This is a genomic window from Brevundimonas sp. (assembly GCF_013912065.1).
GTDB lineage: Bacteria > Pseudomonadota > Alphaproteobacteria > Caulobacterales > Caulobacteraceae > Brevundimonas.
Map to the genome: position 1 here is coordinate 1 of NZ_JACESA010000006.1, position 57,671 is coordinate 57,671.

Below are 57,671 nucleotides of genomic sequence, written 5' to 3' on the forward strand. Positions count from 1 at the left end.
CTCTTCTGTGAATCTCGCTCGCTTCATTCCATCCGTCCTTTCAAGGGCCGGACTCTAGCGCCGCGTGGAGGAAATTCTCAGGGGCAGGTCACCAGGTTTCAGGCAATCGATGGAGTTCTCGACGAAGGTTAGGCCCTTCTCAATAGAACCCAGATGTTCGAATGCGCAGGACGACCAACAAAAATCGAACCCCGTCAGTTCCGACGGAATGTGATTCATATCGCAAGTTTGGAAGCTGACTAGTTGGTCGAAAAGGTCATCTGGGCAAATGGTCGAACGGCGCAAGGCTTCCTTTTCATTGGCGTGTTGAGCCGAATTGACCCACCCTAAAGCCTCTGCGCCTTCCGATCCCAAATCCGTTCCTAAGATTTCGCATCCGTGAGCGGCGAAAAGGGCGGGCAAGGGTTCTCCGCCGACCCCGAAGCCAAGGCCGCGTGCGCCGGGACGCAGGAGGCCACGCTCCCAAAGGCCTTGGCAAATGAACATGAACTCCCAAAGCTTGCGGTGGTAGCGCAAACCGGAGCGAATTCTCCACGTCCAATAGCGAAACCAGGGTTGCGTAAAGTCCTGCTCGCGACAGAAGGTCGATTGGGTGATCGCCTCCATTGCCGGCGCGCCTGGCGAATGTCCCGTAGGATTGTCCCACGGTGGAATCCGCGGCGCACTTGCAATATGGATCAGCCGCGCTTCTCTCTGATGTTGTTGGAATGCTTGCTCCAGCACGTCCAGTCGCTGAATCACGTATCGAAGACGATCTGGCATCAAAATCAACCGACGATAAATCGTCCGCACCAGTTTGAACTTCTGGAGCGCGCGTAAAAGCAGCGCATGTAGGCGCTGGGTGAAGCTCAACATTGGGATTTCCAGGTGCGCGTCTGGCCTAGACGCAGGTAACAGCCCAGCGATTTCTACGGACAAACACGCAGGTCGTCTACGTTTGAAAACAACCTGTGATCAACGCAGGCATCAGACGTAAAGTCTTCAGGACAAGGATTGAATCACAGTTACGCCGCCTCGCATCCGTTGATGCACCTAGCCGACCCATAAACCCGCCTGGAGGTTTATAAACAGAGCAAGAAGCACCCAGATCGACAACCTATCGGGTTCGCTCCAGAATTAGGTTCGCACGTGTCTGACCCACGATGCGATACTGTTCTAGGACTTGCGGGATAACAGGAAGCTGTCTCAAGCTATTGATCGTAAAATCGTGTGAAGCCTCAATAATCACCCATTGCGGCAAGTACCGGCCACCGCCGATGAGATCATTGAGGACTTTCACATCCTCACCTTCCAAATCGATGCTCAGAAGGCCAAAATCGAATGGGACGTTCTGTTCCACAAGAATTGGTTCTAGGCGGCGCACCTGAACTTCCACCGCTCCTTGAACGTCACCCCAGGCGCCCGCGCTTTCTCTGCTGAGTGATGATACGTCGTCATTTACGCCAATATGGAACTGGGCGGTCCCTTCGTAATCCGAGACAGCACATTCCACCAGGCTGGCGTCGAGACCCATGAATTCCGCTTGGATGATTGGGATAAGTCGTGGGTTGGCCTCGACCAGAACCCCGCGCCATCCGAAAACATTCATCAGGTCATAGGAGTTTGAGCGCGCGCGGCCCCTTGCACCGAGATCCACGACAGTGCGCTTTTCGCACCCAAACAGGCATAACCGCTTGATGAGTATTTCGAACTCGCCAAACTGACTGTGATCAGCGGTAAAGCGCTGATGTTCGAGGAGACGGTTTTGATACTCATCCGACACAGCAAATTCACGAACCAGGGCGTTCGCGGACACTTCTCCCGCTAGAAGTCGACGAGCCTTTTCTGCAGCGGCGCCGTCCGGCTGGCGTCCGAGAATATGTTCATAAAGAGCTGTGACCAGCTCGAGCGAATCGATCGTGACAAGCGACATCGAGGCGTCCCCAAAGTTTAGCGGAGCAGCCCGCGGTCGTAACGGAAGGCAGAGTGGAACGGTCCGGGCAGCGGAAGCGGACCATTGCTTCCATTGGAGCCGCTTAGCAGCTTGCGCAACAATTTTTCGACCCCTTCGTCAGACTCGACCTTCGGCTCGATTTTCTTGCGCTCTGCGTCCGTGGGGAGACGGCCTACAATCATTTGATAGGTGGCCTCGATAAAGGAGTGAAAGCCGAGCCGGTTCTTGTGGTCGATCGCGAAGGGAAGGATCTGTTCCACTTCGGCGCGCTCTCCCGCCGCCCCCAAATTCATCACCCCTGCAATATCCATCGTCGCAACCTGCTGGACGGCCGCATCGAACACTTCCGGCCCCAATTTCAGGATCGCAAGGACATCGCCCGAGGCCTGGCATCGTACCGTGACGTCAGATCCGATAGCTAAGGCTTGTGCAAGGCCGGGCAGTTCGAAGCCGCACCATCCAAAACGCAGACCGCGCGTTGCGGCATCTGCAGAGAACCGACTTGCGCGCACCACGCTTATGAGATCCGATCCCGCTTGGAGCCGAAGAGCCGTCGGCTTGATCCCGGCGCGCGGTGGAGCAATGCCGCACAGCCGATCCGTCTGCGACGACACCTCAAACAGAGCGACGCGCGCATAGACTTGGGTGTCTTGAATCATTTCCGCGTCCTCACCCACTCGGCGATTGGCCGATAGGCGCGATCCCAGCTCAACGGTTCCACGCGTAGCATTATGTCCTCTAGCGCCTGCTGCGACGAGCGCGTCTGGGCCGCCCGCAGTTCAGCGATCCGCATGGCTTGCGAAAAATCAAAAACGTCCAGCGGGTCGAAGAAGATGGATGCCTCGGGCGCTACTTCCGGCAGACTTGAGCTATTTGAGCAGACGGTCACCTTGCCGAGCGCCGCCGCTTCAAGCACGGGTAGACCGTAACCTTCAAACCGTGATGGATATACGCAAAAGGCGCTGTTCAACATGAGAGTTAATTTCTCAGCGTCGCTCACGTAGCCTGTGAAGGTGACGCGACTAGGATCGACGCCACTACGCCCAAGCAGATCGAGCAGTCGTTCCTTTTCTTCGAGCCAACCATCCCGACCAATGAACACAACACGATAGCGCGATGCGAAGCTGGGATTCTGCGCCAGATACTCAAACATCAAAGCGCCGTTCTTGCGGGGCTCCAACGTGCCGACGATGGCGACATAGGGCTCGGCAGTCCTCCCCCACAGGCTCGCCAAGCCGGCGGAAACGTCGGCGGGATCGAAAGCCACCCCCATCTCGATGACTGAGACCTGTTCATCGGGAAGACGGAAATAGGCCTGAACATCCGACAAGGTCGCCTGCGATATGCAGAAGACATGATCGGAAGATTCCATGTCGCCGCGGATCCGATTGGCGAAATGGCCGATGTTGGCGGCGCTGTGGAACTCAGGCGTCAGAATAGGGCTGAGATCGTATACGATTGAGGCTTCGTGACCGAAGAATCGGTGCATCGGCTTGATGTTGGGATAGATCCCTACCGCGTCCGCAGCTTCGGCCGGTGAAATTTCGGACGCCTCCCAGACGCGGCCAGCCAGCAACCCAATACTACCGAGACCCGAACGCTGATCAAGCAACTCCCGGATACGATCATCTGGAATCCGAAGCGTCTCGTAGCAGAAACTCCAATCGATCAACGGGTCTTCCAACGCTCGGACCGCGATTGAGGCGATCACCGTACCGATACCGGTCCAGTTGTCCTCGAATAGCCCCCCCACCTCCAGAAAGGCCTTTGTCATTGTTCCAGTTCTCCGGGGATGCCGAGGCGTTTGGTCAGACTCTGGAAGGTTGCGGCGAACCGGTCCAGACCATAGAGCGCCTTAACCCGCTCCAAAGCACCCTGCGAGAGCGAAGCATAGTCCGTATCAGAAAGGCTCTGCGCTCGAGTCAGGGCGTCGCAAACCTTTTCCGGTGTCGTGAAGTTCGTCTGGATTCCGTAAAGGCCATAACGCGCTGTCAACCTGCGGCCAAACGGCCGATGTTCGGACGCAATGGTCACCGCAGTTTCGGAATCGATATAGGCGTCCATAGCAGTGCCGTCGGTCGAGACAGGAACCACGCCACGACCCATTGCCTCGATCAATGGCAGGTTCTGGCCCTCTGCGTGCGACGTACAGACGTAGTAGTCCGCCACGTCATACAGAGCCACCATCTCCTCGCGGGTAAGCAAATCCCGTGTCAGCCAAATCTTTTCACTGATGAGCGGGGGAGTGAGACGGTCAAGCTCTAGGAGTTGCTCACGAAACAGCACATCGTTGATCTCAGACCCTCTATCAACAGTCGTGACCTTGCAAAGCAGGATGGCGTTGGGCTGGTTTCGCGTTAGCTCGATGAAGCCTCGCAGCATGGGCGCGATCTGTTTGCGATAGTCGTGAGCGTTGAAGACACTAACGAATATAGTCGGTGCCTCCCCTTGGAAATAGGTGTCGAACAAGGCCGGAAGACGGAGCTCGCGCGCCTTCGATCCAAAATTCATATGGGGCTGAATGCGCGGCAGGATGGCCAGAGGCCGCCACGCGACCTGGTTTAACCGTCGTACCACCTTTTGCCGGCTATAGACGTCAGCGCGACCCGCGCGAGGCGCCTGCATGATGTTGTGGAGGACCGGCGCCGGAACCTCGTAGACTGGAACCGTAACGTCGGAACGCACCGCCTTGACGCCATGGGCTGAAGGCATCCAGATTTCATCGGCGAGGTTCAGCATGCGCGCCTGGGATGCAAACGGATGCGCCGACAGTTCCTCGGTCTCGCTACGCAGCCGATCGAACTCCCACGCGAAGCAATTTATATTGTAGGCGCCTTTCAGCAGACGCATGCGCTCCGGTGGATAGAAGCTGAGATGGATGTTTTGGCGCGCGTCAGAGCGTTTGCGGATATCCGAGATATATTCCGGATGCTGAATGACCTCGTGGTCAATTTCCATAGCCGTCAAGGCATCGACAAAACCTCGCATAGCAAACGCATAGGAGTAATCGCCATGACCCAGGCCAGCCGCCAGACTACTGCGTGTCCCCTCACTTACCGCTCCCCCCGGTACAGAGAGAAAAACACGCAAAGACGGAGCCCTAATAGCTGGTTGAGATTGCCGTACAGCTCCAACCAGCCTCAGCAACTTACGCTCAAAGGCTATACTCTCTGAATCCGCGTAACCGAGATCGAATGCTCGAACGAACGCCGCATCCGCCTGTTCTAAATTGCCCTGAAACTTGGCGACGTGAGCCAAGTGGATCTCCAGCTCGGCCCTAGAGCCACCCAAATCGATCGCTTTTAGATAGGCGACCCGCGCACGCTCATGAAAACCGATCTCCTTCAAGGCATGAGCATACTGGGCCCAGTTGCCAGCCCGGTCAGGCTCCAGACCGCACAACAGACGACGATAAAAGGCATCCGCATTGTAGTCGCGCCTCGATCGCGCCTGATCGGCCAGAGATCGCAGATCAGCAAGGGAGCGGGTTCCGCCGCCATCTCCAATCGAGGCTGTTGGCGGGTTCAATCGTCTCAGTACGGCCCGCGTCACGCGTCGCTGTCGATTCATTAAGGCACCAAAACTCCGAGACATTCTCTCCGGGATCAGCGACCGGAACGCGCTTCGAGGCATAGCTATGCTAGACTCGAATGTCGGGGTGGGCTTCGGAATACCAATCGTAGGTCCGCTTCAGGCCTTCCTGAAGTGAGACCTTGGGAGAAAAGCCTAGAGTATTCAACCGCGAAACGTCGTAGTTGCGCAACATCTGGCCGTCAGGCTTGGTTGAATCCCATTCGACCACATCGACACCGCTGATGGCCTGAAGAGTTTCCACCACCTCGCGAATACGGACCGTTCCGCCGGTCGCGACATTGATTGGTCCTTCATGGTGTTCGCCGATCATCGCCAGGGCCACGGCAGCATCCTCGGAATAGATGAAGTCACGTTCTGCGGTCCCCGTGCCCCAGACCCCCACCGCCCCACCATCTCGCGCGGCGGCATGGAATTTGGCCACAAGCGACGGAACCACATGACCGTAGCGGGGGTCGAACCGATCATGGGGACCATAGATGTTGGTCATGATAGGATAGGCATAGGCCAATCCGTACTGAGCTTCATAAGCCTCGAGTTGAGCAAGCATCGAGCGTTTGGCCTGTGCATAGGCAGCTTCGGACGCGTGAGGGCGGCCCTCCCAAATTGAAGCCTCGCTAACGGGCCGAGGGGCGTCCGACGAATAAATGGCGATGGTGCTGACCGCCACGATCTTTTTCGCCCCGCATTCATGGGCCGCGTGCACGACGTTGCTATTAATGCGGATATTATCGAAATACATCTCAGCCGGGTACTTGCTGTTGCCGCCCAGGCCGTGAACACGGCCGGCAACGTGGAAGATGATCCTCGGCGTGAACTCCTTCATGTATGCGGTCGTCGCTGCGCTATCGCATAGATCCACATCTGCACTGGACAGGGCCACGACCTCTTCCCCGGTCGCTCTCAGATGGTCGGCGAGTGCGTGTCCCAGTACGCCGCTTGCGCCCGTTATAACTATCATGTCCCAGTTCCTTTTCCCGACCCCTCGTCGCTCTCGGCACTCTCAAGAGAGACCGCTCGCCATCCCTCGCCCCTCTCCAGAACGCCCACGCCGCCAATCGCCACGCCGAGTAGCCGACCGTCAACCACATTATGGCTTTCATCAAAAACAGCCTCGGCGTGGTGAGCTTCCACTTCTACCCAAAGACTGGAAACCGCAGTCTGCTCCGGTGCCAGATCAATTGCGTAGTCGTGCATGCCCTCCTTAAGGATGAAAACACCCTCCCTTTTACCGCCGACCTTGACCGCCACCTTCTGAGGGGTGCCGCCCACTACCGAATTGCGGCCGCTCAGACGCAGGACCAGGCGCGGCCGGACAGGCTGACTGTCGAGTATGAACCGCAGCGCGCCCTTTGCGCCCGCCACCCAAGTGAGATTGGGCTCCGGCAGGTGAAAACCCTGGGCCAGGGCCTCAGCGCCTCGCTCACCTTCAATTGTCTTGTAAATCTCCCCGACACCGAACATCGGCGGCGCGAAGGAGCGGGGGATCAAGATCATACTGCGTAGCATGATGCTCAGACGCCGCGGGTCGACGATCGTTCCATTCTCATCCAGTACGGGCTCCGAATGGTCTGGCACGATTTCCATCTGAACATTGCGCGCGCCCCTTAGGGCCATCGGCGGGATCGGGACGTGGACTTCTGTCTCGTGTTCGGGAACGCGCAGGTAGGCGACGAACTTGCCGTTGATGGCCACGTGGCAGTGTTGCTCGCGGCCCGTCTCCACGGATCGTCTTCCCCGGACCCGCAGGACGAGTTCGTGATCCTCAAAACTCGCCTTGGCGGCGGCCCCGATGGAGAAGGAGACGACCCCGCGTTCGCCGGCCAGCCAACTGTGCTCGGCCTCGGGCGGCGAGAAGCCGTTCATCAAATAAGGCAGCGCCGTGCCGCCGGCCGCAGCCGACAGACGACGGCCGAGGGGGATTTGGTGAGTGATCTCGAAAGGCGCGGAATAGTCCGTCCAACGGATCGGAGTGGCTGGACCGGTTGAATAGACAGCTTGTGGAATGTCACGATGCGTGCCCAGCATCATGAGCCAGCGCGGGTCCCGGGCGAAGGCGTCGCGGATGTACTGCCGCTGCTGCTCGACGGGCTCTTCGCCCTCCATCGCGACCACCAAGCTCTCTTCGTAAACGTAGCTTGTGTAGTTGCTCTGGGCGAGCGGGCCGGAGACCGCGGCGGCCAGGCGGAAATAGTTGTGCGTTTCGCCGTCCAGTAGCGTCAGGAGATGTTCGGGAGCCGTCTGGGTCAACGCGGTACGGTACAGGAACCGTCCCGACTGATTGTCGCCCGTCGCTAGGAGAAGGGAAGGAATGTCCGTAAACTGCGCATTCTCGAACCGACATTTTTGCTCACCAGCCAGGTCACGAGAGCGGCTGATCATGCCTGAACAGGCGAACATCGCTTCCGGCTGATCGCTCAAGGTTTTAGCCAAACTTGCAAAGTGATCCGAGAACAGGCTGTCGCGCACATCGAGGAAGGCGACCAGCGGCGTGGTTGGAACCGCTAGGACTGGCTTGAGTAGAGGTCCCATCCGGTCATTTCGGGTGGGCACCCCGTCAAAGCGGGCGCTGTCGGAACTGAACTGGCCGGTATGAAGGGTCACGAATTTTACAGCCCCCGATCCGACGATCAGTTCGGCCTCATGATGTTTGGCGAAACGCCGGTCACAGACGATGTGCAGATTGATCGCAGCGCGAACCTGGCGCGACAACTCACCCAACCGCTCGCGAACGTCCTCGATCGCCGCCTTGCGTGCATCTAGGATGACCGTAACGCTGGCGTCGGTCAGAAAAATTGACTGAAAATGTTGCTGCCGGCCCCTGGTCTCCTCGAGCAGCGCGCTCAAACTGCCCTCGAGTGAGCATTTCTCACGCAGTATATTTTGGCCGAGGAGCACTCGCTCACGCGCCTCTTCAGGCCGGTCCCGGATTCGGTGCAGAGCTTGCAGAACCTGCTGGCCGAGGATTTCCTCGCCCCGAGTGTCATCGACCAGATAGACGACGTCCTTGAACAGCTTGTCGATCAGAGGATTGGGCGTGGCGATCACGGCGGCGCCGCCGGCTAGCCCCTCGAACAGGCGGTTACTCATGATGCCGGCGTTCTTGTGCGGCAGGGACGAGAGCGCCAGACAGATGCCGGCCCGATTGATCGCATCCTTCACACTCAGGCCGTCAAACGGAAGTTCGCCCCGATAGCTCTCGAAGCCAGCCCAAGGCGCGACCCCGTGGAGCTTCTCAGGGCCATAGATGTCCAGCAAATCCTTGCTGTCGAGAGCGTTCAACACATCGTGGAACCGGCCTTTGGGACGGCCCAACCGCTCCCAGTTGATGCCGATGTAGAACAGGCGCGACTTGTTGCTGATTCGCGGCTCCAGAAAGGGCTCCGGTAAGGTGTGGTACATCTGCGGCAGCGGCAGCGGAGGCTGCCGGCCCAGCGCCGAAAAGATGTTCAGCGCATGGGCGTCCGCCAGATCAGATGCGCATGATATCAGATCCAGATGGGTTGCGAACTTGGCTATACTGCCGTGATATCCAAAATCATGATAGAATTCAATTGGCTGCCAAATTGCATAGTAAGAATACTTGTCAATCACGCGTGGCGACAGGAAGTGCAGCGAAAGAACGAATTCCACGAGATCTGCATTCAACGCTTTACCGGGGCTAGCCGCAGAATCCTGACCGGCCCAAAGGACCTTGCCGTTGTCATCAATGACGATCGCATCCGCGCCGATGTTTTCCGCAGCGCTGAGAATCCGTTGGAGCACCTCGTATTCAGCATTCTTCAGATCAGGCCAGGTATGGATGACAGCAAAGGCGTTCCTGGCGCTGACCGGAACGGCGACGCCCTCCAGCACGGCCCCGGAAACCGCGGCAGGCGCCTCGATTGATTTGATCGGCTTCTTCAATCTGCTCTCTCCGTTTCGCCGCCGTCCGCTTAGTTCAGCGGCTTTAGGGAAAATGATGTGAGGTCGCCGAGCCCGCGCGAACACCACCCGCTCAAAGTCCACACGTTGTCCGTCCAGACAAACTGGCTGACGACGATCAAGGGTGCTTGCGAAAGACCCACGATCCATAAGGTCTGCTCGCGCAGGACCCAGATGCCGGTCTCGCCGTCCGAGGTTCTGATCCGACTGTCGCGCGTTAGCTCAAAGGAGACGTCGCTATCCAGAAGGTACAGGGTCCACTCCCCCACGCAATTTGCCCGCCCGAAGGTGATTCCGGCCTCCGCCGGCGAGATTTCGGCGGCCTGTCGCCAGTCGTCCTCGGTGTCGAATCCTCCGAAATCCAAGACAGGCGCCGCGCGGGAATCCCCGTACGCTACCTGCCGTAGACGACCCACCACCGGCGCGCCGTCAATGTCCATAAGGACGTATATCCTCTTCGACAGTCGACGCAATTGGTGAAAGCGGTAGTCGTGGCGCGCCCACAAACCCGGAGGGTCCAGCACCTCCTCCGCTGTGAACGCTCCGAGCAGGGCGACTTCCATCCGGGAGGCTCCGGTACAGACGATCGGCGCTAGAAGCGCATCCCGCCAGCAATCACTATCGATAACAGGCATGACATCCGTCCGGGCCGACGGCAGAGCGAAAACGTCAATGTCGAGAAACACGCCCCAACCGGTATATTTAGAAACGACTTCCTCTGGCGGTAGCGTCACCCGCCGGCCGTTCGCCGTCAGAGCGCCATAGCGTTTCACACCCCAATCCTTGTTGAGGAAAACGATTTCGAGCGCCCCGGACGCCGTCCAAGACCAGTCACCCATCCTCACGCCGTCCGCAGTTTCGAGCATCCCCTCCGCCAGAAACACGATTCGGGCGAACGGCTCGCTGAACAGGTCCCGCAACTCAGCGACAAGCCCCGGCAGGATATCTTCCAGCAGATCCCTGGGCGTCCAGCGCTTCGCTGTCGGAGCACCGGTCCGCTGATTTCCGATCAGCGCGACATAGTAGTCCGCATGTCCGCGATCAGCCTCGATCTTTTTGGCAAAGAACTCGGTGAGTGCTGATCCTAGCGGATTCGTCTTGCGGATGAACAGTCTCTTCTCGACGTCCGCCGCGTGGGACGCAGTCCGGAGATCCGAATCCAACGCCAGGCCGGTCGCGGTTCGAAGGTAAAGGTGCTCCGCGTGGCCGGCTAAACCGTATTTCGGCGTCATCGCCACGGTGTCGAAGAAATTCATCTCCGGGCCGAACCCCAAGTTCATCGCGGAAAACAGCTCAAAACATTCGGGGTTGGCGTGAACCTCACGGGCGAGTTTGGGCGTCGTTAGAATAAAGGGATCTCCCGTCCGAAGATTATGTGACGAAAGAACCCCGTGAACCCACCGCTCCACCACCGGATGGAGTCTACGACTATAGGTGGCCATGGCCTCAGACGAGACATCCACAAACTCCATCAATCTCCCAAAGGACATCCACCGCATATCCGCCGCATATCCGGATATCGAATAATTATGGGAAAACGATCTATTTCTGTCCGACATAGGAAGCGGGCCGGGCGAGAAATTGAACGCCACCTGATCCTTACGGAAATCGGAGCTGTCGAAGATTCCTTTGTAGGTCGAGAAAGCGTGGAACGGCTTTCCGTCGCAGTTCTTGAAGACGGCGCCCATGGCGTCATCGAACAGTGCAGGCAGATCCTCAACAAGCTCGGGCGGCCACTCCTGATGCCAGATCGGCGGAGCAGCCAAGCCCGGAAAACGTTCGGTGAAATCGGAACGCGCCAGAAGGGCGCAAATCTCGGACGGCGGCAGAAGTGGATAGGTGCGATTGCAGATGACCTGCAATCTATCGCCGTCCGAGGCCCGCTCCCCGAAAGCTTTGAGCGCCAGGAACAGGTTTTGGAACAGCAGACGTTGGCCGCCCCAGACCACCGTCGGGTTAAAGATGAACTGGAAGCGATCAAGCATCAGGGGAATGCTCGTCACGCCGAGGTTCGGCGGCAAGCCATCACCCCCGATGGATACGATCGGCACGATGTGATCGCCAGACAGGGCGCTCAGAAGGCTGAGTAACTGATAGGGGTCTTCATGCCACGTGATGAAGAACCACAAATCCACCATTTCGGCAGTGCGCGGCGTGTCCAACACAGCCAGAGCAGCGCGCCGAAGACCGGCTATGGCTTGCCAGATGGCGCTTTTCGGCTTTCCTACCCCGCCATGGGGCGTCACCCGGAGAAATTGTGCAAACTCCCCCGCCCGCCACAGCCGGGCCCATTCGGTCGCCGCTGAGGGCGCGGCTGACGTCGATCGGACGGGTGGACGTTCGAGCGCCAGAAGCCAAACGTCCGCGGCGAGAGACGTCGTCGTCACGCCCCCTGCCGGATCGATCAACGCCATCTGGTTGAGAGCGACGAGGGCTTCCATCGGTAAGCCCTGCGCAGTCCATTCCTCGACCAGAATACCGGAAGGAGCTCCGCAGGCCAGAGCGCGCGCCACCGCCCGGCAACAGGCGCGGTAAGGTCTGGCCCAATTGTGATGCCGCGAAACTCTAGCGCAGAAGACTGCGCGCGTCAGGAAGCTGGCCGTTGCAGCCTGCTGGTGGGAAACAGACGCCAGAGCCTTCTCCAGGCAATCGATCTGTGTCCACTCGTCCATGGCCAAGATGGCATGGTCCAGAAGCGTTTCCGCCACGGAGGTTGGCTCAGTGGCTGGGGCCGTTGTCAGCAGGGCCAGCCGTTCCGAATAGGGCCCTGAAGAGCCTACGGTCTGGCTCGCCGCGACAAGGTCGCCTCCCGTCACCGCCGCGCGGGCAAGCCGATCGAGGGCATCTGCATAGATGCCTGGCTCGCGACGATATACGTCCATAAACGGTCGCAGCAGGTCATAAATGATCTGATGCTCGGTAACGGGATCCGCATAGGCAGATAGCGCCACTCGGACGTTATAATCGTGCGGACTCAGTTCGACTACACGCTGGAAATCCGCCCTCGCCTGGGAATGCCTGCCCTCAGCTCGATGCGCATTTGCGGAATCATGCGCCACCGCAATAAGGACCCCGTCGGCCCAACAGAGCTTCGGATTCGCAAGCCGCCGCTCTATCGCCTCCGCCAGCGAGCTTTCCCGGATCGAAAGACGAATTTCGCGACTTTCGGCCGTCCCTGGACCGATTTCCGGCCAGTCGTCTGGCCGCAAGACGTCGATTCCGTCAGCCAGGAAGTCGAGAACGCGCGCGACTTCGATAGGCGTCATGGATGCACCGGATGCTGGGCCGTTGAAACCTGGTCCGCGAGCATACCGAGCCTGTGGGCTTCCAGGACCCCTGCAAGACCCTCGCGAAGGGAAACGTGGGCCTGCCAGCCGGGAACAGGCGTATCATTGACCCACGGAGTCATGACCTCGCGGTCGCGATAAGGTCGGCCGCCCCATTGAATCGGCAAGGCCACGCCAGCAACCTCTTCGAAGACGGCAACGATGTCCTTGAGCCGATAGCTCTCACCGGACCGGACGGCGAATGTCGCCTGCTCCCCCGGGTTGTCCTTCAGCCAGGTCGCGGCGGCCAGATACGCTTCGACCACATCATCCACATGGACCATGTCGAGGACCTGCTCGCCCAGGCTCATGCTGAGAGGATCGCCATGGCGCAGAACCCGCAGCAGCAGTGGGATAATCTTGCTGCGCGGATCAGAGGGGCCATAGACGTCGAAAAGTTTCAGGTTGGCGACTCCGATGCCGTGAGCGTCATTGTAGAAAGCGGCGATGTCCTCAAACGCCTGCTTACTTGCGGCGTAGAGGTTACTTGCTAGATACAGTACGCCGCCGTCATGATGCTGCCATGACGTGCCAGTATTGACGAAACGATTAACGCCATTGCGCGCCATCGCATCCAATAGCTGGGTCGGAAAGGTCACATTAGCCTGGACAATGTCGGCGATGGCTTCCGGCGAATGTTCGATGACAACCGCTGAAGCCACGTGGAAAACCACGTCTGGGGCCGCGTATGCGACGATATTGGCAAGCGAAGCTGGGGCGTCGATGCGAGCGGCCTTCGCACGAGGGTCGAGACGACCGGCCGGCTCACCGCGGATGAGCGCGGTCACCTCATGTCCATCATCAAGCAGGCGAGAGAGAAGGCGACCGCCTATAAAGCCGCTACCGCCGGTTACCAGCGCCCGCACTTTAAGGCCTCACGCCAAGAGACAATGGGCGCTTAGGGCTTCGCATCGAAAAAACCGCTAATCGTTTCGATCATATAGTCGAGATGCAAGGTCGTCAGCCCCGGATAGACGCCGATCCAGAACGTACGATCGACGATCACGTCCGCGTTTGTCAGATTCCCAACGACTCTATATTCACGGTCCTTCATGTAAGGCTGGCGCAACAGGTTGCCGCCGAACAGAAGGCGCGTAGCGATCTTCTTTTCGTTCAGCATCTTGACCATGGCGTCACGTCCGCCTCCCGGCGCGCTCTGGCGCAGGGTCAGCAAGAAGCCGAACCAGGAGGGGTCGCTGTTGGCGGTCGCCTCAGGAAGGATCAGGAACTCCTCAAGGTGCTTCAGACCAGCCTTGAGATAATTGAAGTTGTCCCGACGCGCCTTAATGAAGGATTCCAGGTGATCCATCTGAGCCAGACCGACCGCCGCCTGCATGTCGGTGATCTTCAAATTATAGCCGAGATGTGAGTAGGTGTATTTGTGATCATAGCCGTAAGGCAGGTCCCCCAACTGCCAGTCGAAACGCCGCTTACAGGTGTTGTCCATGCCCGGCTCGCACCAGCAGTCCCGCCCCCAGTCACGGACTGATTCCATGGCGCGACGGACTGCAGGATCCCGCGTGAACACGGCGCCGCCCTCGCCCATGGTGATGTGGTGGGCGGGATAGAAGCTGACAGTGCCGACATCCCCAAAGGTGCCGACCAACTTATCATCGTAAGTTGCGCCTAGAGCGTCGCAACAATCCTCGACCAACCAAAGATTGTGCTTCTCCGCGACCGCCATGATCGCTCCGAGGTCAAACGGATTGCCGAGAGTGTGGGCGACCATAATCGCTTTGGTTTTGGGAGAGATCGCTTCTTCGAGTTTGGAGACATCCATGTTGTAAGTCGGGATGTCGACGTCGAGGAACACAGGCACCAGATTGTTCTGGAGAGATGGGTTGACCGTGGTCGGAAAGCCGGTCGCGCATGTGATGACTTCGTCACCTGGCTTCAGGGCGCGATCGCCATGTATGTGCGAGGTGAGGCCGGTCAGGGCCACGAGGTTGGCCGAAGAACCCGAGTTGACCGTCTGAACGCCCTTACGGATGCCGAGGAATTGCCCCAGACGCGCTTCGAAGGCCGTGTTGAAACGACCGGTGGTGAGCCAGAAATCCAGTGAAGAATCTACGAGAGAAACCATGTCGGTGTGATCATACACCTTGCCCGCGACAGGCACCGGAGACTCGCCGGCCACAAAGGGTTTCGGCGCGTGCGCCATTTTCGCATACTCGGCGGTAAGCGCGAGAATTTCTCGCCGCAGCTCAGCAGCGGACTTGCCTTCGGTAGACATTAGTTCTTTTCCAGTTGCGCCGACGACGTAGCGAAGTAATCGGAGATTTGTTTCTCGGTAAAAGCGACGAGGTCCTTACCCGCGGCCTCCGCTTTGTACCAACTGACGGTGGCTTGGATCGTCTGGTCGAAATTCCAAGCCGGCTCCCATTTCAAAAGCCGTCGAGCCTTGGATGAATCCAACTTGAGATAACCAGCTTCATGAACGTGCGCACCCCCGTCGCGTCGCCATGCTGCGCCGTCGCCCCAGGCGGAGCAGACACTGTTGACGACATCAAGAACTGTCCGTTCTGACGATGCGCCAGGACCAAAATTCCAGCCCTCCGCCATTGGTCCGGAGGGCTCGGCGTAAAGGCGTTCCGCCAAGGCGATATAGCCGGACAGAGGCTCCAGTACATGTTGCCATGGACGAACCGCCAGGGGATTCCGGATCGGAACCTCCTGGCCAGCCAGAATGTTGCGAATGAGGTCCGGCACAAGGCGGTCCTCCGACCAATCCCCGCCGCCGATCACATTGCCAGCCCGACCGGAACCGAGACCTACGACGCCAGCATCGCGGAAGTAGGAATTCCGAAAGGCGCTCACGACCAGTTCTGAGCATCCCTTGCTGTTGCTGTAGGGATCATAACCGCCCATCGGCTCGTTCTCACGATAGCCCCAAAACCATTCATTATTCTCGTAGCATTTGTCGCTAGTCACAGCGACCACGGCCCTAACGCCTATGGCGCGCCGGACGGCGTCCAGAACATGAACCGTGCCCATCACGTTTGTGGAATAGGTGCCGACCGGATCCCGATAAGAAAGACGCACCAAGGGCTGGGCCGCAAGGTGGAACACGATTTCCGCACCGCTCTTTTCGAGCGCGGCGTCCACCACTTGCCGATCGCGAATGTCGCCGATAACTGATGAAGCGAAGGCACCTGCGCGCTCAGCAGCCTTGAACAAGTTCGCCTCACCCTCGGGGGCCAAGGCCAAGCCGTGGATTTCCGCCCCCCAGCGATGCAACGCAAACGCCAGCCAAGATCCTTTGAAGCCAGTATGCCCGGTCAGAAGAACTCTTTTGCCGCGCCAGAACGCCTCCCGGTCCGCCCGACTCACCACGTCTTCCACGGCGCCTTGCCGGACTCCCATAGCCCTTCGAGCGTCCGCCGGTCGCGCAAGGTGTCCATGCACTGCCAATAGCCATCATGGAAGAAGGCGTGGAGATCGCCCTCTCGGGCGAGACGACGCATCGGCTCCTGCTCCCAAATGGTGGCATCGCCTTCAATGTAGTCGATGACCTTCGGCGACAGCACGAAAAATCCGCCGTTGATCCAGGCTCCATCACCGACAGGCTTCTCCTCGAACGAATCGACCGCCGCCCCAGTGAGGGTCAGGGCTCCGAAACGGCCGGGCGGTCGGACGCCCGCCAAGGTGGCAAGTCGGCCATGCGCCTTGTGAAAAGCGATAGAAGCAGTGATGTCCAGATCGGCGACACCGTCGCCATAGGTCATGCAGAACGCTTCTTCGTCCTTCAAATAGGGAGCGACCCGCTTTAATCGCCCTCCGGTCATAGAATCGGCCCCAGTCTCGACCAGAGTGATTCTCCAAGGCTCGGCAGCGTTCCTATGAATCTCAAGACTATTATGCGCAACATCAATCGTCACATCAGACGTGTGAAGAAAATAGTTAGCAAAATACTCTTTTATGACATAACCCTTGTAACCAAGGCACACAATGAAGTCATTGACGCCATGACTGCTATACATTTTCATGATGTGCCAAAGTATCGGGCGCTCACCGATATTGACCATGGGTTTCGGCTTAGTGTCGGTCTCCTCGCCTAAGCGAGAGCCTAGACCGCCAGCCAATAGAACCGCTTTCACGATCGTTTGCCCCATCAATCCTGAATTTGAGGCCCTCGCACTAGCAGAACGAGCACAGCGTTATCAAGTGTCGGAGTCGCCCCCCTGCACGCCCAGCGAACTATCCGCGCCTGTCACACTCAGCGTGCGCCAAATGCGCTTGTCAGCAAATTTCTGTTGTCTAGCGACGCGCTTGCCCTCTATTTCACGCTTCTCGCTAAAGCTGGAGCCTTAGGCAATGATGAAGAAGTGCGCAGTTGTGACCGGTATCACAGGCCAAGACGGCGCCTATTTGGCGCAACTGCTGCTTGAAAAGGGCTACAAGGTCGTCGGCGTCGTTCGCCGGTCGAGTCATTTCGGCGTCGCGACGCACCGACTGGATTGGCTGGGCATCACGGACCAGGTCGAATTGGTGGACGGGGATCTTCTCGATTTGGGCGGCATGGCCCGGATCATCCGAGAACACCGACCGGACGAGGTCTACAACTTAGCTGCACAATCCTTCGTGAAAACCTCCTGGGACCAGCCCAGCTTGACGTCACAGGTCACTGGCGTTGGCGTAGTCAATGTTCTTGAGGCAGTTCGCCTCGAAGCGCCCGAGGCCCATTTCTATCAGGCGTCCTCATCCGAAATGTACGGCCTCATTCAGGAGCCGCAGCAGAGCGAAAAAACGCCCTTCTACCCTCGGTCTCCCTATGCCGTCGCCAAGCTCATGGGCCACTGGATGACCGTGAACTATCGCGAGAGCTTCGACATGTTCGCTTGCTCGGGCATCCTGTTCAATCACGAGTCGCCCCTACGAGGCCTGGAGTTCGTCACTCGCAAGGTCACCGATGCGGTGGCGCAGATCAAGCTTGGCAAGCTGGACAAGCTGCCGATGGGCAATATTGACGCCAAGCGCGACTGGGGTCACGCTAAGGACTATGTTAAAGCGATGTGGGCGATGCTGCAGCATGATGTGGCCGACGACTATGTCGTGGCTACCGGACGGACCGTCACCGTGCGAGACATGATCACCGTGGCCTTTGATCACGTCGGCCTCAAGGCCGATAATTATGTCACTATAGACCCTCGCTTCTTCCGTCCAAGCGAAGTGGATGTCCTGTTGGGAGATCCGGCAAAGGCGACCAACACCCTCGGTTGGAAACCGATGATAACCATGGAAGAGATGATCCAAGAAATGGTCGATGCCGACCTGGTACGTCACGGCTGGCGCGCCTAAGCTCGGACCGAAACGCGACCAAAACACAGGCCCGCATAAAAATGTCCGAGCTTGCGACAGAGTGAAAGTTCTCATCACAGGCGCTTCAGGGTTCGTCGGCCGTCACCTTCTGGCCGGGCTTCCGACAGCGATGCCTCAGGCCGATATCCTGGCCGTTCGCGGCCCGACGGGGCGGGGGGACGGCCCCGCGATTGATCTTGCTGATGAAGCCGCCACTCACGCAATTGTCGAAACGTTCGCTCCCGACATGATCGTGCATTTGGCCGCCCAGTCGTCTGTCGGACACGGCTCTCATTCGCCCGACGCCGTTTGGCGGGCCAATTTCGATGGCACTAGAGCGTTGGCCGAGGCTGGTCGAAAGCTTGGAGAACGGAAAGGGCGTGCTGTTCGCTTCATCTTTGCCTCAAGCTCCGAGGTTTACGGGATGCAGTTCAATCATGGACCATGCGATGAGGATGCCGGCTTCTCACCACGCTCCGTCTACGGACGAACCAAAGCCGCATGTGAACTGGCTCTCAATGATCTAGCCGGACCCGCCCTTAAAGCCACATCCTTGCGGCTATTCAACCACACAGGCCCTGGGCAAGACGCCCGCTTCGTTGTTCCTGCGCTCGCACTGCGCGTGGCGGCTCTCTCCGCTGGAGAATCGGGGCCCATCGCCGTCGGAAACCTCCAGGCACGCCGAGACTTTACGGATATCGGGGACATCATCGAGGCCTATTTAACGGTCATGAAGCATGACCCCCCGCAGGAATCCGCCTTCGCCGCATTCAATGTGGGTTCAGGCGTTACGCGGACGATGCAATCGATTGTCGATCGGCTGGCCGAAGTTCGCGGATCTCCCGTCGAAGTTCGGCAAGAAGGGGCGATGCTTCGGCCCGGCGAAATTCTTGTCACCGAAGGTCGATTCGAACGATTCTCAGAAACATACGGTTGGCGACCAACGCGCCCTTTCGACGACACTGTTCGTCAAATGCTGGAGCACGCGTACGCCAATACCGCAGCCTCCAAGGAGCTTCCATAAGCGCCTGGACCGGTAAGATTTCAACCGCACCCCCCGTTCAAGTTCGGCTTGCGTGGGTCATTACATTCAGTATGGTCCGGCCGCATGAGGACGTGGCGAATTAAACTTGATGGCGACTCGATACAGCCTTTTCCCAGCACCCACCTGGGGTGGGTTTTTCAATGACGACTAGGCCCCTCAAGCATGTCAAGATCATAGGGGCTCTGATGATGCGGGAATTGTCGACCCGGTTTGGCCGGGACGGTTTAGGCTTTGCCTGGCTGGTTGTTGAGCCTTTGGCGTTCTGCGTTGGGGTCATTCTGCTCTGGTCGTTGCTGAAACCTGAGTATGAACATGGCCTTCGAACAACGCCTTTTATCTTCACGGGTTATACGTCCATCGTCCTAATCCGACACTTAGTCAGTTTTTCCATGAATTCGCTCGCGGCAAACGTTGGGCTCCTACACCATCGTGATGTCACAGCTGTTCATATCTTCCTGAGCCGGAATTTCCTTGAATTCGCTGGCGCAACTCTCTCTTTCATCCTCGTCTATTTAGCCTTGTTCTCATTTCAACAGATTGGCGCTCCGCATGATCTGCTGCTGCTTTACTGTGGTTGGTTCCTGTTAGGCTGGGTAGGTATGGGGTTTGGCCTAATGTTGGCTGGCTTAGCCATGCAGTTCGATGTGATCGAACGAATCGTCCCTGTAGTGACGTATCTTTTGATCCCACTGTCCGGCGCTTTCGTGATGGTCGAGTGGATACCCTACCAATGGCGTGAGCTCTATCTGCTGTTGCCCTTCGCGCATGGGATAGAAATGATCCGCAGTTCGGTATTTGGTGAGTTCACAAAAACCCACTACCACCCGGCCTATGCCGTGGCCTTAGCGACTGTGATGAACGTCCTGGGTCTACTCCTGATATCTATTTCCAAGAATCGCGTAGAAATCGAATAATGACGCCCCCTAACCCTGTGATACACGAATGACCCAGACCAAGCTGGAATACGTGGGGGCCGGTCGGAGTCTTCCGACCGCTCCTGAGCGGAAATGGTGGCAGAAAATCCCTCTGTCGTTACTCATTGTCGTAGGTGCTCCGACTCTAATCGCCGCGATCTATTATTTCGGCATCGCCTCGCCCCAATATGTTTCCGAGGCTCGTTTTACTGTCAGGTCCGCCAACCAGTCGCAGCCGTCTTCGATCGGAATTGCACTACAGGGCGTGGGACTGTCGCCTGCGGCGACTGATTCCTTTGCTGTGCACGAGTTCATCAACTCGCGTGACGGTTTGAACTACCTCGAACAGCGCATCGACGTGAAGTCGGTCTTCGCCCCCCCCAATGCAGATATGTTCTCTCGCTCACCCCGGCTTTGGGAAGGCCATACGGAAGAAGACAAGTTCTCCGGCTTGAAGCGGTTCGTGACCGTCGGTTATGATTCATCGACCGGCATCAGCACGCTTCGCGTTAAGGCTTTCAGCCCAAACGACGCATCTGCCGTGGCGAATGCTCTGCTCGACGGCGGCGAAAACGTAGTCAACTCTCTCAATGAGAGATCGTCCAATAACGCCATCATCGAGGCGCGGGCAGCGTTGGAACGCGCGCGTGCTAAAGTTGACGTCACCCAAACGAATATCGCGGAATTCAGAGCCCAAAGACGCTTTCTCGACCCCGAAAATAGTGCACGAGAATCCGGCAGTCTAATAGCGAACCTTCGTTCGACCCTGGCCAACCTCAACGCTGAACGCAGCCAGTTGATGAGCGAAGCCCCTAATAGCCCTCAGCTTCCGATCCTCAACGGCCGCATCGCTTCCTACGAGCGACAGATCGCGGACGAGCGCGCCAAGATCGTCGGCGAGCCGGGATCGCTTGCTCCGCAGATCGGGGTCTATGAAGATTTAATGATGCGTCGCGAACTTGCGGGCAAGGAATTTGCGGCAGCGACGACCGCCCTGACTTCGGCCGAACAGGATTCTCGACGGCAGAAACTCTATCTGGAACGGATTGTTCGCCCCAATACACCAGACAAAGCGATCGAACCTCAAAGGTTGATTATGCTGCTGACGATTTTCCTTTCAACTCTTCTCGCGTATGGCCTCGGCTGGCTAGTCTACGCCGGCGTCCGGGAGCACAGGCAGACCTGATGAACTCCACGCCATCGGACATTGGTCTCTCGGTTTCCGATCTGTCCCTAAAATACCACACCGCGCACCGGCCCACCTTTTCGGGACTGTCTTTCGATCTTGCCCGAAATGGCCGGCTAGCGATACTGGGCCGCAACGGTCAGGGCAAATCGACGCTTATCAAGCTGCTTGGTGGCGTGATCCAGCCCACCCAGGGAAGTATCCGCTGGGGAATGACCGCATCCTGGCCAATTGGCTTCGGTGGTGGGTTTCAGGGCAGCACCAGCGGCATCGATAACTTAAAGTTTATCTCCCGTCTGTACGGCCGCGACTACAGGGCCGTCTTAGAGTTGGTCGATGATTTTGCCGAACTGGGCACGATGGCCCTCAGAATGCCCGTCAAACACTACTCCTCGGGAATGCGTGCTCGCCTTGCGTTCGGGATATCTCTAGCCGTTGAGTTCGATTGCTATCTGATCGATGAATTGGTCTCCGTCGGCGACGCCCGGTTTCAGCGCAAATGTGACGAAGAACTCTTCAGCAGGCGGGCCGATCGCGCGTTCCTAATGGCTTCGCACGACGTAAACCTCATCGCGACCCATTGTGAGCGGGCACTGATTATAGAAGGCGGCAAGGCCAAGGTCTTTGACGACATTCAGGAGGCTGTTGATGTTTATCAATGGCTCAGAGCAGCATGATCAACGACTCGACACGCGGACCGGAGAATAATCAGGCTGGGCTGCGTGTCGTCGGCGTAGTCGTCGTTACTCCGTCAGCAACCTATCATCCGTGGAACGCCGCTCTAACGGACGGGATCAGATCCGCTGGATATGAGCCGATTCCCTATGGGGGCGAGCCCCCCCAGCTGTCAGCCTCAGATCGCCCAAAGATCATCATCACTCATGACCCACTTCTAGTAACCGAGATAAAACGGGATTGGACCGTCGCCATACTGGGCGATATTACAACGTCTGCAGCTCAGTGCGCTTCGTTGTTCGGCGCCGCGCCAGAAGGCGGCTTGCAGATCGCTAGCTTGATCTTGGCCAATTCCGCCCTTCTGCCTAGAGACACCGTCTACCTTCCCAATAGCTTTACCCGTCCGACTGTGACCATCGGACCAAACATTGAGATCGTCGTTCCCACTACACGAGAGGAATGGCCTCCCCTCACGGCGGAGCAGGCCTTTCAGAAGGCGCTGGCGCTCTATCAGGGTTGGCCGGATACGCCCCAGTCATCCGCACGCTGGGAGCCCGAGGTGTTTCGGTTCGATGACCGCCACAGGTCCGCCTCCCGACCGGATTGGATTGTCGAGTTGGCTGGTCGAGCACGAGCCCTCGTATATGGCCCCTACATAGGACTACGACCGGGCCGCTGGTCCATCACCGCCCGGTTCATCGTAGACAAAGACGCAGCCCTGCATCGACTGCGTTTTGAATGGGGCCACACAAGCTCCACCACGAGCTTCACCCAATCTCCAGAGCGTCCCGGCGAGTTCGCCGTACGGCTCACCCATGAGTGGCATGAGCCCGCAACAGCGGAGTTTAAAATCATCGTCGCCCAAGGCTCTCTAGGCGGTGAACTGGAATTCCAAGGCGCCGATTTAGTACGTGAGGGTGACCCCATAGCGATCACGGATTGTGCAACCGAACTGGAAACGAGCAGCTAGGGGAGACGCAGGTATGTTTAGCCTGAAAACACGCGAGAAGGCGGCTCCTCGGAACCCTCTAGAAGGCCGGCTTCTCGACGGGCGGAGCGTTGAATCTTCACCGAATCTGATGGATCACTGTCAAAACGCCCTCAACGATGGTTCCTACCTCATGCTCGCCAACGCCTTTCCGTTAGGTGTGGTAGCTCGGCTGAACCTTCAAGACGGGAGCTATGTCGCGGCGATCGCGCTTGATTCCGACAGCCAAGGGGCAACGATCTACTCGCTCCATCAGACGGAAGGACGTGATGAAGAAGTCGCCCGGCAGATGGTCGCTACGATCTTCAATCCAGCCTAAAATTTATAAGCCATGGAGTGATTGCGAACTAGGAACCTACGGCTTGCAGACAGATCGCTCCCACGCGCACTGCTGGACCGCTTAGCCGCGACGGCGAGGCAGCTAAACAGGATGATCGGCCATCCTCCACAAGGGTCACCCGTATTTCGCTATTATGGCATGTTCTGTGCCGCCGCATTCGACACAAATTATGCTTAGCATAGCCGCATAATAGCAGCGCCTATATGAGATGCGGGCGTCGCAGTCGGTGATCTGCTAATCGCTTTTTCCTGGAAGAAATTCGCCAAGCGGAAAATGGGTGGACCCGCTTCGCGCTTGACCTATTTTTATATCAACTGAGTGGATTTCGTTGGACAACAGCACTCTGAAACGGCGGCTCGCCCGCTTCACCCGGTCAATGCGGGTCTCCATGGGCCTTGCCTCCAAGGTCGGACATGGCCCTGCAAGCCTGCCATTTCGGCGGGAAACGCCACAGGGATCGGGAACGAAGAGTCGCGTTGATGCACTTGAAGTTGATCTCGAGCGCTTGGTGAGGGGGTGGGATCAACACCTGCCGCAACTGATTGCCACGGTCGCTAATGTTCGCGCCGATGTATTTGAAGCGGCACAACTCCAAATCCGATTGCAGCGACTCGAGGAGGCTGTCGCACGGCTGGAATCTGAGGCTGGCGTTTCGGTGAAAGCAACCGCTCGGGAAGCGGGCAAAAAGAAGAGGCAGGGTTGATGTCGACCACAACCGGTCGACGCATTGTCATCATAAGCCCATCGCTTCTGGCTCAGGATGCGGTCGGGAATGCAACGACGGAATTGTATCAGGCGCTGGAGAGCGTTCCTGAAAACAATGTGACGTTGTTAACACGCGGCACCAACCGTACCGATGTTCCCGTGACGGTCATTACAACAATGACCGACATGATGTGCAATGATACGTTCCTCCGCGCCGATGTGCTGATCTACACCTACGCCATCTTCAGTGATCTTTTCGACATCATGTTGATTGGGAATGGTAGAGCCGCTCAGGTGGTCCGCTTCCACAATGTAACCCCGGCGAATCTGGTCGCGGAACGGGATCGACCTTTGATCCAGCGGTCAATGCGTCAAATCCAAGTTTTCCGCTCTGTAAATGAGGTCTGGGCGGACAGCCAAGAGAATGTCGCGGAACTGATGCAACGGGGAATCCGTCCTGAACGAGTGCGGGTCATGCCGCTCGGGGTCAAAACGCTGGCCCAGGGCTCGTTTTTGAGCAAGCGGTCCGGCCCGGTCCGGTTCATCTACGTCGGCCGAATCGTACCGGCCAAAGGGGTGGACGAGTTAATCGAGGCGGCCGGGCTCCTTCATCGTGATGCGAAATTCGATTTTAGTCTCGACATATGCGGCAACCTGAAACACTCGTCTCCAGAGTTCATCGACCGCTTGAAGAAGCGAATTTTGCAACTGAACCTGTCCGATAAAGTCGTGCTTAGAGGTTCAGTTTCGAATGCAGAATTGGCCAGCGCTTACCGTGACGCCCACGCCTTCGTCACGGCATCACATCACGAAGGGTTTTGCGTGCCGGTGATTGAGGGCTTGGCCGCTGGCTGTGTGCCGATCAGTTATTCCAATAGCAATCTAAGATACATCCATGGTGGATTGGGACGAATGGCGGACTCCGCCACACCCACGGGCCTAGCTGAAGCAATGAAGTCCGTAGGTGACGCCATGACAAGATATTGGTCCGGCGACCCGGTTACGCTGAACTTGGCTGGGGGCACGATGAGCTTCGAAGCGTTCTCTGCCGCCGCCGAAATCTATGTCGCCGAATTCGATCCTGACCTTAGAGCGAAGAGCGTGAGGGATCGCGTGACGGCCTTAACCACCGATATTGACCCAGCCCTAACAGTCCAGTCCTCCCGGATCTGAAATCCAATGCGCTTCTAAGGGTCAACGCCGACTTCGACGACTCTCTCAAGTCCCACCTTCACAGAAGCGGGTAGTCGAGCCTCAGGATTCCCTACTTCTATAGTCCTTTGTGCGCCAGAAGTGTGGGTTCAACCGCACAGACGTTCATGTATTTCTGTAAGCTAATGATAATTCAGCGCCTTCAGATTTCCTGATTGAAGGCACCGATTTCGGGATAGGCGGCCAGGCGCGGCTTGATCTCCTTGCGGAACAGGTCGCGCATGTCGTCCTCGGAGCGCATGCTCTCGACCACCACCACCAGCTCGGGCTTGTTCGACGAAGCCCGGACCAGGACCCAGGAGCCGTCCTCCAGGTGCACCCGCACGCCGTTGACGGTGATGGCCTCGAGGATCTTACGTCCCAGGATCTCGCCGCCGGCCTCGGCCAGATTGGAGTATTCCTTCACGATCCGCTCCAGCACGCCGTACTTCAGCTCGTCGTCGCAGTGGGGCGACATGGTCAGGCTGGTCCAGGCGTCCGGCAGGGCGGCCTTCAGTTCGCTGAGTGTTTTGCCCGGATTGCGGTCCAGCATGGCCAAAACCGCCCCGGCGGCCACCAGACCGTCGTCATAGCCATGGCCCAGATCGCCGGCCATGAAGAAATGGCCCGACTTCTCGAACCCGGCCAGGGCACCCAGTTCGGCGGTCTTGCGCTTGATGTAGGAGTGGCCCGTCTTCCAGTAGACCACTTCGGCGCCATTGGCCTTAAGGATTTCGTCGGTCTTGTAGAGGCCGGTCGACTTCACATCGACGACGAAGGTGCTGTCCGGATAGACCTTGGACAGGTCGCGGGCCAGCATCAGGCCGATCTTGTCGGCGAAGATCTCCTCGCCCGTGTCGTCCACCACCCCGCAACGGTCGCCGTCGCCGTCGAAGCCCAGGGCCAGGTCGGCGCCCGTCTCGCGCACCCGCTGGGCCATCTGCACCAGCATGGCGTGATCTTCCGGGTTCGGATTGTACTTGGGAAATGTGTAGTCGAGGTCGGTGTCCATCTCGATCACCTCGACGCCCATCCGGCGCAGCGCGTCGGGGGCGAAGGCGCCGGCCGTGCCGTTGCCGCAGGCGCAGACCACCTTCAGCGGCCGCTTGATCCGAACCTTGGAGGCGACGTCGGCGACATAGGTCTCGCGGAAGTCCTCGACCCGGACCAGTTTGCCGCCCGGCCGGGCCACGCCTTCGCCGTTCAGCACAATCTGCTTCAGCCGACCCATCTCTTCCGGCCCGAAGGTCAGCGGCTTGTTCGCCCCCATCTTGACCCCGGTCCAGCCGTTCTCGTTGTGGCTGGCGGTGACCATGGCGACGCAGGGCGCGTCCAGCTCGAACTGGCCGAAATAGGCCATCGGCGACAGGGCCAGACCGATGTCCAGCACCTCCATCCCGCCTTCCAGCAGGCCCAGGATCAGGGCCTGTTTGACGCTGAGGCTGTAGCTACGGAAATCATGCCCGACGACGATCTTCGGCGCGACGCCGATCTCGTGAACATAGGTGGCCAGGCCCAGGCCCAAGGCCTGGATGCCGAGGAGGTTGATCTCCTTCTCCAGAATCCAGCGGGCGTCGTACTCTCGGAAACCTGTCGGCTTCATCAGGGCCTGGGTCTCATAGGCCGCTGTGTTCGGCTTCAGGTCTGGGCGCGGCTTGAGCATGGCTCTTCCTTGGGCGATCTGACTTAAGGTGATTGATGACGCGCGTCCGCTCAGGCCGCGGCGCGCTTTCTGATCCGGGCGATGCGGCGAAGGCGGCGCCAGAAGCGGCCGCGCTCGGGTTCGGGGTAGGGTTCAAGGTTTTCGACGAACTGCTCGGCCGAGGCGCGCCAGCTGAACTTCTCAGCGTAGGCGCGGACGTCGCGGCGGTCGAGCTCGAGACATTTCAGGCAGGCGGTCTTCAGATCCTTGTCGACCACCCCCGCGTTCGAGCCCGGTATGATGTCGATCGGCCCGTGGGCCGGATAGGCGGCGACCGGCGTGCCGGCGGCCATGGCCTCGAGAATCACCAGTCCGAAGGTGTCGGTCCAACTGGGGAAGACGAAGACGTCCGCGTCGCGGAAGCAGCGGGCCAGGTCGTCGCCGAACCGGGCGCCCAGGAATTTGGCCTCTGGATACTTTTCCTGAAGCTCGGCCCGCGCCGGGCCGTCGCCGACGATGATCTTGGTGCCCGGCAGGTCCAGTTCGAGGAAGGCCTCGATGTTCTTCTCAACCGCCACCCGGCCGACATTGAGGAAGAAGGGCCGGGGCCAGTCCTTTCCGCCCATCTCGTCGTAGATGCGATCCAGGTCCGGGTTGAACATCTCGGTGTCGACGCCCCGCGACCAGGGCGAGACGTTCTTGAAGCCATGCTCGACCAGTTCGTCGCGCAGGGTCGGCGTCGCCACCATCAGCCGGCCGGACGGCTTGTGGAACCATTTCATATAGGCGTAGCCGACCTGGACCGGAATCGGGAACCGGGCCGAGACATATTCGGGGAATTTGGTGTGGTAGCTGGTCGTGAACGGCAGTTTCCACTCCACGCAGATCCGCCGTGTGGCGATGCCGATAGGACCCTCGGTGGCGATATGGACGGCCTCGGGCTCGAAGGCGCGCAGCATTTCGCGAATCTCTTCCTCCGCCCCGAGCGCCAGCCGGATTTCCGGATAGGTCGGGCAGGGAATGGTCTTGAACAGGCTGGGTTCGATGACCTCGACCTCATGGCCCATGCCGCGACATTCCGCGACCGTGCGGGTCAGGGTGCGGACGACGCCGTTGACCTGAGGTTCCCAGGCGTCGGTGGCCAGAACGATGCGCATTGAGGCGGGCGGACCCTGAGCCGTTAAGTAAGGGCGGAACTTCTAGACGGTTCGAATGACGAAGGCGAGACGGATACGAGGCATCTCAGAACAGTTCGAGCGCCGAAGTCAGTTCTGGTTTGAGGGCTCCAAGCGACATCCTGACTTGAGCGTAGGCGGCCATGATGTGGTAGAAGGAGCTGGCGGGGGCCGGTTCGTCCATGAAGCTCCCTGTCTCCAGCATCTTGTCACGCCACAAACCGGCCGGGGTCAGGTAGAGCCAGAGGGCCTTCTGCGCGCGCTCGGCTTGAGTCAGGCTCAGGTCCCGACGACCGTCGTCGGTCAGAATGGCGAGGATCAGCGAGGCCTTCAGCCATTCGGTCTGCGGCCACAGTCTGGCCCTGGCGTTGCGGACGCCACCCTCCACATCGAGGGCGTCGATCGCCACGCCACGCTTCGGATCGACTCCTTTCAGTCCGCCTTCGTAAAGACGCCAAGCGACCTCCAGGACGTCGGGCGCAGAACGGGCACGGGCGTAGCGGGCGAGCAGCCAGGCCCATTCGAACTGATGTCCCGGCTCCACGAGCGAACCATCCAGGCCGGGGGCTGGGGACCAGTCGGACGAGAAAAATTCTCGTAGCAGTCCGGTTCCCGCGTCGATGAACTTTGAGCGGGCGAGGATGACGATCCGATCGGCCAGCACATTCCAACCTGAGTCGCCGCCGGCCTCTTCCCAGGCCAGGGCCGCCTCCAACAAATGCATGTGGGCGTTCGACTGATAGGGATGAGGGCCGACCTCGATCAATCCGCCTTCCGAAGGACCGTTTTCGAGCAGATGATCCCGGATCGCGACGGCCTGCTGTTCCGCGACAAGTTCCGGCATCGTCTGCCAGGCGCCGGCGAGGGCGAACATCAGGAAGGCCTGGTCGTAAAGCGCGACCGTTTCATCCAGCGGATCACCAGACGCCGACAACTGAGCCCGCATGAGTCCTTCAGAATTGAGCGAGCGTCGGTTCAGCCATTCCAGGCCGCTCCTGACCGTCGCCTGCCAAGGCCCCGCCCATCCGAGACGCCCTGCTTCGGCGTAAACCTGTATCTGGCGCGCTTGGACGCGGGCCCGCCGCACCGCGCCGAGTTGTCGTCCGTCCTGCCCCAGCAATTCCTCAAAACCGCCCTCTGTATTCTGACCTAAAGTACACCAGGTAGGCAGCGCCGCCTGTCGCATCCAGGATGCGAACCGAACGGCCCCGTCGGCCAAGGCCTCTTCCTGGGGAACAGGAAAGTCCAGGTGATGTGGTGAGAACGTTTTCAGACGTTCGACAACCTTCTTGACGTCTTGACTGCGTTTGAGGTCGGTGACCAGGACAGCGTCCTTCTCGACGATAATGCCGAGATTGGAAACGCCGATGGCCGCCACCATCACGCCGTCGCAGGCACGCACCAGGCAATTGTCAGCATCTTCAAATATATGAAGTCCGACATCGCCTTCACCTGTCTTATGCACCGAATCCCAGGCGCCGAGATCGGACCATTCGAAATCGACCGGGAGGACCGACGCGCGTCGCGTCTTTTCCATGACGGCGTAGTCGATCGAGATCTTGGGCGCGGTGGCGAAGCGCCGGCTCATGAAAACGGCACCGCCGTCTAGGGTCGCCTCGTCCAGGGCTTCCGCCACCGTCTCCGCCAATCCCGCTGTCGTCTGCGTGATCTCGTCGCGGAGAATGTCGGCCCGGACTATAAAATTGCCGCTGTTCCAGAGATATCCTTCGGCGATATATCGCTCAGCAGTGGCGACATCGGGCTTTTCAACGAAAGACTGCACTTTGGACAAGCCGGCCGAAACTGGCGCTATATAGCCATAGGCGGAGGAAGGACCGGTCGGGACTACGCCGAGTGTGACGATGCGACCTTCGGCGGCCGCCTCCCCGGCGATCTTCGCCGCTTCCCGGAAGGCTGCGTCATCCGGGATGTGATGATCGGACGCGACGAACAGGTTCACAGCTTCCGCATTGTGGCGGAGTGTCCAGATCGCTGCGGCAGCCATGGCCGCCGCCGAATCCCGGCCTTCGGGCTCCAGTAGAACGACTGCGTTCCGGCCGATTTCATTTAGCTGGTCGCGAATGGCCTGATGGTGGACCACTCCACCCACAACGATCAGTTCGCCTGAAGGTCCGATCAAGGGAGCGACACGCTCCACCGTCTCTTGGAACAACGAACGGTTGCCTGCGAGAGGAATGAACTGTTTTGGCCTGGAAGGGCGGGACGCGGGCCAGAGACGCGTTCCGGAACCACCACACATGATCACGGGGAAAATTACCGGCATCGATTCCTCGCCACCCAATCCATCCAACAGACCGAGGCTTTACGAGACTGGTTCGCGAACGTCACCCCAATAAAATCACCGCAAAGCTTTATGGTTGATGCCTTTCGCGTGTGTTTTACAACGGCAACACCGTCGTCGATTTCACCTCCTCCAGCACCGCATAGGTCCGCGTCTCCCGGACGCCGGGCATCCGCACCAAGACGTCGCCAAGGAAGGCGCGATAGGCGTCCATGTCGCCGACGCGGGCCTTGATCAGATAGTCGAAACCGCCCGCGACCATATGGCATTCCAGTACTTCGGGCTGGCTGCGCACGGCGACAGCGAAGGCGTCGAAGACGTCGCCGGTGGTTCGGTCCAGCAGGACCTCGACAAAGATCAGCAGATCGCGGCCGACCTGGGTCGGGTCGACCATGGCGGCGTAACCGGTGATGATCTTCTTTTCGCGCAGGCGTTTGACCCGCTCGAAACAGGCGGCCGGCGAGAGGTTGCAGCGTCGCGCCAGCTCGGCGTTGGAGATGCGGGCGTCGGTCTGAAGCACTCGCAGGATGCGGCGATCGACCGCGTCAATATCACTCATCGGAAAACAAATCACATGGCCGAAGAATCATCGGCCCAGGCGCATATCATACGAAGCACCTTCCCGAAACTCGGGGATATACGGCGGAAATCCACAGGACATGACAAGCCCATGACGCCCGCCGCCTTTTCGCCTTCGAGCCTGGCCGTTTGGGACGGGCTGGACCATCGTAAATTCCACGACGAGCGCGCCGCCGTCGCCGACAATCTGGCGCGCACGCCGCTGGACGCCGCCGAGCGCGCGGCCGTGGTCGCGGAAGCCACGGCCCTGGTCGAGCAGGCCCGCCGCAGTCAGAAGAAACAGGGGGTGGTCGAAAGCTTCCTGCAGCAGTTCAGCCTGGGCACGCGGGAGGGCCTGGCCCTGATGTGCCTGGCCGAGGCCCTGCTGCGCGTGCCTGACGAAGAGACCCGCGATCGGCTGATCGCCGAGAAGATCGGCTCGGCCGACTGGGCCAGCCACCTGGGCCAGTCGGACAGCCTGTTCGTCAACGCCTCGACCTGGGGACTGATGCTGACGGGCAAACTGGTCGATGTCGACGACGAGGCGCGCAGCGACCTGCCCGGCTTTCTGAAGCGGATCGCCGGCCGCCTGGGCGAGCCGGTCATCCGTCAGGCGGTGGCGACCGCGGTCAAGATCATGGGCGAACAGTTCGTCGTCGGCCGCACCATCCAGGCCGCGCTGAAACGGTCGAACAAGGAAGGCTGGCTGTGCAGTTTCGACATGCTGGGCGAGGGAGCCCGCACCGTCGCCGACGCCGACCGCTACGAGAAGATCTACGCCGACGCCATCGAGGCCGTGGGCAGGACGTCGAAGGGCCAGGGGCCCGAGCACGGCCACGGCGTCTCAGTGAAACTGTCGGCCCTGTCGCCCCGCTATGAGGCGACGCACGAGGACGGGGTCTGGGACAATCTCTATCCCCGCGTCCTGCGCCTGGCCCAGATCGCGGCGAAACACGACATCAACTTCACCATGGACGCCGAGGAGGCGGACCGACTGGCCCTGTCGCTGAAACTGCTGGATCGGCTGGCCCATGAGCCCAGCCTGGGCGGCTGGACCGGGCTGGGCCTGGCGGTTCAGGCCTATCAGAAGCGTGGGCTGGAAACGGTCGAACGGGTCGCCGACCTGGCCCGTCGCTCGGGCCGCCGGCTGATGGTGCGTCTGGTCAAGGGCGCCTATTGGGACACCGAGATCAAACGCGCCCAACTACATGGTCGAACGGACTATCCGGTCTTCACCACCAAGGCGGCGACCGACCTGAACTATCTGGTCTGCGCCCACGCCATGATCGCCGCCTCGCCGGCGATCTATTCCCAGTTCGCCAGCCACAACGCCCATACCCTGGCCGCCGTGCGTCGCATGGCGCGGGACCGGGGCGTCGCGGTCGAGCACCAGCGCCTGCACGGCATGGGTGAGGCGCTTTACGACGCCGCGCGCGAGGCCTGGACCGATGAGACCGTCATCGTCCGCGCCTATGCTCCCGTGGGAGGGCATGAGGAGCTGCTGCCCTATCTGGTGCGGCGCCTGCTGGAAAACGGCGCCAACTCCTCCTTCGTCCACGCCCTCCTGGACGAGCGCGTGCCCGCCTCGGCCGTGGCGGCCGATCCCATCTCCCTGGTCGAGCAGGCGCCCGACCGTCACCCCAAGATTCCGGTTCCCAAAGACATGTACGGCGATCGTCAGAACTCCCTCGGCCGCGACTATTCCCAGGCGGCGGATCGCGACGCCCACGCCCGGGCGCTGGACATGCTGGATCGCGAAAAACTGACCTCCGGCCCCATCGTCGGCGGCAAGTTGCGCGCCGGGATCGCGCCCCAGGACGTGACCAATCCGTTCGACCGGTCCCAGGTTCTGGGTCATGCGTCGGAAGCGGAAGCCGCCGACATCGACGCCGCCGTCCACGCCGCGGCGCAGGCCCAGGTCGGCTGGGACCGTCAGGGCGGGGCCAAACGCGCCGTGGTCCTGCGGGCCATGGCCGACGCGCTGGAGGCCGATCTGGATCGTCTGGTCGCCCTGCTCAGCCGCGAGGCGGGCAAGACCCTGAACGACGGCGTCGCCGAGGTGCGCGAGGCCGCCGACTTCTGCCGCTACTACGCCCTGCTGGCCGAACGCGATTTCACCGCCCCCCAGACCCTGAAGGGCCCGACCGGCGAGACCAATCAGTTGATCCTGCACGGCCGGGGCGTCTTCGCCGCCATCAGCCCGTGGAACTTCCCCCTGGCCATCTTCACGGGCCAGATCGCCGCCGCCCTGGCCGCCGGCAACGCCGTCCTGGCCAAGCCCGCCGAACAGACGCCCCTGATCGCCGCGGAGGCTGTGCGCCTGTACCACAAGGCCGGTCTGAACCCCGACCTGCTGGCCCTGGTCCCCGGTCGCGGCGAGACGGTCGGCGCGGCCCTGGTCACCAACCCCGGGATCGACGGCGTCGCCTTCACCGGCGGCACCGAAACGGCCGCCGCCATCAACCGCGCCATCGCCGCCCGCCCCGGCGCCATCATCCCCTTCATCGCCGAGACCGGCGGCCTGAACGGCATGTTCATCGACACCACGGCGCTGAAGGAACAGGTCATCGACGACGTCATCCAGTCGGCCTTCGGCTCGGCCGGCCAACGCTGCTCGGCGCTACGCGTCCTCTATGTGCCCAAGGACTCGGCCGACGCCCTGATCGAAGGCCTGAAGGGCGCCCTGGCCGTCCAGACCGTCGGCGACCCCGCCGATCCCAGGACCGACATCGGCCCGGTCATCGATCCCGAATCTCGCCGCGCCCTGGAAGCCCACGTCGAACGCCTGGCCCGCGAAGCCAGGATCGTCGCCCGCGCCGACCTGCCCATCGGCTCAGAGAAAGGCGACCTGTTCGCCCCCACCATCGCCGAGATCCCGACGCCCGACTTCCTGGAGCGCGAGGTGTTCGGCCCCATCCTGCACGTCTATCGCTACGACCCTTCCGACCTGAAGACCGTCGCCTCCAGACTGGCCACGCGCGGCTACGGCCTGACCCTGGGCGTCCACAGCCGCATCGAGGCCTTCGCCGCCGAAGTCGTCGAGCTAGTCCCCGCCGGCAACGTCTATGTGAACCGCTCCATTACCGGCGCCGTGGTCGGCGTGCAACCGTTCGGCGGCGAGGGATTATCGGGCACCGGTCCGAAGGCCGGCGGCCCCAACAGCCTGATCCGCTACGCCGCGGAAAAGGCGATCAGCGTGAACATCGCCGCCCAGGGGGGCGATCCAGCGCTGTTGAACTTGTAATATCCTTCCCGCGTGACTTCCCCCCCATCCCCCGCTATCTCGCGCCCGTGATGAACGAAACAGAACGCCAGTCCGAGGAACGCAGCTGGGAGACGGCGAAGACGCTCGCCGAGGCCCTGCCCTATATCCAGGTCTATGACCGCGAGACCGTGGTCATCAAATACGGCGGCCACGCCATGGGCGAGAGCGCGGTGGCGCGTCAGTTCGCGGCCGATGTGGTGCTGCTGAAGCTGATGGGGGTCAACCCGGTCGTGGTGCACGGCGGCGGGCCGCAGATCAGCGCCATGCTGGAAAAGGCGGGGGTGAAGTCCAGCTTCGTCGACGGGCTGAGGGTCACCGATCCGGCGACGATGGAGGTGGCCGAAATGGTCCTGTCCGGCGCCGTGAATAAAGAGATCGCCCACTGGATCACCATGGCGGGCAAGGAGGCCGACGTGCGCGGCGTCGGTCTGTCGGGCAAGGACGCGGGCCTGCTGACGGTCGAAAAGACCCGCCGGACCAAACGCGATCCCGACAGCATGATCGAGCACGAGGTCGATCTGGGCTATGTCGGCGAACCCACCAAGGTGGATCCCAAGCTGATCAAGGGGCTGATCGCGTCGGAGACCGAGGACTGGGTTCCGGTCATCGCCCCGATCGGGGTGGCCGAGGACGGACAGACCTATAACGTCAACGCCGACACGGTGGCGGGCGCAGTGGCGGGTTCGTTGGGTGCCAAACGGATGCTGCTGCTGACCGATGTGGCCGGCGTCAAGGGCGCCGACGGCGAGATCATCCGCCAGATGACCCTTGAGGAAGCGCAAGGCCTGATCGACACCGGCGTCGCCAACGGCGGCATGATCCCCAAACTGGAGACGGCCATGGCCGCGGTGCGCGCCGGGGTCGAGGCCGTGGTCATCCTGGACGGCCGCCGACCGCACGCCATGCTGGTCGAACTGTTCACCGAATTCGGCGCCGGCACCCTGGTGAAGGCGTCTTGAACGACCTGTCGCATGTCCGCGCCTGGGTGTTCGACATGGACGACACCCTGTATCCGCGCGACCAGGGGCTGATGTCCCTCGTCCAGGCGCGGATCAACGCCTATGTGGTCGAGGCCGTCGGGTTGGAGCCGCAGGAGGCGCGGGTGCTTCAGCGCCAGTTTCTGGACGAGCACGGCACGACCCTGGCCGGATTGATGGCCAATTATACGATCGATCCCGAGGACTTCCTGCACGCCGTCCATGATGTGCCGCTGGACGGGGTCGAGCCCAATCCGCGCCTGGCCGAACGGCTGAAATCCCTGCCGGGGCGCTGTTTCGTCTTCACCAACGGCGCGCGCGACTATGCGCACCGGGTTCTGGACCGGATTGGCGTCGCTGACTGTTTCGAAGGGGTGTTCGCCATCGAGGACGGCGACCTGACGCCCAAGCCTGCTCCTTCGGCTTTCCGCCGCATGATCGAACGATTTGATTTCGAACCCCGCAGCGCCGCCTTCTTCGAGGATACGCCGAAGAACCTGGAGCCGGCCAAGGCCCTGGGCATGGCGACCGTCCTGATCGGCGACGGCCACGGCAAGCCCCTCGGCGACCACATCGACCGGATCGCCCCCGACCTTCTGGACTTCCTCAACACCCTGACCTTCAAGGACGCCGCATGACCGACCTGTCGCATCTCGAATCCGTCATCGAGGCCGCGTGGGAAGACCGCGCGAACGTCTCGACCGCCACCCACGGCGACGTGCGCGACGCGGTCGAGACGGCCTTGGCCCTTCTCGATTCCGGCGAGGCCCGGGTCGCCTCGCGCGGCGAGGACGGCGTCTGGACCACGCATCAATGGCTGAAGAAGGCGGTGCTCCTGTCCTTCCGCCTGAACGACAACCAGATCATGCGCGCCGGCGACCGCGGCCCGACCAGCCATGCGCCGGGCGTCGGTCCCTATTGGGACAAGGTGCCGAACAAGTTCGGCGACTGGGCCGCCGCCGACTATCAAGCGGCCGGCTTCCGGTCCGTGCCCGGCGCCATCGTCCGCCAGGGCGCCTATATCGCCAAGAATGTCGTGCTGATGCCGTCGTTCGTGAACATCGGCGCCTTCGTGGACGAGGGGTCGATGGTCGACGCCTGGGCCACGGTCGGCTCCTGCGCCCAGATCGGCAAGAACGTCCACCTGTCCGGCGGCGCGGGCATCGGCGGGGTTCTGGAGCCGCTCCAGGCCAACCCGACCATCATCGAGGACGGCTGTTTCATCGGCGCCCGCGCCGAGGTGGCCGAGGGGGTGATCGTGCGCGAGGGCGCGGTCCTGGCCATGGGGGTCTATCTGTCAGGCTCGACCAAGATCGTCGATCGCGCCACGGGCGAGATTTTCCGGGGCGAGGTGCCGGCCTATTCGGTTGTGGTGCCGGGCGCCCTGCCGGACCCCAAGGGCGGTCCGTCGCTGTATTGCGCTGTCATCGTCAAACGGGTCGACGCCCAGACCCGGGCCAAGACCGGCGTCAACGAACTGCTGCGCGACTGATCAGGCGGCGACGCGACCCGCCTCAAGGCGAGGCTCTTCAAAGACCGCTTGAAGCGTAAAGGCGGACCCTTGGCCGGGGATGGACGACACGGTGATCTCGCCACCCATCATCCCCGCCAGCCGCTGGCAGATGCTCAGCCCCAGGCCGGTGCCGCCGAACCGGCGCGTCGAGGAACCGTCCACCTGAGAGAAGGGCTGGAACAGCCGCTCTACATCCTCGGCCGCGATGCCTATTCCCGAATCGATCACGCTGAGGCGAAGGCGCGTGCGCCCGTCCGCCACGGGTTCGCCCTCCAACACCAGTCGAACTTCACCTTGCGAGGTGAACTTGATCGCATTGCCCAGCAGATTGTGCGCCACCTGGGCCAGCCGCAGCGGATCAAGCTGTAGCAAGGGCGGGACGGCCCCCCGGGTTTCGGAAGTGAAGACCAGGCCCCGCGCCTCCGCCTGGGCTCTGAAGGGCCCGATCAGTCGGGGCATCAGGTCGCTGGTTCTCGTGTCAGCCAGATCGAGATCCATCTTGCCGGCCTCGATCTTGGTCAGATCGAGAATATCATTGAGCAGCACCATCAGGCCCTCGCCCGAGTTGCGGATCACGCTCACGAACTCCTTCTGGCGATCGTCGAGCGCCGACATCTGCAGAAGCTGGGCGGCGCCGAGTACGCCGTTCATGGGCGTGCGCAGCTCGTGCGACACCACCCCCAAGAAATTCGACTTGGCGATACTGGCGGCGTCGGCCCGGTCGCGCGCCGCCTCCAGTTCGGCGATCAGTTCGGCCTGCCGACGGTTCACAGCTTCCAGATCATTGTCCTTCATCTGGGTGATCGCCACCTTGATGATCAAGGCGAGGGCCAGAACCGGCGCCATGCTGAGCATGACCCAGAATCCGGACGTGCCCCACAGCAGTATGAACAGCACAATGACAACCAGAGAATACGGGGTCGACACGATCAGCGCCTCGCGGGGCGCGGCGCGCATCTGAGTGAAAACCAGCACATAGCCGGCGATCAGCAGGGCCACTCCCAGAACCACGCCCTGAGCTCCCCCATACAGAAAGGCCAGCAAGGGCGCAGCCGCCCACGCCACGCAGGAGATCGTGGCCACGCCCAGCTTGACGCGCTGGTGGCGAACCGTATCCGCCATCGCCAGGCCGCGATCGACAAAGGTTCGAACGAGGCCAAAAGCTGTCGCTGACGCGAACCACCCAACGGCCATCCCGGCGCCAACAACGGTCGAGAGCGCCAAAGCCCAGCTGCCGATGATCCAGTAGCGCATGTAGCCCGCAGCGACCAAACGCTGAAGCGCGGGTCTAGCGGTGGGGGCTGACTGCGTCATGGGTGGGTCTCCAAAGCCAGATCGAACCTGGATCGCCCACAACTAACATACAGTGAATGCTTGTCTTTTTCAGACACCAGTGTCCGATACCGGACATTCCGTCCGAAGGCGGGGGCGGCCGCAGCCGCCCCCCGAGAGGCTCAGGCGGCGCTCTTCATCGCGTCGGCGTTGACGGCGGCGTCGGCGATGCCGGTCAGGTCTTCGTCGGTCTGGGACTCTTCCTGCAGGGTCTCGTCCAGCAGGGATGCGGCGTCCTTCATGCCCAGAACCAGGGCCCAGCGCTTCAGGGTGCCGTAGCGGGTGATCTCATAGTGTTCGACCGCCTGGGCGGCGGCGAGCAGGCCGGCGTCAAGGGCGGGGTTGTCCTTGTATTCCTCCATGATCTCGTCGCCCTCGGCCAGGATGCCTTCGATGGCGTCGCAGGTCTTGCCGCGCGGGGCCTTGCCGATGATCTCGAACACCTGCTGCAGGCGTTCGATCTGGCCCTCGGTCTGATCCTTGTGCTTTTCGAAGGCCGCCTTCAGCTCCGGCGACTGGGCCGCGCGAGCCATCTTGGGCAGGGATTTCAGGATCTTGCGCTCGGCGTAATAGATGTCCTTGAGCGTGTCGTGGAACAGATTGTCCAGCGTCTTCTCGGCCATGGTGCGATCTCTCTTTTGATGGGGCGCGGGGGGCGCACACCACCAAAAGAGATGCGGGGGACGAATGTTCCTGTGTCCGAAATCGCGCTTAGGCCTCGGCGGCCCGCTTCAGGTCAGGCGGCGTCGCCTCTTCGGTCAGGATGCGCAGGGCTTCCTCGACCGTGACCACCGTCTGGTCCTGAGAGCCCAGACGACGCAGGGCCACCATGCCCTCCTCGGCCTCCTTGCGGCCGACCACGGCGATGACCGGAACCTTGCCGACCGAGTGTTCGCGGACCTTGTAGCCGACCTTCTCGTTGCGCAGGTCGATCTCGGTGCGCAGGCCGGCCGCCTTGAACCTCGCCACAACTTCGCGGGCATAGTCGTCGGCGTCGGAAGTGATGGTCGCCACCACCGCCTGGGTCGGAGCCAGCCACAGAGGGAAGGCGCCGGCGTAGTTCTCGATCATGATGCCGATGAACCGCTCGAAACTGCCCAGGATCGCCCGGTGCAGCATGACCGGGCGGTGTTTCTGGCCGTCCTCGGCGATGTAGTTGGCGCCCAGCCGTTCCGGCAGGACATAGTCCAGCTGGATCGTGCCGCAGGTCCATTCGCGGCCGATGGCGTCCTTGACAATGAAGTCCAGCTTGGGCGCGTAGAAGGCGCCGTCGCCGGGCGTGACCACCGGCTCGGTCCCGGCCGCACGGGCGGCTTCGGCCATCAGGGTCTCGGCCTTGTCCCAGAACTCGTCCGTCCCGGCGCGGTTCTCGGGCCGGGTGCCCAGGCTGATATAGGCGGTTTGCATGCCCAGGTCGGCGTGGACGCTGCGGGCCAGCTTGATGAACTCGGCCGTCTCCTCGACGATCTGGTCCTCGCGGCAAAAGATGTGGGCGTCGTCCTGGGTAAAGCCGCGCACCCGCATCAGGCCGTGCAGCGAACCGGACGGTTCATAGCGGTGGCAGGCGCCGAACTCGGCCATGCGCAACGGCAGTTCGCGATAGGACCGCTGGCCCTGGTCGAAGATCTGGACGTGGCCGGGGCAGTTCATCGGCTTCAGGCTCAGTTCCTCGCCCTCGACCGTCTCGCAGACGAACATATTGGGCCGGTACTTGTCCCAGTGGCCGCTCTGTTCCCAGAATTTGCGGTCCAGAACCTGGGGCGTCTTGACCTCGACATAGCCGGCGGCGTCCAGGCGGCGGCGCATATAGGCCTCCAGCACCCGCCACAGGACCCAGCCTTTCGGATGCCAGAAGACCATGCCGCGGCCTTCCTCCTGCATGTGGAACAGCTCCATGGCGCGGCCCAGCTTGCGGTGGTCGCGCTTTTCGGCCTCTTCCAGACGCTGCAGGTGGGCGTCCAGATCCTCCTTGGTCGCCCAGGCGGTGCCGTAGATGCGCTGCAGCTGCTCGCGCTTGGAATCGCCGCGCCAATAGGCGCCGGCCAGCTTGGTCAGTTTGAAGGCCTTGCCGACATGGCGGGTCGAGGGGAAGTGCGGGCCCCGGCACAGGTCGATCCAGTCGCCCTGCTTGTACAGGGTGATGGTCTCGTTCTCGGGCAGGTCGCGGATCAGCTCGGCCTTGAACTTCTCGCCCCGCGCCTCGAAGAAGACGATGGCCTCGTCGCGGTCCCAGACCTCGCGTTCGAACCGGGCGTCGCGATCGACGATCCGGCCCATTTCCTTTTCAATGGCGGCGAAGTCGTCGGTCGAGAAGGGCTCGTCGCGGTAGAAGTCATAATAAAAACCGTCCTCGATGGCCGGGCCGATCGTGACCTGGGTGCCAGGGAACAGGGTCTGGACCGCCTCGGCCAGGACGTGGGCCGTGTCGTGACGAATTGTATAGAGGGCGGCGGGGTCGTCGCGCATGATCAGGCGGAAGTCGCCTCCGGTCTCCAGCACCCGGCCCATGTCGCGCTGCTCTCCATTCAGCTCGGCAAGCACCGCCTTCTTGGCCAGGGAGGGCGAGATCGAGGTCGCGACGTCGCGCGCCGTCGAGCCGGACGGATACTGACGCACGGCGCCGTCGGGGAATTTCAGATCGATCATGACTGTTCTTTTTCGTCGGTCTTCAGAGGCGGAACCGGGTCATAGCCCGAACCGCCGAAGGGGTGGCATTTACAGAGGCGGCGCACGGTGAGCCATCCCCCCTTCAGCGGACCGTGCTGGATCAGGGCGTCGCGCCCATAGTCCGAACAGGTCGGCAGAAACCGGCACTGCTGGCCGATCAGGGGGGACAGCGTCAGCTTGTAGCCCCGATGGGCCGCGCGGACGCCGCGTTCATAGAGAGACATATGTCCCTTCGCCGGGGGCTGGATGGGTTCGCCGCGCTTATCCCCTGTCAAGCCAGGGGGATCAACCGGTCAGAGCCCGTCAGGCCGCGCCGGCGAGACGAGTTCGTTCGGAAAGCGCTTGTCTGACCGCCTCCAGCGTCGCCTCGACGGCCACCAGGGTCGAGGCGTGACGGGCGGGATAGTCGGCGACCTGTTTCAGCACGCGCAGATCCTCGAACCGGCCGGTCGGGCCGTCGCCGCCGGATTTCAGCATGGCCGAAAGCGCGTCGCGCGCGTGCGCGATCTCCTCGACCGAGGCGCCGATCACCGACTGGCCCAGCACGCCGGCCGCCGCCTGGCCCAGGGCGCAGGCCTTCACGTCCTGAGCGAATTCGGCCACGCGACCTTGGCCATCGAGCGTCACATCCACGGTAGCCCGCGATCCGCACAGTTTGGCGACCCGTTCGCCGGTCCCTTCAGGCGACGGCAAACGCCCGGCATGCGGCAGGTTGGCCGCCAGCGTCAGGATGCGTGCGCTGTAGAGATCGTCGATCATGCGCGGAAGATAGGAGGCGGCGGTCTTGAGGGAAAGCCTAGGCGCGCGGGTGGGCCGCCGCATAGGCGTTCAGCAGCCGGTCGGCGTCGACGGCGGTGTATTTCTGGGTCGTGGACAGGCTGGCGTGGCCCAGCAGATCCTGAATGGCGCGAAGATCGGCGCCGGCGCCAAGCAGATGGGTCGCGAAACTGTGGCGCAGGGCGTGGGGAGTGGTGCGCTCGGGCAGGCCCAGCCGGCCGCGCAGCCGCTGGACCGAGGCCTGGACGTGACGGGGGCTCAGTGGGCCGCCGCGCCGCGCGCGGAACAGGGCGTCGGCGGGCTGGAACGGGAATGGCTGCAGCGCCAGATAGGCGTCCACCGCCTGGCGCACGGCGTCCAGCACCGGCACGATCCGGGTCTTTGACCCCTTGCCCATGACCCGCAGGGTCTCGCCGAGGGGCGCGTCGGCGCGGGTCAGGGACAGGGCTTCCGATATCCGCAGGCCGCAGCCGTAGAGCAGGGTCAGGACCGCCCGGTCGCGCGCGGCCTCCCATGGCTCGGCGTCGGGGTCGGCGTCCGGCTCGGCCAGCAGGCCCCGCGCCTGGTCCTCCGTAACCGGACGCGGGAGGGACGGCTTGACCCGGGGGCCGCGCACCAGGGCCAGCTGGGGCGAGGCCGTGTCCAGCCGCCGGTCGAGAAAGGCGTGAAAGCCGCGAATGGCCGACAGGGTCTGGCTGAGGGATCGGGCCGCCAGCGGATGGTCCCCGGATCGCCGCTGGGCCATGTGAGCGCGCACCTCGGCCGCGGTGACGGTTCCCAGGTCGCTCAGCCTCAGGGTCTCGCCGCGATGGTGTTCGAGAAACCCGACATACAGCCGGCCGATATGGCCATAGGCCTCCAGGGTGCGGGGCGACAGACGGCGCTCGTGCGCCAGATGCTCGAGCCAGGCCGAAAGGGCGTCGGCGGCGGTCAGATCAACACCGGCCATCGCTCAGCCATCCGTTCCACGACCCGCGCGATGAAGGCCGCCAGCTCGCAGCCCATGGCCGGAGTGAACCCCTCGGCCTCGGGCGAACCGAAGGCGCACAGACAGGGGCGCGGCGGCTCGCCCGGCGTCAGATGCGGCGCCATCCGGACTAGGGCGACCGACTTGACCTGGTCCTCGACCGCGCCGAACAGGTCCAGCCCGTCGAACATCGGCCCCAGCCAGGTCAGGCCGTGCTCGCCCAGCAGATTGTCCACCGTACCGGCCTCCAGCGCGCGCCAGCCGAACGGAACTCCGCCCGGCTTTTCCAGCGCGATGGCGGCGCCGACCAGGCCGAACCGCCCCTGGGCCGCGCCGTCCAGCCGCCGGGCCAGGTCGGAATGACTGCGCGATTCCATCAGATCCAGGGTCGCCACATGGGTCTGGGTCTGGGCCGCGAAATTGGCGCGGGCGATCATTTCGATCTCGCGTCGCGCCCCGGCCTCGCGCTCGACCACCGCCTCCAGACGCGTCAGGGCGGCGGCGCCGAACTCGACCACGTTGCGGCCGTGCGGGCGCAGCCCGATCTCCTCGAGCAGGGAGCGGTCGTCCAGCAGGGTCTGCGGATGGGTCTGCAGCCAGCCGCGCACATCCGGCCAGTGCAGGCCGTCGCCGAGGTGCGGGCTTGCGTCCGTTTCCGACGTTTCGAACAGGTCCAATGAGCCGCTCAACAGACCTCTCCGGAATACGCGGTGTTACAGAATAGACTGACCGGTCTTGCCCCAGTCGGCCATGAAGGCATCAAGACCCTTGTCGGTTAACGGGTGCTTTACCAGGGCCTTGAATGTGTCGGCGCCGAAGGTGGCGGCGTCCGATCCCGCGACGGCCGCAGCGGCCACATGGGCGACGTTGCGCAGCGAGGCGGCCAGGATCTGGGTCTCGAAACCGTGGACGTCATACAGGACGCGGATCTCTTCCAGCAGGGCGATGCCGTCGGCGCCATTGTCTTCCAGCCGGCCGACGAAGGGCGAGACGAAGGTGGCGCCGGCCTTGGCGGCCAGCAGGGCCTGGGCGGCCGAGAAGCACAGGGTGACGTTGGTCTTGATCCCCTTGTCGGTGAAGACGCGGCAGGCGCGCAGGCCGTCCCAGGTCAGGGGCAGTTTCACCACCACGTTCGGGGCGATGGCGGCCAGCTTGTCGCCCTCCTTGACCATGGTCTCGAAATCGAGCGAGACGGCCTCGGCGGAGATCGGCCCCTCGACGAGCGCGCAAATCTCAGCGATGACCTCGGCGATGTTCCGGCCCGACTTGGCGATCAGCGACGGATTGGTGGTGACGCCGTCCACCATTCCGGTGGGGACCATGTCCTTGATGACGGCGACGTCGGCGGTATCGAGAAAGAGTTTCATGGACGGCTTCATAGCCGAGGGCGCGTTTCGGTGAAAGTCGCCTCGGTCCTCATTCCCCTGCCGGTGCCGGAAGCCTTCGACTACGAGGTTCCCGAGGCTCTGAGCCTGGCGCGTGGCGATCAGGTCGCCGTGCCCCTGGGGCCGCGCCTGATGCGCGGGATCGTGTCCGAGGTGTTCGAGACCACCGGATCGAACCGGCGGCTGAAAGCGGTCGATTCCCGGCTGGACGACCCGGCGCTCCCCTCCCGCGTCGTCGATTTCGTCGAATGGGCCGGGCGCTGGACCCTGTCGCCGCCGGGCGAGATGGCGGCGACGGCGCTGAAGGGGCTGAGGGCGCCGCGCCCCCGGCCGGAACGCCGGGTCCGACGTATCGGCGACCGGCTGCCGGCCCGCGCCACCCCGGCCCGTAATGGGTTGCTGGAGGCGCTGGGCCAGCGGATGATGGCGGGCGCCGATCTGGCGCGGGCGGCCGGGGTTTCTTCCGGCGTGATCAAGGGACTGATCGACGAAGGCGTGCTGGAGGTCGTCGAGATCGCCGCCGAGGCCGCCTTCGATCCGCCCGACCCGGACCACGCCCCCGCCGCGCTGAACGGCGACCAGGCGGCGGCGGCGGCGGCCCTGGCCGAAGGGGCGGTCGGCGGCGGCTTTCGTCCCTTCCTGCTGGACGGGGTCACGGGCTCGGGCAAGACCGAGGCCTATCTGGAGGCGGTCGCGCGGGTTCTGCGCGCCGATCCGGCCGCCCAGATCCTGATCCTCCTGCCCGAGATCGCCCTGACCCAGGCCTTGATCGAGCGGATCACGACCCGGTTCGGCGCGGCTCCGGCCGAATGGCATTCCGGCATCGCCCCGCCACGCCGCCGCCAGGTGTGGGAAGCCGTGGTCGCCGGTCGGTGCAATATCGTGGTCGGGGCGCGGTCGGCCCTGTTCCTGCCCTTCGTCAACCTGCGCCTGATCGTCGTCGACGAGGAGCACGACGGCTCGTTCAAACAGGAGGAGGGTCTCGTCTATCATGGCCGGGATCTGGCGGTGGCGCGAGCGCGGATCGAGGAGGCGGCCGTGGTCCTGGCCTCGGCCACCCCATCGCTGGAGACGCTGTGGAACGCCCAGTCCGGTCGCTACGACTGGCTGAAACTGGGCGCGCGGCACGGGACGGCGGTCCTGCCCGACATCGACCTGGTCGATCTGCGCCAGGCCCCGCCCGACCCCCAGACCTGGCTGTCCCAGACCCTGCGCCTGGCCGTGGCCGAGACCCTGGCGCGCGGCGAGCAGAGCCTGCTGTTCCTGAACCGGCGCGGCTACGCCCCCGTGGTCCTGTGCCGGGCCTGCGGCCACCGGCTGACGGCGCCGGACACGGACAGCTGGCTGGTCGAGCATCGCTATACCGGCCGTCTGGTCTGCCATCTGACCGGCTTCTCCATGGCGCGGCCCAAACTGTGCCCCTCGTGCGGGGCCGAGGATTCGCTGGTCTCTGTCGGCCCCGGCGTCGAACGGGTCGAGGAGGAGGTGCGCCAGCTGTTTCCCCAGGCGCGGACGGCGGTGTTCAGTTCGGACACCGTGCCGGACGCCAAGTCGGCTCGCGCCCTGATCCAACGGATGACCGACGGCGAGATCGACATACTGGTGGCCACCCAGGCGGCGGCCAAGGGGCACAACTTCCCCCGCCTGACCCTGGTCGGGGTAGTGGACGCGGACCTCGGCCTGCGCGGCGGCGACCTGAGGGCGGCCGAACGCACCTATCAGCTGCTGGCCCAGGCGACGGGACGGGCGGGACGGGCCGACCGGCCTGGGCGCGCCCTGTTGCAGACCTGGACCCCCGAACATCCGGTGCTTCAGGCCCTGGCCGCCGGGGATCGCGACGCCTTCGTCGAGGCGGAGATGGCCGAGCGGGAAGCCGCCTCCCTGCCACCCTATGGCCGGCTGGCGGCGATCATCCTGTCCAGCGAGAATGCGGCGGCGGTCGAGAAGGTCGCCGCCGACCTGGCCCAGGCCATACCCAACGCCGAACGTCTGGAGGTCTATGGCCCCGCCGACGCGCCCCTGGCCCTGGTGCGCGGGCGGCGGCGCAAGCGTCTGCTGGTGCGAGCCGATCGCAACGTCAATCTGCAGGCCTTCCTTCGCGCCTGGCTACAGCGGGTCAAGGTGCCTGCATCCGTCCGACTGACGGTGGACGTGGATCCCTATTCCTTCCTCTGAGAGAGGATGGAGGCCTGGCCTCCGAGTCGAACGGAGGGTTTTCGGGCTTGCAAGCCCGCCGCGTAGCCACTCCGCCACCAGGCCCTGACGCGTTCAGACTGCCACAAGCTTCGCCGTGGCGTGTGTCGTCGGCGTTTCGATGTGTAACGGACCGTAGCGGCGAAATGGGGCGCGTCTGTTCGCGTTTCGCTGATCGCCGCAGGCGTCCGTTCGCGAACCCAGGACGTTCATTCCCGCATGTCCGATGGCGGCGGCGCGGCGTCGACTTCAGGGTGAGGTCATCGAGGGCCGGTCGTCGGCCCGGTTCGAACAGGACGCCGCCCCATGAAGACCCGTTCCGCCCTTTGGGCCACCGCCGCCCTTTCCGTCGCCGCCCTGGCTTCGGCGCCGGCCTTCGCCGCAGACATCACCTTCGACTTCGATGTCGCCGCGCCGACCGGCCGGATCATGGTCGCCCTGTTCGACAGCGAGGCCAATTACGGCGGCGAGGGTCAGCCGGTCCGTTACGCCATGGTCGAGGCGGCGGACGCCCAAAAGACGGTCACCTTCGAGAACCTGCCAGACGGCGACTACGCCATGCGCGCCTTCCACGACCTCGACGGCGACGGGAAGATGAACACCAATCCGTTCGGCATGCCGATCGAGCCATTCGCCTTCTCGAACAATGCGGCCGCAAACATGGGGCCGGCGTCCTGGGCGCGGGCCAAGTTTGCGGCGACCGGCGCGGTCGTCCAGTCGATCAGCCTGAAATAGCCAGAACTCGCTTCGGAGCCCGACCATGATCCCGTCCCGCCGTTCCTTCCTGATGGGCGCCGCCGCCCTTTCCGCCGCCGTCGCCACGCCCGAGATGGTCCGCGCCGCCGCCGCCCTGGATGTCGCCGCCGACTGGGCGATCGCAACGCGCGACGTCGAGGACGATGTGGCGCGCCAGACGATGCGTCTGATCCACGGCCGGGCGCCGACCGGCCTGCAGGGCGCCCTGTTCCGTAACGGGCCCGGCCGGTTCCGGCGACCGGGCGGCTCGGTCACCCACTGGTTCGACGGCGACGGCCTGATGCGCGCCTTCCGTATTCACGACGGGCAGGCGACGTTGGAAGCCCGGTTCGCCGACACGCCCAAACGCCGCGTAGAGACCGAACTGAATGCGGTCGTCACCCCCGGTTTCGGCACGCGTGGCGACCCTCGCGCCCGCGTCGGCTCAAACGACGACGCCAACGCCGCCAACACCGCCGTTATGGCAGTCGGAAATCAGGTCTGGGCCCTGTGGGAAGGGGGCTCGCCGCTGGCGATGGAGGCGTCCGATCTGTCGACGCGAGGCTTCGTCACCCTGCGCGACGACCTGAAGGCCATGCCGTTCCAGGCCCACCCTCGCCGCGCCCCGGACGGCTCCATCTGGAACGTGGGTACAGCGGGCGACCGGGCGGTGATCTGGCGGCTGAACCCGGACGGCGGCCTGAACCAGGCCGAGGTCATCCGTCTGCCCCGCGCCAGCTATATGCACGACTTCACCGCCACGGACCGCCACCTGATCCTGGTGCTCCAGCCCTGGGTGTTCGAACGTCAGGCCCTGCCCGTCATCGACGGCTTGGCGTGGCGGCCCGAGGCGGGAACTCAAGTGATGGTGCTGGACAAGGACGACCTGACCCGTCGTCGCCTCTACGATCTGCCGGGCTTCTTCCACTTCCATCTGGGCGACGCCTGGGCCGAGAACGACGGCACGATCCGCTTCGATGTCGCCGCCAGCGGCGATCCGCGTTTCGCCGTCGATGGCGCGCGGGTGCTGGTCGAGGGGCATGGCGTCGTACCGGGCGACCCGGCCAGGTTGAGCCTGATCACCCTGCGCCCGGACGGCCGCGCCGAGATGGCCACGACCGAGGCCATCGGCGAATTCCCCAAGGCCGATCCCCGCCGCCAAGGGCTGAAGCGCAGTCTCACGGCTCACACGAGCGGCGAAACCCAGGGGCGGCCACTGCCGACCGGCCTGGCGGTGCAGGACTGGGACAGCGGCCGGTCGCGCGGTTTCCACTTCGGTCCGCATCATGTGGTCGAAGAGGCGGTCTTCGTGCCCAAGCCTGGCGCGACGGCCGAAAGCGACGCCTGGCTGGTGGGGCCGTCGATCAATCTGCAGGCCGGTCGAACCGAACTGCATGTCTTCGACGTGGCGCGGATCGAGGACGGGCCGGTCGCGACCTGGCAGGCGGACCTCGCCCTGCCCGCCGGCTTCCATGGGGCTTGGGCAGGGTAGGCGCCCGGCGGGTACGGAGTTTGCGGGCCTTCACGGTTCACAAAGCCTGACGTGCCAAGGTGAGACCATGACCCCCGTCCAGACTCCCGCCGATCTTCGCCCCATCACCGCACTGCGCTTCGGCGCGGCGATCTGGGTGGCGGTCTATAGTTTCTGGGAAAACCTGGCCGGCGCCGGCGCATCCGAGCTGGTCGCCAAGGGCTATCTCGGGGTTGAACTCTTCTTCGTCCTGTCCGGCTTCATCCTCAGCCACGTCTATCTGCAGGCGGCGGGGGAGAAGCGGTTTTCGTATCGCGGCTTCCTGTGGGCGCGGGTGGCGCGGGTCTATCCGCTGCATGTCGCGACCCTGGCCGGGGTGGGCCTGCTCGCCGCCGCCGCCCTCACGGCGGGGATGAGCGTTGACGCCAACGTCCTGTCCTGGCCGTCCCTGCCGGCCAATCTGCTGATGGTCCACGCCTGGGGCCTGGCGCCGGTCGCCGGCTGGAACCATCCGTCGTGGTCGATCTCGGCCGAATGGTTCGCCTATCTCTGCTTCCCCCTGTTCGCCTTCGTCTTCTGGCGCCTGCGCGACCGGCCCGTCGCGGCGGTGGCCGGCGCGGCGGCCTTCCTGGCGGGGCTGTATGTCGTGTTCGAACAGGTCGCGGGCTTCTCGCTGACCGAGGCGACCATCCGCTGGGGCGCGCTGCGGATCGTGCCCTGTTTCGCGCTCGGCTGCGCCCTCTACCTCGTCTATCGCAAGGCGCCGCTAAAGACGCCCTTGATCGCTTCGGCCGTCTCGTTCGGCCTGATGGTGCTGAGCGCGGCCCTGGGCCTGTGGGACGGGATCACCGTGCTGCTGGCCGGCGCCCTGATCCTGTCGCTGGCCTCGCTACCGAACGAACGCGCCGGATGGCTCGCCTCCAAACCGGCGGTCTATCTGGGGGAGATCAGCTATTCGGTCTATATGGTCTGCGTGCCGTGGAAACTGCTGGCCGTGGGCCTCGCGGCCAAGCTGACGGACGCCCCCGACAAGCAACTTCAAATTTTCGTGTGGTTGGCGATTCTGGCCCTTTTGCCCGTCGTCGCGGCCGTCTCCTACCACCTGGTGGAACGCCCGGCTCGCAAGGCTTTGAGAGGGGTGGCCGAACGGCGGAAAACGGCGTCAAGCGCCGATACGCCTGACGGCGGTACGCCGAAAAGGGTTTTTCAATCCTAATTCCCTATGATCTAACAAGATCATCGGCAGTCGGGATACAGCCTCAGCATGACGAAACGGCTCAAAGCCGCCGCGGTTGCGGCGACCCTCGGTTTTTTTGCGTTGGGCGTAGCTCCCTCTTCCGCAAAGGCTGATGAGCCGTACTGGCAATGCGTAACCTTCGCCCGCATGTTCTCGGGCATCAACATCTTCGGCGACGCTTGGACCTGGTGGCGTCAGGCCGCCGAGAAGTTCCGCACCGGGGACGCGCCAGAGACCGGATCGGTCCTGGTTTTCCGTCCGGAGGGCCGCATGAGCCGGGGCCACGTCGCCGTCGTTTCCGACATCCTGACCGACCGGGTGGTGCGCGTAACCCACGCCAACTGGGGCGGCAGCCGCGGCAAGGTCGAGGAGAACGTCACCGTCGTCGATGTTTCGCCCGCCAACGACTGGTCGCAGGTCAAGGTCTGGTACAATCCGATCAGCGACCTGGGCACGACCGTCTATCCGACCTACGGCTTCATCTACAAAGGCGCACGCGACGCCTTCGACACCGGCCGCCAGATCGCGTCCAACGCCTCGGCCCAAGGCCAGCACTAGGCCGGCTTGCGCCTCCGCTCCTCGCGGGCGATAGCGGCGCATGACCCAATCTCCCGACATCACCTACGCCAGCTATCTGGCGCTCGACGACCTGCTCTCGGTCCAGCATCCGCTGTCGGACCAGCACGACGAGATGCTGTTTGTCGTCATTCACCAGACCAAGGAACTGTGGCTCAAGCAGATCCTGCACGAGGTGGCCCTGGCCCAGTCCATGGTGCGGGCCGGCGATCTGGTGCCCGCCTACAAGAGCCTGGCCCGCGTCAGCCGCATCCAGGCGGTCATGACCCAGAGCTGGGACATCCTGTCGACCATGACCCCGGCCGACTATCTGCGGTTCCGGGGTTCGCTAGGCTCGTCCTCGGGCTTCCAGAGCGACCAGTTCCGCCGGTTCGAGGCCATGCTGGGGCTGAAGGATCCAAGCTTCCTGAAGTTCCACGCCGACCGGCCCGAGGCTCTGGCCGCGCTGGAAGCCGCCATCGCCGCCCCCAGTCTGTACGACGACGCCCTGGCCCAGCTGGCCAAGGCTGGTCTGCCCGTGCCGGCCGAGGTGCTGAACCGCGACGTGACCCTGCCCTACGAACCGTCCGAGGCGGTCGAGGCGGCCTGGCTGGAAGTCTATCGCGACACCGAGCGCTGGTGGGCCCTGTATCAGCTGGCCGAGAAACTCGTCGATCTGGACGACGCTCTTCTGACCTGGCGGCACAAACATGTGGTCACGGTCGAGCGGATCATCGGCCGGCGGCGCGGCACCGGCGGCACCGAGGGCGCGGCCTATCTGGCCTCGACCCTGACCAAGCGCTGCTTCCCCGAACTCTGGTCCCTGCGCACCGCCCTCTGACGCGGTCTTGATCGTCCGCACCGGGTCATATCCGCAACCTTCGCCGCGTCCGGCCATTTCGCGTCTGACCGCCACAGCGGAGGAGTCGACGAGATGACCAACCCCAACCTCCATGACATCAGGGTTCTGAACGGACTGATCGAGACCACCCTGGACAGCGCCGACGGCTATCGACAGGCCGCCGATGAGACCCAGGACCCTCATTACCGCAGCCTTTTCGAACGTCGCAGCGAAGAGCGCCGTCAGGTGGTCGAGGACCTGTCCGCCGCCGTGCGTGGCCTGGGCGGCGACCCCGAATCCCACGGCTCGATCCTGGCCAAGGCGCACCGGGCCTTCCTGGACATCAAACACGCCCTGCTGCGCAACGACGACAGCGTGGTCGGCTCCATCGACAGCGGCGAGGGTTTCATCGCCACGAAGTTCGAGAAGGCCCTTGGAGACGCCGAAATCTCGGCCGCCACCCGCGAGACCATCCGACGAGCCTATGAATCGGTGAAGACCGGGCACGACCAGATGGAGGGGCTGAAACACAGTCTGGAAGGTCAGAGGGACGCCTCCAACCCGCTGTTTCCGAACTGAGAACAGGCCATTGAAAAAGGCCCCGGCGTTTCCGCCGGGGCCTTGGTCATCGGGTCTGGAAGCCTGAAATCAGGCCTCTTCGCCGCCCTTGTCGGCCGAGCCCGTTTCCGGAACCACGGCGCCCTTGGCGGGACGGACCGTCTGGCGCTCGGCGATACGGGCCGACTTGCCGCGACGATCGCGCAGATAATAGAGCTTGGCGCGACGCACGACGCCGCGGCGCTTCACTTCGATCGATTCGATGTTCGGCGACAGAATGGGGAATTTGCGTTCGACGCCTTCGCCGAACGAGATCTTGCGGACGGTGAAGGTCTCGCTGATGCCGCCGCCGTCACGGGCGATGCAGACGCCTTCGAAGGCCTGGACGCGCTCACGCTCGCCTTCCTTGATCTTCACATTGACGCGCAGGGTGTCGCCGGGCTGGAATTCCGGGATCTTGCGCTCGCCTAGGACGCGGGCTTTTTCTTCGGCGTTCAACTGTTGAACGATGTTCATGTCATTCTCCTCGGGCTTTTGCGCCCTTTAGCTGTGATTTGGCGAGATGGGCCGCCCAGAGATCTGGACGTCTCTCCCGCGTAGTCTCTTCCCGCTGCGCCTCGCGCCATTGCGCGACCTTCTTGTGGTCGCCCGACAGCAGCACCTCGGGTATCTCAAGCCCCTCGAACGTCCGCGGTCGCGTGTACTGCGGGTGTTCCAGAAGCCCGTCCTCGAAACTCTCGGACGACAGGCTTTCCGCCGCGCCGAGCACTCCGGGGATCAGTCTTACGCACGCCTCGATCACGACCATGGCCGCCGCCTCGCCGCCGGCGAGCACCGCGTCTCCGACCGAGACCTCCTCGAACCCGCGCGCGTCGAGCACCCGCTGGTCCACCCCCTCGAAACGGCCGCACAGCACGACGATGCCGTCGGCCTTCGCCCATTCCTTGACGCGCGCCTGGGTCAGGGGTCGACCCCGGGCGCTCATGTACAAAAGCGGCCGCTGAGGCCCCGGCAGGCTATCCACCGCCCGAGCCACCACGTCCGCCTTCAACACCGCTCCCGGACCGCCGCCCGCAGGGGTGTCGTCCAGGAAGCCGCGCGTATCTGTGGAAAAGCCGCGAATGTCAACCGTATCCAGGCTCCACAGCCCCTTCTCCCGCCAGGCCGTGCCGATCAGCGACACGCCGAGCGGGCCGGGGAAGGCCTCGGGAAACATGGTCAGGACGGTTGCGGTGAAGGGCATGGCGCGCGCCCTTTACCGCCCCGTGACTAGAAAGGCGAGCCGGGTCAGGTCGTCGGCGCCCCGCCGCCCGCCGCGATCCAGGCGTCGACCTGGTCTTCCAGCACGTCCAGCGGCACCGAGCCGGAACCCAGGACCACGGCGTGGAAGTCCTTGATGTCGAACCGATCGCCCAGCGCCGCCTTAGCCCGGTCGCGCAACTCCTCGATCTTCAGCTCGCCGATCTTGTAGCTGGTCGCCTGGCCGGGATTGGTGATGTAGCGCTCGACTTCCTTTTCGATGTCGCGTTCGGACAGCAGGGAGTTCTGGCGGAAATAGTCCATCGCCTGTTCGCGGCTCCAGCGCTTGGCGTGCAGGCCGGTGTCGGTCACCAGACGCACGGCGCGCCACAGCTCGGTCGAGAGACGGCCGAAGTCGGAATAGGGATCCTGATAGAAGCCCATCTCCTTGCCCAGCTGCTCGGCATACAGCCCCCATCCTTCCGCGTAGGCGCCGTATCCGCCGAACCGGCGGAACCGCGGCAGACCCTCTATCTCTTGGGCGTAGGCGATCTGGAAATGGTGGCCCGGCGCCCCCTCGTGATAGCTGATGCCCTCGATCTGGGGTTTCAGCACCTGGGTCATGTCCGACAGATTGACGTAATAGATGCCGGGTCGCGACCCGTCCGGCGCCGGCGAATTGTAGAAGGCGATCGAGGCCGTCGCCTCGCGGAACGGCTCCACCGCCCGCACCTCCAGCGCCGCCTTGGGCAGGGTCGAGAACCACTGCGGGGCCGCCGCCATCACCTGGGCGATGAAAGCCCGCGCGTCGGTCAGATACTGTTCCTTGCCCTCAGGCGTATTCGGATACTGGAAGCGCGGATCGGTCTTCAGGAAGACGAAGAATTCCTGCAGCGAGCCGGTGAAACCGACTTGGGTCTTGATGGTCTCCATCTCGGCCTGGATGCGGGCGACCTCGGCCAGACCGATCTGGTGGATCTGGTCGGCGGTCAGGTCGGTGGTCGTCGAGAGCTGGAGCCGGGCGTTGTAATAGGCCTCGCCCTGCGGCAGGCGCCACACGCCCGCATCGCTGTCGGCCTTGGGCTGCACCTCGGCAAGGGCCGTCAGCACGGTCTCGAACCCGGCCTTGTAGGGGCCGGTCAGGGCGGCGCGGCCTTCGGACAGCAGCCGGTCCTTGGTCGCCTGATCCGCCTCCAGCGTCGCGACCTTCTTGTTGAAGTCGGCCCAGACGGGATTGTCCGCCCCGTCGTCAAACGGCGCGCCGGAGATGACGTTGCGGGTATTGGCGATGGAGGGTTCGAAGACGAAGCGGGGCGAGACCACGCCGGCCGCCGCGCGCTGGCGCAGTTCGTCGGCGACCTGGCCCATCTGGACCTGGGCGGCGCGCAGCCGGGAGACATAGGCCTCGGCGTCCGACACGCTGGAGACGCGGTGATTATTGATCAGGAAGACGGGCAGGCTGGTGGTCGGATTGCCGTTGGCGGCGAACTGAAAGCCCCAGTCGCGCCACTGGTTCGACAGCCGCGCCTGCTGGACTCCATATTCGAACATCCGCCACGACAGCTGCGCCTGAGGCCCCAGCTTCTTGGGATCAAACTCGGCCTTCATCCGGGCCAGCTGACTCTCGGACAGAGCCAGGGCGCGGTCGGCGGCGGCGTCCGACACATCGTCCAGCTTGTCATAGTCGGTCTTGATCCCCAGGGACGTCATCTGTTGCGGGCTGAGGGCGATGCGCGCCTGGAAAGCCTCTTCGAAGAAGGCGTTCAGACGCGCGTCCTCGCTCTGGGCCTGGGTCTGCGCCTGGGTCGATGGGACGGCTGCCGGCGCTACAGTTGGCGTTTGGGCGACGGCCGGAACGCCGGACAGCACAGCCAAGCCGGCGGCGGATGAGATCAGAAAACGACGCATGAACAACCCCTCGAAGAACAGGCTTTCACCTTCGAGGCGTCGGCTGGCTCTTGCAAGCGTCAACACATCGGCATGTCCTCAGCCAAGAAGTATCCGTCGAAATCGGATATGGCGCCGCTTGATGCAACCCAAGGCCAAGCTCGGCGTTTCGACGGAGCTTAACCATACCAACAAGGGGTTTCACCATGCGCAAGATCATCACCCTGTCCCTCGTCGCCGCCGCCCTGGCCGTCTCGGCCTGCAACACCATCTCGGGCGTCGGTCGCGACGTCTCGGCCGCCGGCTCCGCCGTCAGCCAGGGCGCCGAAAGCGCCAAGAACTAGGCTTGGGATTTCGTTCCGACAGGAAGGCCCGCTGATCCGGCGGGCCTTTCGCGTTTCAAGACGGCTGGCCCTCGGTCGCCGCGACGGCCGGGTCAGGCTCTTCTGTCTCTTGTCGGCCCTGAAGGGCGGTCTGTTTCGCGGCCACGACGAAGGCCAGGGCAATTCCGAACAAGCCGATGACGAAGGAATAGAGGAAGAAGGCGACATAACCGGCGCCGAGAGCGGCCGGGCTGACGCCGCTGGTCGCCGCGCCCGTAGTCAGCACGCCCTCCTGAAGATTGGCGAACAGGCCGCGCAGGCCAGCGAACGGCCCATTGCCCTCCGCCGCCCGCGCCGAAGCCTCGACGATCCGCCCCGACTGCGAAGCAATCAGCTTGCCGGGCAGGGCGTACAGGGAGGTGAACAAGGCGTACTGGGTCGCGGTGAAGCCGATCGACGTCAGACTGGACATATAGGCGATCAGGGCCGTGCCGGCGTATCCGCTGGAACTGTTGTCGATGCCGATGGCGATGGTCAGGGCCGACAGGCTGTGGCCCTGGGTCGCCAGCCAGGCGAAGATCAGGTTGGAGACCGGGCTCATGAAGGCGCCGATGACCATGGTCCGGATCAGGCCCAGACGGGCCACCGACCAGCCGCCGATGAAGACCCCCAGCGTGGTCATGATCACGCCAAACACCTTGCGCACCTCGGCCAGCTCCGTCTTGGTGAAGCCTAGGTCCAGATAGAAGGGCGGCATGATGTTCAGCACGAAGTCGGCCAGCCGATAGACGCAGATCAGGGCCAGTATCAGGGTCGCGACGCCCGAGAACCGCTTGTAGAAGTCCGCCACGGGCTGCCCGAACGACCCGGCCAGATAGGCGCCGGGACGGGTCTTCACGCCCGGCAGGGGCCAGCAGGCCAGGACCATCACCGCCAGGCCCAGGAAGACCGAGGCGAACTGCAGATAGACGCCCTCGGGCCTGGCCGACAGGGCCGCCGCCACCGCCGCCTTGCCGTCCGCCCCCAGACCGAACAGGCCGAACAGGGCGTTCAGCGGCGCCGACTGACCGGTCAGGCCCGAGCCCAGGAACATCGCCGCGGCGCCGATCACCGCGAGACGGGCGATCCATTCCGCCACTTCCAGTCGGGGCCGCGAAGGCACGTCGCCGACCGGAATGGGGCGGATCGAATGAGCTTTTTCGCGCGGCGCGAAGAGGACGCCGGCAATGCCGAACCCCATCAGGGCGGCCATCACCGCATAGGAAAGGTTCCAGTTGTAGAGATCGGCCAGCACCAGGGGCACGGCCCCGGCCACGATCATGGCGACGCGGTAGCCCATCTGATAGGCGGCGGCCATCGCGCCGTGGCGGCTGTCGTCGGCCGCCTCGATCCGCCAGGCGTCGATGACGATGTCCTGGGTGGCGCCGAAGAAACCGACCAGGGCCGCGAAACCGGCGACGGCGATCAGGGCGTTCCCGGGGTTCAGGGTCGAGATCGACCACAGGCCGAAGACGATTACGCCTTGCGTCACCAGCATCCAGGCGCGGCGATGGCCCAGAAGCGGCGTCAGCAGGGGCACGGCGGTGCGGTCGATCAGGGGCGCCCAGACGAACTTGAGCGAATAGGACAGGGTGGCCAGGGCGAAGAAGCCGATCGTCTCCAACGTCTGGCCGCTTTCACGCAGCCAGGCCGACAGGGTGTCGAAGATCAGCAGATTGGGCAGGCCGGCCGAAAAGCCCAGCATCAGCATGATGAAGACCCGCCGCTCGCCATAGACGGCAAGGCCGCCAAATCGACCGGCGGACCGGGCCGGAGCGGACGGAGCGGGGGTGGGCTGGTCGGTCATGCACGGCTCCGGCGGCGGCCGGTACGCGGCGCCTAAAGGGAGGCGACCTTGGCGCGGATGTCGCGTTTCGTCCAGCGGGCCAGGGCGGCGCGCAGGGCGTCGGCGTCCAGGGGCTTGACCAGATGGTCGTCCATCCCGGCCTCCAGGCACAGGCGGCGGTCCTCGGCGAAGGCGTTGGCGGTCAGGGCCAGAATGGGGGTCTTGTCGCCGGAGGCGCGGATGGCGCGGGCGGCGGCCGGTCCGTCCATGCCGGGCATCCGCATGTCCATGAAGACCAGGTCGTAGCGGGCGCGGGCCAAGGCGGCGACCGCCTCGGCCCCGGTGGCGGCGGTCTCGACGGTGCAGCCTTCGCGCCGAAGCAGGGTGCGGGCCAGCAGGGCGCCGACCGGATTGTCCTCGGCCAGCAGCACGCGGACCCCGGCGAATCGGATGGGGGCGACCCGGTCGTCCTCGGGCGGGGGGGCGGTGGGGGACACCGCCGAATCTCCGACGCCAGGGCCTCCGCCGGCCCCCGCGGCCGCCAGCACCCGTTCGGCCAGGGAGGCGCGGCGCAGGGGTTTGATCAGATAGGCGTGGAAGCCGGCGGCGCGATAGGGGGCGATCAGCTCACGTTCCGAGGGCTTCAGCAGGACGACTCCGCGCCCGACTTCGGGCAGAGGCTGCAGTTCGCCGGGCGGGGCGTCGGCATGATCGACCAGGGTCACCTCGGCTGTCTCGGCGACACGGCCGCCGGACGCCTTGATCTGGGCGGCGGCGGCGGCTCGGACGAAGAGGTCGGGCGAACAGACGGCGACGGTGCGGCCCTTGAGCGGACGGTCGCGGGCGCCGCCGACGGCGTCGAAGGCGGCCTCGAACCGGAACCGAGCGCCGGGGCCTTCCGGTCGATCCTCGACGGTGACGGTCCCCTCCATGGCTCGCGCCAGTTTGCGCACGACCGCCAGACCCAGGCCGGCGCCGTCCTGGCGCACGGCGTCGGAGGAATCGGCATGGCCGAACTCCTCGAAGATGCGGTTGCGCGCCTCGGGCGCGACGCCGGGGCCGGTGTCGTCGATTATGAAGGCCAGGCGGGGACGGGTGCGATCGGCCGGTTCCGCGGCGGCGGCGCGTTCG

49 protein-coding genes and 1 tRNA gene (1 of these 50 running past the window's edge) are annotated in these 57,671 nt (G+C 63.0%); 20 read left to right on the top strand and 30 right to left on the bottom strand.

The features are described 5' to 3' along the window. Window positions 1-54: 54 nt before the first annotated feature. The 12 genes from H2037_RS06525 to rfbF all read right to left on the bottom strand — a co-directional run bounded on the left by H2037_RS06525 (window position 55) and on the right by rfbF (window position 16,871). Window positions 55-855: a class I SAM-dependent methyltransferase gene (locus H2037_RS06525; RefSeq protein WP_292119312.1), complete on the bottom strand. Its 801-nt coding sequence runs from the start codon at window positions 853-855 to the stop codon at window positions 55-57. 241 nt (window positions 856-1,096) lie between these two features. Then, window positions 1,097-1,912, bottom strand: coding sequence for an FkbM family methyltransferase (locus H2037_RS06530; RefSeq protein ID WP_292119315.1), 816 nt, complete (start codon window positions 1,910-1,912; stop codon window positions 1,097-1,099). Between the two features lie 17 nt (window positions 1,913-1,929). Beyond that, window positions 1,930-2,592 carry a hypothetical protein gene (locus tag H2037_RS06535; RefSeq protein WP_292119318.1) on the bottom strand — a complete coding sequence of 221 codons (663 nt, stop codon included), beginning with the start codon at window positions 2,590-2,592 and terminating at the stop codon, window positions 1,930-1,932. Further along, window positions 2,589-3,707 (bottom strand): glycosyltransferase family 1 protein, encoded by a 1,119-nt coding sequence (locus H2037_RS06540; RefSeq protein ID WP_292119320.1) that lies wholly within the window; start codon window positions 3,705-3,707, stop codon window positions 2,589-2,591. Before H2037_RS06540 ends, H2037_RS06535 begins: the two co-directional genes overlap by 4 nt. Next, entirely contained in the window at window positions 3,704-5,485 is a 1,782-nt protein-coding gene (locus H2037_RS06545; RefSeq protein WP_292119322.1) for a glycosyltransferase, read from the bottom strand. Before H2037_RS06545 ends, H2037_RS06540 begins: the two co-directional genes overlap by 4 nt. A gap of 88 nt (window positions 5,486-5,573) precedes the next feature. Further along, entirely contained in the window at window positions 5,574-6,485 is a 912-nt protein-coding gene (locus H2037_RS06550) for an NAD-dependent epimerase/dehydratase family protein (RefSeq protein WP_292119324.1), read from the bottom strand. Further along, the gene (locus H2037_RS06555) at window positions 6,482-9,430 is read right to left on the bottom strand and encodes a glycosyltransferase (protein WP_292119327.1); all 2,949 of its coding nucleotides are present in this window, start codon (window positions 9,428-9,430) and stop codon (window positions 6,482-6,484) included. Before H2037_RS06555 ends, H2037_RS06550 begins: the two co-directional genes overlap by 4 nt. 29 nt (window positions 9,431-9,459) lie before the next feature. Beyond that, window positions 9,460-12,714, bottom strand: a complete 3,255-nt coding sequence (locus H2037_RS06560) for a hypothetical protein (protein ID WP_292119330.1) — start codon at window positions 12,712-12,714, stop codon at window positions 9,460-9,462. Further along, entirely contained in the window at window positions 12,711-13,640 is a 930-nt protein-coding gene (locus tag H2037_RS06565) for an NAD-dependent epimerase/dehydratase family protein (RefSeq protein ID WP_292119333.1), read from the bottom strand. Before H2037_RS06565 ends, H2037_RS06560 begins: the two co-directional genes overlap by 4 nt. A 32-nt stretch (window positions 13,641-13,672) precedes the next feature. Next, window positions 13,673-15,007, bottom strand: coding sequence for a lipopolysaccharide biosynthesis protein RfbH (rfbH, locus tag H2037_RS06570; RefSeq protein ID WP_292119336.1), 1,335 nt, complete (start codon window positions 15,005-15,007; stop codon window positions 13,673-13,675). Next, window positions 15,007-16,116, bottom strand: coding sequence for a CDP-glucose 4,6-dehydratase (gene rfbG, locus H2037_RS06575; RefSeq protein WP_292119339.1), 1,110 nt, complete (start codon window positions 16,114-16,116; stop codon window positions 15,007-15,009). The genes rfbH and rfbG overlap by 1 nt, the downstream gene beginning before the upstream one ends. Then, a complete protein-coding gene (gene rfbF, locus H2037_RS06580; RefSeq protein WP_365833440.1) occupies window positions 16,101-16,871 on the bottom strand; it encodes a glucose-1-phosphate cytidylyltransferase in 771 nt (256 codons plus the stop codon). The genes rfbG and rfbF overlap by 16 nt, the downstream gene beginning before the upstream one ends. Before the next feature lie 220 nt (window positions 16,872-17,091). On the opposite strand from rfbF, the gene gmd reads away from it, so the two are divergent. The 8 genes from gmd (at window position 17,092) to H2037_RS06620 (ending at window position 25,098) form a co-directional block, all read left to right on the top strand. Next, window positions 17,092-18,072 (top strand): GDP-mannose 4,6-dehydratase, encoded by a 981-nt coding sequence (gene gmd, locus H2037_RS06585; RefSeq protein ID WP_292119768.1) that lies wholly within the window; start codon window positions 17,092-17,094, stop codon window positions 18,070-18,072. Then, a complete protein-coding gene (locus tag H2037_RS06590; RefSeq protein ID WP_292119345.1) occupies window positions 18,038-19,096 on the top strand; it encodes a GDP-mannose 4,6-dehydratase in 1,059 nt (352 codons plus the stop codon). The genes gmd and H2037_RS06590 overlap by 35 nt, the downstream gene beginning before the upstream one ends. A 206-nt stretch (window positions 19,097-19,302) precedes the next feature. Next, on the top strand, window positions 19,303-20,031 hold the full coding sequence (locus tag H2037_RS06595; RefSeq protein WP_292119349.1) for an ABC transporter permease: 729 nt from the start codon (window positions 19,303-19,305) through the stop codon (window positions 20,029-20,031). 28 nt (window positions 20,032-20,059) lie between these two features. Continuing rightward, window positions 20,060-21,217: a chain-length determining protein gene (locus tag H2037_RS06600; protein ID WP_292119352.1), complete on the top strand. Its 1,158-nt coding sequence runs from the start codon at window positions 20,060-20,062 to the stop codon at window positions 21,215-21,217. Continuing rightward, complete coding sequence (locus H2037_RS06605; RefSeq protein ID WP_292119355.1) at window positions 21,217-21,894, top strand: ATP-binding cassette domain-containing protein; 678 nt, start codon at window positions 21,217-21,219, stop codon at window positions 21,892-21,894. The genes H2037_RS06600 and H2037_RS06605 overlap by 1 nt, the downstream gene beginning before the upstream one ends. A gap of 981 nt (window positions 21,895-22,875) precedes the next feature. Continuing rightward, window positions 22,876-23,199, top strand: coding sequence for a hypothetical protein (locus H2037_RS06610; protein WP_292119358.1), 324 nt, complete (start codon window positions 22,876-22,878; stop codon window positions 23,197-23,199). A gap of 349 nt (window positions 23,200-23,548) precedes the next feature. Further along, entirely contained in the window at window positions 23,549-23,923 is a 375-nt protein-coding gene (locus H2037_RS06615; RefSeq protein WP_292119360.1) for a hypothetical protein, read from the top strand. Continuing rightward, window positions 23,923-25,098 carry a glycosyltransferase gene (locus tag H2037_RS06620; protein ID WP_292119362.1) on the top strand — a complete coding sequence of 392 codons (1,176 nt, stop codon included), beginning with the start codon at window positions 23,923-23,925 and terminating at the stop codon, window positions 25,096-25,098. Before H2037_RS06615 ends, H2037_RS06620 begins: the two co-directional genes overlap by 1 nt. A gap of 181 nt (window positions 25,099-25,279) precedes the next feature. Here the strand turns inward: H2037_RS06620 and H2037_RS06625 are convergent, their stop codons facing one another. The 4 genes from H2037_RS06625 to H2037_RS06640 form a co-directional block, all read right to left on the bottom strand. Continuing rightward, complete coding sequence (locus H2037_RS06625) at window positions 25,280-26,779, bottom strand: phosphomannomutase/phosphoglucomutase (protein WP_292119365.1); 1,500 nt, start codon at window positions 26,777-26,779, stop codon at window positions 25,280-25,282. Window positions 26,780-26,829: 50 nt separating this feature from the next. Beyond that, window positions 26,830-27,915 (bottom strand): glycosyltransferase family 1 protein, encoded by a 1,086-nt coding sequence (locus H2037_RS06630; protein ID WP_292119367.1) that lies wholly within the window; start codon window positions 27,913-27,915, stop codon window positions 26,830-26,832. Window positions 27,916-28,000: 85 nt separating this feature from the next. Next, on the bottom strand, window positions 28,001-30,217 hold the full coding sequence (locus tag H2037_RS06635; protein WP_292119370.1) for an AGE family epimerase/isomerase: 2,217 nt from the start codon (window positions 30,215-30,217) through the stop codon (window positions 28,001-28,003). Window positions 30,218-30,332: 115 nt separating this feature from the next. Continuing rightward, complete coding sequence (locus tag H2037_RS06640; RefSeq protein WP_292119373.1) at window positions 30,333-30,794, bottom strand: Lrp/AsnC ligand binding domain-containing protein; 462 nt, start codon at window positions 30,792-30,794, stop codon at window positions 30,333-30,335. A 111-nt stretch (window positions 30,795-30,905) separates the two neighbouring features. Between H2037_RS06640 and putA the strand changes: the two genes are divergently transcribed. Genes putA through dapD form a run of 4 tightly spaced genes read left to right on the top strand, consistent with a single transcriptional unit; the run spans window position 30,906 to window position 36,527 of the window. Further along, entirely contained in the window at window positions 30,906-34,037 is a 3,132-nt protein-coding gene (putA, locus tag H2037_RS06645) for a bifunctional proline dehydrogenase/L-glutamate gamma-semialdehyde dehydrogenase PutA (RefSeq protein ID WP_292119376.1), read from the top strand. A gap of 50 nt (window positions 34,038-34,087) precedes the next feature. Continuing rightward, window positions 34,088-35,017: an acetylglutamate kinase gene (argB, locus tag H2037_RS06650; protein WP_292119378.1), complete on the top strand. Its 930-nt coding sequence runs from the start codon at window positions 34,088-34,090 to the stop codon at window positions 35,015-35,017. Next, the gene (locus H2037_RS06655) at window positions 35,014-35,673 is read left to right on the top strand and encodes a pyrimidine 5'-nucleotidase (RefSeq protein WP_292119381.1); all 660 of its coding nucleotides are present in this window, start codon (window positions 35,014-35,016) and stop codon (window positions 35,671-35,673) included. The genes argB and H2037_RS06655 overlap by 4 nt, the downstream gene beginning before the upstream one ends. Then, window positions 35,670-36,527 carry a 2,3,4,5-tetrahydropyridine-2,6-dicarboxylate N-succinyltransferase gene (dapD, locus tag H2037_RS06660; RefSeq protein ID WP_292119384.1) on the top strand — a complete coding sequence of 286 codons (858 nt, stop codon included), beginning with the start codon at window positions 35,670-35,672 and terminating at the stop codon, window positions 36,525-36,527. Before H2037_RS06655 ends, dapD begins: the two co-directional genes overlap by 4 nt. Here dapD and H2037_RS06665 read toward each other — a convergent pair whose 3' ends face one another. From H2037_RS06665 to fsa, 8 genes are all read right to left on the bottom strand, one after another. Continuing rightward, window positions 36,528-37,670, bottom strand: a complete 1,143-nt coding sequence (locus H2037_RS06665; RefSeq protein WP_292119388.1) for an ATP-binding protein — start codon at window positions 37,668-37,670, stop codon at window positions 36,528-36,530. Window positions 37,671-38,002: 332 nt separating this feature from the next. Next, window positions 38,003-38,503: a ferritin-like domain-containing protein gene (locus H2037_RS06670; protein WP_292119389.1), complete on the bottom strand. Its 501-nt coding sequence runs from the start codon at window positions 38,501-38,503 to the stop codon at window positions 38,003-38,005. Window positions 38,504-38,591: 88 nt separating this feature from the next. Then, window positions 38,592-40,526: a threonine--tRNA ligase gene (gene thrS, locus H2037_RS06675; protein ID WP_292119391.1), complete on the bottom strand. Its 1,935-nt coding sequence runs from the start codon at window positions 40,524-40,526 to the stop codon at window positions 38,592-38,594. After that, on the bottom strand, window positions 40,523-40,771 hold the full coding sequence (yidD, locus tag H2037_RS06680; RefSeq protein ID WP_292119394.1) for a membrane protein insertion efficiency factor YidD: 249 nt from the start codon (window positions 40,769-40,771) through the stop codon (window positions 40,523-40,525). The genes thrS and yidD overlap by 4 nt, the downstream gene beginning before the upstream one ends. Before the next feature lie 79 nt (window positions 40,772-40,850). After that, window positions 40,851-41,306 carry an iron-sulfur cluster assembly scaffold protein gene (locus H2037_RS06685; RefSeq protein ID WP_292119396.1) on the bottom strand — a complete coding sequence of 152 codons (456 nt, stop codon included), beginning with the start codon at window positions 41,304-41,306 and terminating at the stop codon, window positions 40,851-40,853. 37 nt (window positions 41,307-41,343) lie between these two features. Then, the gene (locus H2037_RS06690; RefSeq protein WP_292119399.1) at window positions 41,344-42,273 is read right to left on the bottom strand and encodes a tyrosine recombinase XerC; all 930 of its coding nucleotides are present in this window, start codon (window positions 42,271-42,273) and stop codon (window positions 41,344-41,346) included. Next, on the bottom strand, window positions 42,255-42,968 hold the full coding sequence (locus tag H2037_RS06695; RefSeq protein WP_292119771.1) for a DUF484 family protein: 714 nt from the start codon (window positions 42,966-42,968) through the stop codon (window positions 42,255-42,257). Before H2037_RS06695 ends, H2037_RS06690 begins: the two co-directional genes overlap by 19 nt. A gap of 36 nt (window positions 42,969-43,004) precedes the next feature. Beyond that, window positions 43,005-43,658, bottom strand: a complete 654-nt coding sequence (gene fsa / locus H2037_RS06700) for a fructose-6-phosphate aldolase (protein WP_292119401.1) — start codon at window positions 43,656-43,658, stop codon at window positions 43,005-43,007. 30 nt (window positions 43,659-43,688) lie between these two features. Between fsa and H2037_RS06705 the strand changes: the two genes are divergently transcribed. Further along, window positions 43,689-45,851 carry a primosomal protein N' gene (locus tag H2037_RS06705; protein WP_292119402.1) on the top strand — a complete coding sequence of 721 codons (2,163 nt, stop codon included), beginning with the start codon at window positions 43,689-43,691 and terminating at the stop codon, window positions 45,849-45,851. Window positions 45,852-45,858: 7 nt separating this feature from the next. On the opposite strand, the gene H2037_RS06710 is transcribed toward H2037_RS06705, so the two are convergent. Then, window positions 45,859-45,935 (bottom strand) — tRNA-Ala (locus H2037_RS06710). Between the two features lie 240 nt (window positions 45,936-46,175). Here H2037_RS06710 and H2037_RS06715 point away from each other — a divergent pair. From H2037_RS06715 to H2037_RS06740, 6 genes are all read left to right on the top strand, one after another. Beyond that, window positions 46,176-46,604 (top strand): DUF2141 domain-containing protein, encoded by a 429-nt coding sequence (locus tag H2037_RS06715; protein WP_292119404.1) that lies wholly within the window; start codon window positions 46,176-46,178, stop codon window positions 46,602-46,604. A 25-nt stretch (window positions 46,605-46,629) separates the two neighbouring features. Then, entirely contained in the window at window positions 46,630-48,096 is a 1,467-nt protein-coding gene (locus H2037_RS06720) for a carotenoid oxygenase family protein (protein WP_292119405.1), read from the top strand. 67 nt (window positions 48,097-48,163) lie between these two features. Beyond that, window positions 48,164-49,291 (top strand): acyltransferase, encoded by a 1,128-nt coding sequence (locus H2037_RS06725; protein ID WP_292119408.1) that lies wholly within the window; start codon window positions 48,164-48,166, stop codon window positions 49,289-49,291. A 48-nt stretch (window positions 49,292-49,339) separates the two neighbouring features. Continuing rightward, window positions 49,340-49,870 carry a CHAP domain-containing protein gene (locus tag H2037_RS06730; RefSeq protein WP_292119410.1) on the top strand — a complete coding sequence of 177 codons (531 nt, stop codon included), beginning with the start codon at window positions 49,340-49,342 and terminating at the stop codon, window positions 49,868-49,870. Between the two features lie 40 nt (window positions 49,871-49,910). Next, window positions 49,911-50,708: a tryptophan 2,3-dioxygenase gene (locus H2037_RS06735; RefSeq protein ID WP_292119413.1), complete on the top strand. Its 798-nt coding sequence runs from the start codon at window positions 49,911-49,913 to the stop codon at window positions 50,706-50,708. 93 nt (window positions 50,709-50,801) lie between these two features. Continuing rightward, on the top strand, window positions 50,802-51,287 hold the full coding sequence (locus H2037_RS06740; RefSeq protein WP_292119416.1) for a PA2169 family four-helix-bundle protein: 486 nt from the start codon (window positions 50,802-50,804) through the stop codon (window positions 51,285-51,287). Window positions 51,288-51,356: 69 nt separating this feature from the next. Here the strand turns inward: H2037_RS06740 and rplS are convergent, their stop codons facing one another. From rplS to H2037_RS06755, 3 genes are read right to left on the bottom strand one after another with little or no spacing between them, the layout of a single operon-like run. Further along, window positions 51,357-51,782 (bottom strand): 50S ribosomal protein L19, encoded by a 426-nt coding sequence (gene rplS, locus H2037_RS06745; protein WP_292119419.1) that lies wholly within the window; start codon window positions 51,780-51,782, stop codon window positions 51,357-51,359. Window position 51,783: 1 nt separating this feature from the next. Beyond that, entirely contained in the window at window positions 51,784-52,509 is a 726-nt protein-coding gene (gene trmD, locus H2037_RS06750) for a tRNA (guanosine(37)-N1)-methyltransferase TrmD (protein ID WP_292119422.1), read from the bottom strand. A gap of 44 nt (window positions 52,510-52,553) precedes the next feature. Continuing rightward, the gene (locus tag H2037_RS06755) at window positions 52,554-54,413 is read right to left on the bottom strand and encodes a DUF885 domain-containing protein (RefSeq protein ID WP_292119425.1); all 1,860 of its coding nucleotides are present in this window, start codon (window positions 54,411-54,413) and stop codon (window positions 52,554-52,556) included. A 185-nt stretch (window positions 54,414-54,598) separates the two neighbouring features. On the opposite strand from H2037_RS06755, the gene H2037_RS06760 reads away from it, so the two are divergent. Next, window positions 54,599-54,736, top strand: a complete 138-nt coding sequence (locus H2037_RS06760; RefSeq protein WP_292119427.1) for an entericidin A/B family lipoprotein — start codon at window positions 54,599-54,601, stop codon at window positions 54,734-54,736. 55 nt (window positions 54,737-54,791) lie between these two features. On the opposite strand, the gene H2037_RS06765 is transcribed toward H2037_RS06760, so the two are convergent. Together H2037_RS06765 and H2037_RS06770 are read right to left on the bottom strand one after the other, a co-directional pair. After that, the gene (locus H2037_RS06765; protein ID WP_292119429.1) at window positions 54,792-56,561 is read right to left on the bottom strand and encodes an MFS transporter; all 1,770 of its coding nucleotides are present in this window, start codon (window positions 56,559-56,561) and stop codon (window positions 54,792-54,794) included. A 32-nt stretch (window positions 56,562-56,593) separates the two neighbouring features. Further along, window positions 56,594-57,671, bottom strand: the 3' portion of a protein-coding gene (locus tag H2037_RS06770; RefSeq protein WP_292119432.1) for a response regulator. 479 nt of this gene lie beyond the right edge of the window; 1,078 of the gene's 1,557 nt are visible here — the last part of the coding sequence; the start codon falls outside the window, past its right edge; its stop codon occupies window positions 56,594-56,596.

What these genes read in the sequence shown, in the direction of transcription:
- H2037_RS06590 (WP_292119345.1), top strand. Translation starts at nt 18,038, where the DNA reads ATGCCGACCTGGTACGTCACGGCTGGCGCGCCTAAGCTCGGACCGAAA.
- H2037_RS06610 (WP_292119358.1), top strand. Translation starts at nt 22,876, where the DNA reads ATGTTTAGCCTGAAAACACGCGAGAAGGCGGCTCCTCGGAACCCTCTA.
- H2037_RS06535 (WP_292119318.1), bottom strand. Translation starts at nt 2,592, where the DNA reads ATGATTCAAGACACCCAAGTCTATGCGCGCGTCGCTCTGTTTGAGGTG.
- thrS (WP_292119391.1), bottom strand. Translation starts at nt 40,526, where the DNA reads ATGATCGATCTGAAATTCCCCGACGGCGCCGTGCGTCAGTATCCGTCC.
- H2037_RS06600 (WP_292119352.1), top strand. Translation starts at nt 20,060, where the DNA reads ATGACCCAGACCAAGCTGGAATACGTGGGGGCCGGTCGGAGTCTTCCG.
- H2037_RS06595 (WP_292119349.1), top strand. Translation starts at nt 19,303, where the DNA reads ATGATGCGGGAATTGTCGACCCGGTTTGGCCGGGACGGTTTAGGCTTT.
- H2037_RS06540 (WP_292119320.1), bottom strand. Translation starts at nt 3,707, where the DNA reads ATGACAAAGGCCTTTCTGGAGGTGGGGGGGCTATTCGAGGACAACTGG.
- H2037_RS06725 (WP_292119408.1), top strand. Translation starts at nt 48,164, where the DNA reads ATGACCCCCGTCCAGACTCCCGCCGATCTTCGCCCCATCACCGCACTG.
- trmD (WP_292119422.1), bottom strand. Translation starts at nt 52,509, where the DNA reads ATGCCCTTCACCGCAACCGTCCTGACCATGTTTCCCGAGGCCTTCCCC.
- rplS (WP_292119419.1), bottom strand. Translation starts at nt 51,782, where the DNA reads ATGAACATCGTTCAACAGTTGAACGCCGAAGAAAAAGCCCGCGTCCTA.
- H2037_RS06720 (WP_292119405.1), top strand. Translation starts at nt 46,630, where the DNA reads ATGATCCCGTCCCGCCGTTCCTTCCTGATGGGCGCCGCCGCCCTTTCC.
- H2037_RS06735 (WP_292119413.1), top strand. Translation starts at nt 49,911, where the DNA reads ATGACCCAATCTCCCGACATCACCTACGCCAGCTATCTGGCGCTCGAC.
- H2037_RS06765 (WP_292119429.1), bottom strand. Translation starts at nt 56,561, where the DNA reads ATGACCGACCAGCCCACCCCCGCTCCGTCCGCTCCGGCCCGGTCCGCC.
- H2037_RS06740 (WP_292119416.1), top strand. Translation starts at nt 50,802, where the DNA reads ATGACCAACCCCAACCTCCATGACATCAGGGTTCTGAACGGACTGATC.
- H2037_RS06715 (WP_292119404.1), top strand. Translation starts at nt 46,176, where the DNA reads ATGAAGACCCGTTCCGCCCTTTGGGCCACCGCCGCCCTTTCCGTCGCC.
- yidD (WP_292119394.1), bottom strand. Translation starts at nt 40,771, where the DNA reads ATGTCTCTCTATGAACGCGGCGTCCGCGCGGCCCATCGGGGCTACAAG.
- H2037_RS06665 (WP_292119388.1), bottom strand. Translation starts at nt 37,670, where the DNA reads ATGGCGGATACGGTTCGCCACCAGCGCGTCAAGCTGGGCGTGGCCACG.
- H2037_RS06730 (WP_292119410.1), top strand. Translation starts at nt 49,340, where the DNA reads ATGACGAAACGGCTCAAAGCCGCCGCGGTTGCGGCGACCCTCGGTTTT.
- H2037_RS06670 (WP_292119389.1), bottom strand. Translation starts at nt 38,503, where the DNA reads ATGGCCGAGAAGACGCTGGACAATCTGTTCCACGACACGCTCAAGGAC.
- H2037_RS06760 (WP_292119427.1), top strand. Translation starts at nt 54,599, where the DNA reads ATGCGCAAGATCATCACCCTGTCCCTCGTCGCCGCCGCCCTGGCCGTC.
- H2037_RS06550 (WP_292119324.1), bottom strand. Translation starts at nt 6,485, where the DNA reads ATGATAGTTATAACGGGCGCAAGCGGCGTACTGGGACACGCACTCGCC.
- H2037_RS06625 (WP_292119365.1), bottom strand. Translation starts at nt 26,779, where the DNA reads ATGCTCAAGCCGCGCCCAGACCTGAAGCCGAACACAGCGGCCTATGAG.
- dapD (WP_292119384.1), top strand. Translation starts at nt 35,670, where the DNA reads ATGACCGACCTGTCGCATCTCGAATCCGTCATCGAGGCCGCGTGGGAA.
- H2037_RS06685 (WP_292119396.1), bottom strand. Translation starts at nt 41,306, where the DNA reads ATGATCGACGATCTCTACAGCGCACGCATCCTGACGCTGGCGGCCAAC.
- putA (WP_292119376.1), top strand. Translation starts at nt 30,906, where the DNA reads ATGACGCCCGCCGCCTTTTCGCCTTCGAGCCTGGCCGTTTGGGACGGG.
- rfbH (WP_292119336.1), bottom strand. Translation starts at nt 15,007, where the DNA reads ATGTCTACCGAAGGCAAGTCCGCTGCTGAGCTGCGGCGAGAAATTCTC.
- H2037_RS06560 (WP_292119330.1), bottom strand. Translation starts at nt 12,714, where the DNA reads ATGACGCCTATCGAAGTCGCGCGCGTTCTCGACTTCCTGGCTGACGGA.
- H2037_RS06525 (WP_292119312.1), bottom strand. Translation starts at nt 855, where the DNA reads ATGTTGAGCTTCACCCAGCGCCTACATGCGCTGCTTTTACGCGCGCTC.
- H2037_RS06635 (WP_292119370.1), bottom strand. Translation starts at nt 30,217, where the DNA reads ATGCCGGTAATTTTCCCCGTGATCATGTGTGGTGGTTCCGGAACGCGT.
- H2037_RS06630 (WP_292119367.1), bottom strand. Translation starts at nt 27,915, where the DNA reads ATGCGCATCGTTCTGGCCACCGACGCCTGGGAACCTCAGGTCAACGGC.
- H2037_RS06530 (WP_292119315.1), bottom strand. Translation starts at nt 1,912, where the DNA reads ATGTCGCTTGTCACGATCGATTCGCTCGAGCTGGTCACAGCTCTTTAT.
- H2037_RS06640 (WP_292119373.1), bottom strand. Translation starts at nt 30,794, where the DNA reads ATGAGTGATATTGACGCGGTCGATCGCCGCATCCTGCGAGTGCTTCAG.
- H2037_RS06605 (WP_292119355.1), top strand. Translation starts at nt 21,217, where the DNA reads ATGAACTCCACGCCATCGGACATTGGTCTCTCGGTTTCCGATCTGTCC.
- gmd (WP_292119768.1), top strand. Translation starts at nt 17,092, where the DNA reads ATGAAGAAGTGCGCAGTTGTGACCGGTATCACAGGCCAAGACGGCGCC.
- H2037_RS06620 (WP_292119362.1), top strand. Translation starts at nt 23,923, where the DNA reads ATGTCGACCACAACCGGTCGACGCATTGTCATCATAAGCCCATCGCTT.
- fsa (WP_292119401.1), bottom strand. Translation starts at nt 43,658, where the DNA reads ATGAAACTCTTTCTCGATACCGCCGACGTCGCCGTCATCAAGGACATG.
- argB (WP_292119378.1), top strand. Translation starts at nt 34,088, where the DNA reads ATGAACGAAACAGAACGCCAGTCCGAGGAACGCAGCTGGGAGACGGCG.
- H2037_RS06690 (WP_292119399.1), bottom strand. Translation starts at nt 42,273, where the DNA reads ATGGCCGGTGTTGATCTGACCGCCGCCGACGCCCTTTCGGCCTGGCTC.
- H2037_RS06755 (WP_292119425.1), bottom strand. Translation starts at nt 54,413, where the DNA reads ATGCGTCGTTTTCTGATCTCATCCGCCGCCGGCTTGGCTGTGCTGTCC.